General features: G+C 47.0%; 61 protein-coding genes and 4 pseudogenes. 5 read left to right on the top strand and 60 right to left on the bottom strand.

Going from position 1 to position 57,671, the window contains the following annotated elements:
• Positions 1-12: 12 nt before the first annotated feature.
• From DXA13_RS15220 to DXA13_RS21075, 29 genes and pseudogenes are all read right to left on the bottom strand, one after another.
• A pseudogene (locus DXA13_RS15220) lies at positions 13-491 on the bottom strand (shikimate kinase).
• Positions 492-533: 42 nt separating this feature from the next.
• Positions 534-1,403, bottom strand: a complete 870-nt coding sequence (gene aroE, locus DXA13_RS15215) for a shikimate dehydrogenase (RefSeq protein WP_118245644.1) — start codon at positions 1,401-1,403, stop codon at positions 534-536.
• 106 nt (positions 1,404-1,509) lie between these two features.
• Entirely contained in the window at positions 1,510-2,022 is a 513-nt protein-coding gene (locus DXA13_RS15210; RefSeq protein WP_118245642.1) for a YqeG family HAD IIIA-type phosphatase, read from the bottom strand.
• Positions 2,023-2,027: 5 nt separating this feature from the next.
• Positions 2,028-2,486, bottom strand: a complete 459-nt coding sequence (nrdR, locus tag DXA13_RS15205) for a transcriptional regulator NrdR (protein WP_118245640.1) — start codon at positions 2,484-2,486, stop codon at positions 2,028-2,030.
• Between the two features lie 79 nt (positions 2,487-2,565).
• Positions 2,566-2,820 carry a YlmC/YmxH family sporulation protein gene (locus DXA13_RS15200; RefSeq protein WP_118245654.1) on the bottom strand — a complete coding sequence of 85 codons (255 nt, stop codon included), beginning with the start codon at positions 2,818-2,820 and terminating at the stop codon, positions 2,566-2,568.
• A gap of 194 nt (positions 2,821-3,014) precedes the next feature.
• Positions 3,015-3,197 carry a hypothetical protein gene (locus DXA13_RS15190; protein WP_118245636.1) on the bottom strand — a complete coding sequence of 61 codons (183 nt, stop codon included), beginning with the start codon at positions 3,195-3,197 and terminating at the stop codon, positions 3,015-3,017.
• 125 nt (positions 3,198-3,322) lie between these two features.
• Entirely contained in the window at positions 3,323-4,114 is a 792-nt protein-coding gene (locus DXA13_RS15185; RefSeq protein ID WP_118245634.1) for a hypothetical protein, read from the bottom strand.
• Between the two features lie 234 nt (positions 4,115-4,348).
• Positions 4,349-4,552 (bottom strand): holin, encoded by a 204-nt coding sequence (locus DXA13_RS15180; RefSeq protein WP_118245631.1) that lies wholly within the window; start codon positions 4,550-4,552, stop codon positions 4,349-4,351.
• A 39-nt stretch (positions 4,553-4,591) separates the two neighbouring features.
• Positions 4,592-4,906, bottom strand: a complete 315-nt coding sequence (locus tag DXA13_RS15175) for a hypothetical protein (protein WP_118245629.1) — start codon at positions 4,904-4,906, stop codon at positions 4,592-4,594.
• 32 nt (positions 4,907-4,938) lie between these two features.
• Entirely contained in the window at positions 4,939-5,259 is a 321-nt protein-coding gene (locus DXA13_RS15170; RefSeq protein ID WP_347559883.1) for a hypothetical protein, read from the bottom strand.
• Positions 5,260-5,982: 723 nt separating this feature from the next.
• Positions 5,983-6,105 carry a hypothetical protein gene (locus tag DXA13_RS22530; protein ID WP_278287063.1) on the bottom strand — a complete coding sequence of 41 codons (123 nt, stop codon included), beginning with the start codon at positions 6,103-6,105 and terminating at the stop codon, positions 5,983-5,985.
• A gap of 635 nt (positions 6,106-6,740) precedes the next feature.
• The gene (locus DXA13_RS15165; RefSeq protein WP_243009166.1) at positions 6,741-7,703 is read right to left on the bottom strand and encodes a tyrosine-type recombinase/integrase; all 963 of its coding nucleotides are present in this window, start codon (positions 7,701-7,703) and stop codon (positions 6,741-6,743) included.
• Between the two features lie 85 nt (positions 7,704-7,788).
• On the bottom strand, positions 7,789-8,061 hold the full coding sequence (locus tag DXA13_RS20765; protein WP_147348040.1) for a hypothetical protein: 273 nt from the start codon (positions 8,059-8,061) through the stop codon (positions 7,789-7,791).
• A gap of 372 nt (positions 8,062-8,433) precedes the next feature.
• A complete protein-coding gene (locus DXA13_RS15160) occupies positions 8,434-9,000 on the bottom strand; it encodes a hypothetical protein (RefSeq protein WP_118245624.1) in 567 nt (188 codons plus the stop codon).
• 1 nt (position 9,001) lies between these two features.
• Positions 9,002-9,619, bottom strand: a complete 618-nt coding sequence (locus tag DXA13_RS15155) for a YmfQ family protein (protein WP_118245622.1) — start codon at positions 9,617-9,619, stop codon at positions 9,002-9,004.
• A 2-nt stretch (positions 9,620-9,621) separates the two neighbouring features.
• A complete protein-coding gene (locus DXA13_RS15150; protein WP_118245620.1) occupies positions 9,622-10,689 on the bottom strand; it encodes a hypothetical protein in 1,068 nt (355 codons plus the stop codon).
• 365 nt (positions 10,690-11,054) lie between these two features.
• Complete coding sequence (locus DXA13_RS15145; protein ID WP_118245618.1) at positions 11,055-11,663, bottom strand: hypothetical protein; 609 nt, start codon at positions 11,661-11,663, stop codon at positions 11,055-11,057.
• Positions 11,660-12,715, bottom strand: a complete 1,056-nt coding sequence (locus DXA13_RS15140; RefSeq protein ID WP_118245616.1) for a baseplate J/gp47 family protein — start codon at positions 12,713-12,715, stop codon at positions 11,660-11,662. The genes DXA13_RS15145 and DXA13_RS15140 overlap by 4 nt, the downstream gene beginning before the upstream one ends.
• Positions 12,712-13,116, bottom strand: coding sequence for a DUF2634 domain-containing protein (locus DXA13_RS15135; protein WP_118245614.1), 405 nt, complete (start codon positions 13,114-13,116; stop codon positions 12,712-12,714). Before DXA13_RS15135 ends, DXA13_RS15140 begins: the two co-directional genes overlap by 4 nt.
• Before the next feature lie 17 nt (positions 13,117-13,133).
• A complete protein-coding gene (locus DXA13_RS15130; protein WP_118245612.1) occupies positions 13,134-13,439 on the bottom strand; it encodes a DUF2577 domain-containing protein in 306 nt (101 codons plus the stop codon).
• The gene (locus tag DXA13_RS15125; RefSeq protein WP_118245609.1) at positions 13,432-14,451 is read right to left on the bottom strand and encodes a hypothetical protein; all 1,020 of its coding nucleotides are present in this window, start codon (positions 14,449-14,451) and stop codon (positions 13,432-13,434) included. The genes DXA13_RS15130 and DXA13_RS15125 overlap by 8 nt, the downstream gene beginning before the upstream one ends.
• A gap of 4 nt (positions 14,452-14,455) precedes the next feature.
• Positions 14,456-15,169, bottom strand: a complete 714-nt coding sequence (locus tag DXA13_RS15120) for a hypothetical protein (RefSeq protein ID WP_118245607.1) — start codon at positions 15,167-15,169, stop codon at positions 14,456-14,458.
• Between the two features lie 10 nt (positions 15,170-15,179).
• Positions 15,180-17,327 carry a tape measure protein gene (locus tag DXA13_RS15115; RefSeq protein ID WP_118245605.1) on the bottom strand — a complete coding sequence of 716 codons (2,148 nt, stop codon included), beginning with the start codon at positions 17,325-17,327 and terminating at the stop codon, positions 15,180-15,182.
• 150 nt (positions 17,328-17,477) lie between these two features.
• Positions 17,478-17,903, bottom strand: coding sequence for a hypothetical protein (locus DXA13_RS15110; protein WP_118245603.1), 426 nt, complete (start codon positions 17,901-17,903; stop codon positions 17,478-17,480).
• A gap of 13 nt (positions 17,904-17,916) precedes the next feature.
• The gene (locus tag DXA13_RS15105; RefSeq protein ID WP_118245601.1) at positions 17,917-18,384 is read right to left on the bottom strand and encodes a phage tail tube protein; all 468 of its coding nucleotides are present in this window, start codon (positions 18,382-18,384) and stop codon (positions 17,917-17,919) included.
• An 11-nt stretch (positions 18,385-18,395) separates the two neighbouring features.
• Complete coding sequence (locus tag DXA13_RS15100) at positions 18,396-19,523, bottom strand: phage tail sheath family protein (protein ID WP_118245599.1); 1,128 nt, start codon at positions 19,521-19,523, stop codon at positions 18,396-18,398.
• Entirely contained in the window at positions 19,520-19,753 is a 234-nt protein-coding gene (locus DXA13_RS15095; RefSeq protein ID WP_118245597.1) for a hypothetical protein, read from the bottom strand. Before DXA13_RS15095 ends, DXA13_RS15100 begins: the two co-directional genes overlap by 4 nt.
• A gap of 1 nt (position 19,754) precedes the next feature.
• Entirely contained in the window at positions 19,755-19,931 is a 177-nt protein-coding gene (locus DXA13_RS21080; protein ID WP_181995699.1) for a hypothetical protein, read from the bottom strand.
• Between the two features lie 397 nt (positions 19,932-20,328).
• Positions 20,329-20,475, bottom strand: coding sequence for a hypothetical protein (locus DXA13_RS21075; protein ID WP_181995698.1), 147 nt, complete (start codon positions 20,473-20,475; stop codon positions 20,329-20,331).
• 166 nt (positions 20,476-20,641) lie between these two features.
• On the opposite strand from DXA13_RS21075, the gene DXA13_RS15085 reads away from it, so the two are divergent.
• A complete protein-coding gene (locus DXA13_RS15085) occupies positions 20,642-22,201 on the top strand; it encodes a recombinase family protein (RefSeq protein WP_118245593.1) in 1,560 nt (519 codons plus the stop codon).
• Between the two features lie 229 nt (positions 22,202-22,430).
• Here DXA13_RS15085 and DXA13_RS15080 read toward each other — a convergent pair whose 3' ends face one another.
• The 4 genes from DXA13_RS15080 to DXA13_RS15065 form a co-directional block, all read right to left on the bottom strand.
• A complete protein-coding gene (locus DXA13_RS15080) occupies positions 22,431-23,231 on the bottom strand; it encodes a DUF975 family protein (protein WP_118245591.1) in 801 nt (266 codons plus the stop codon).
• The gene (locus DXA13_RS15075) at positions 23,228-23,518 is read right to left on the bottom strand and encodes a hypothetical protein (protein ID WP_118245590.1); all 291 of its coding nucleotides are present in this window, start codon (positions 23,516-23,518) and stop codon (positions 23,228-23,230) included. Before DXA13_RS15075 ends, DXA13_RS15080 begins: the two co-directional genes overlap by 4 nt.
• Positions 23,519-23,640: 122 nt before the next feature.
• Positions 23,641-24,816, bottom strand: coding sequence for an amidohydrolase family protein (locus DXA13_RS15070; RefSeq protein ID WP_118245588.1), 1,176 nt, complete (start codon positions 24,814-24,816; stop codon positions 23,641-23,643).
• A 16-nt stretch (positions 24,817-24,832) separates the two neighbouring features.
• Complete coding sequence (locus tag DXA13_RS15065; protein ID WP_118245586.1) at positions 24,833-25,858, bottom strand: 2-keto-3-deoxygluconate permease; 1,026 nt, start codon at positions 25,856-25,858, stop codon at positions 24,833-24,835.
• 342 nt (positions 25,859-26,200) lie between these two features.
• Here DXA13_RS15065 and DXA13_RS15060 point away from each other — a divergent pair, with 342 nt between their 5' ends.
• A complete protein-coding gene (locus DXA13_RS15060) occupies positions 26,201-28,171 on the top strand; it encodes a sigma 54-interacting transcriptional regulator (RefSeq protein WP_118245584.1) in 1,971 nt (656 codons plus the stop codon).
• 195 nt (positions 28,172-28,366) lie between these two features.
• Here DXA13_RS15060 and DXA13_RS15055 read toward each other — a convergent pair whose 3' ends face one another.
• The 7 genes and pseudogenes from DXA13_RS15055 to DXA13_RS15030 all read right to left on the bottom strand — a co-directional run bounded on the left by DXA13_RS15055 (position 28,367) and on the right by DXA13_RS15030 (position 32,685).
• Positions 28,367-29,242, bottom strand: coding sequence for an amidohydrolase family protein (locus DXA13_RS15055; RefSeq protein ID WP_243009165.1), 876 nt, complete (start codon positions 29,240-29,242; stop codon positions 28,367-28,369).
• Positions 29,242-29,547, bottom strand: a complete 306-nt coding sequence (locus DXA13_RS21970; protein ID WP_243009164.1) for a hypothetical protein — start codon at positions 29,545-29,547, stop codon at positions 29,242-29,244. Before DXA13_RS21970 ends, DXA13_RS15055 begins: the two co-directional genes overlap by 1 nt.
• Positions 29,548-29,550: 3 nt before the next feature.
• Positions 29,551-30,747: pseudogene (locus DXA13_RS15050) on the bottom strand (tripartite tricarboxylate transporter permease); the annotation flags it as partial.
• Positions 30,748-30,757: 10 nt separating this feature from the next.
• Positions 30,758-31,051 carry a tripartite tricarboxylate transporter permease gene (locus tag DXA13_RS22525; protein WP_118245581.1) on the bottom strand — a complete coding sequence of 98 codons (294 nt, stop codon included), beginning with the start codon at positions 31,049-31,051 and terminating at the stop codon, positions 30,758-30,760.
• Positions 31,052-31,067: 16 nt separating this feature from the next.
• The gene (locus DXA13_RS15040; RefSeq protein ID WP_118245579.1) at positions 31,068-31,529 is read right to left on the bottom strand and encodes a tripartite tricarboxylate transporter TctB family protein; all 462 of its coding nucleotides are present in this window, start codon (positions 31,527-31,529) and stop codon (positions 31,068-31,070) included.
• A gap of 92 nt (positions 31,530-31,621) precedes the next feature.
• On the bottom strand, positions 31,622-32,398 hold the full coding sequence (locus tag DXA13_RS15035; protein ID WP_243009167.1) for a tripartite tricarboxylate transporter substrate binding protein: 777 nt from the start codon (positions 32,396-32,398) through the stop codon (positions 31,622-31,624).
• Positions 32,386-32,685 carry a hypothetical protein gene (locus tag DXA13_RS15030; RefSeq protein WP_118245575.1) on the bottom strand — a complete coding sequence of 100 codons (300 nt, stop codon included), beginning with the start codon at positions 32,683-32,685 and terminating at the stop codon, positions 32,386-32,388. The genes DXA13_RS15035 and DXA13_RS15030 overlap by 13 nt, the downstream gene beginning before the upstream one ends.
• A gap of 352 nt (positions 32,686-33,037) precedes the next feature.
• On the opposite strand from DXA13_RS15030, the gene DXA13_RS15025 reads away from it, so the two are divergent.
• Entirely contained in the window at positions 33,038-34,945 is a 1,908-nt protein-coding gene (locus tag DXA13_RS15025; protein ID WP_118245573.1) for a sigma 54-interacting transcriptional regulator, read from the top strand.
• Between the two features lie 274 nt (positions 34,946-35,219).
• Here DXA13_RS15025 and DXA13_RS15020 read toward each other — a convergent pair whose 3' ends face one another.
• From DXA13_RS15020 to coaBC, 9 genes and pseudogenes are all read right to left on the bottom strand, one after another.
• Positions 35,220-36,128, bottom strand: a complete 909-nt coding sequence (locus tag DXA13_RS15020; protein WP_118245571.1) for a MetQ/NlpA family ABC transporter substrate-binding protein — start codon at positions 36,126-36,128, stop codon at positions 35,220-35,222.
• Between the two features lie 79 nt (positions 36,129-36,207).
• Positions 36,208-36,872 (bottom strand): annotated as a pseudogene (locus tag DXA13_RS15015) (methionine ABC transporter permease).
• Positions 36,862-37,881, bottom strand: a complete 1,020-nt coding sequence (locus tag DXA13_RS15010; RefSeq protein WP_118245569.1) for an ATP-binding cassette domain-containing protein — start codon at positions 37,879-37,881, stop codon at positions 36,862-36,864. The pseudogene DXA13_RS15015 and the gene DXA13_RS15010 overlap by 11 nt, the downstream one beginning before the upstream one ends.
• 336 nt (positions 37,882-38,217) lie before the next feature.
• On the bottom strand, positions 38,218-39,645 hold the full coding sequence (locus DXA13_RS15005; protein ID WP_118245652.1) for a Sapep family Mn(2+)-dependent dipeptidase: 1,428 nt from the start codon (positions 39,643-39,645) through the stop codon (positions 38,218-38,220).
• An 87-nt stretch (positions 39,646-39,732) separates the two neighbouring features.
• Positions 39,733-40,179, bottom strand: a complete 447-nt coding sequence (locus DXA13_RS15000) for a GatB/YqeY domain-containing protein (RefSeq protein WP_118245567.1) — start codon at positions 40,177-40,179, stop codon at positions 39,733-39,735.
• 45 nt (positions 40,180-40,224) lie between these two features.
• Complete coding sequence (locus tag DXA13_RS14995) at positions 40,225-41,832, bottom strand: peptide chain release factor 3 (protein WP_181995695.1); 1,608 nt, start codon at positions 41,830-41,832, stop codon at positions 40,225-40,227.
• Positions 41,833-41,968: 136 nt separating this feature from the next.
• Entirely contained in the window at positions 41,969-42,466 is a 498-nt protein-coding gene (locus DXA13_RS14990) for a GNAT family N-acetyltransferase (RefSeq protein WP_118245563.1), read from the bottom strand.
• 78 nt (positions 42,467-42,544) lie between these two features.
• Positions 42,545-43,369, bottom strand: coding sequence for an alpha/beta hydrolase (locus DXA13_RS14985; protein WP_118245561.1), 825 nt, complete (start codon positions 43,367-43,369; stop codon positions 42,545-42,547).
• A complete protein-coding gene (gene coaBC, locus DXA13_RS14980) occupies positions 43,359-44,573 on the bottom strand; it encodes a bifunctional phosphopantothenoylcysteine decarboxylase/phosphopantothenate--cysteine ligase CoaBC (RefSeq protein WP_118245560.1) in 1,215 nt (404 codons plus the stop codon). The genes DXA13_RS14985 and coaBC overlap by 11 nt, the downstream gene beginning before the upstream one ends.
• 260 nt (positions 44,574-44,833) lie before the next feature.
• Here coaBC and DXA13_RS14975 point away from each other — a divergent pair, with 260 nt between their 5' ends.
• Positions 44,834-45,601: a type III pantothenate kinase gene (locus DXA13_RS14975; protein WP_118245558.1), complete on the top strand. Its 768-nt coding sequence runs from the start codon at positions 44,834-44,836 to the stop codon at positions 45,599-45,601.
• Positions 45,602-45,812: 211 nt separating this feature from the next.
• On the opposite strand, the gene DXA13_RS14970 is transcribed toward DXA13_RS14975, so the two are convergent.
• From DXA13_RS14970 to citD, 10 genes and pseudogenes are all read right to left on the bottom strand, one after another.
• Positions 45,813-46,580: an N-acyl homoserine lactonase family protein gene (locus tag DXA13_RS14970; RefSeq protein ID WP_118245556.1), complete on the bottom strand. Its 768-nt coding sequence runs from the start codon at positions 46,578-46,580 to the stop codon at positions 45,813-45,815.
• Positions 46,581-46,616: 36 nt separating this feature from the next.
• A pseudogene (locus DXA13_RS14965) lies at positions 46,617-47,857 on the bottom strand (TRAP transporter large permease).
• A gap of 41 nt (positions 47,858-47,898) precedes the next feature.
• On the bottom strand, positions 47,899-48,369 hold the full coding sequence (locus DXA13_RS14955) for a TRAP transporter small permease (RefSeq protein ID WP_181995693.1): 471 nt from the start codon (positions 48,367-48,369) through the stop codon (positions 47,899-47,901).
• A 14-nt stretch (positions 48,370-48,383) separates the two neighbouring features.
• Positions 48,384-49,472, bottom strand: a complete 1,089-nt coding sequence (locus DXA13_RS14950; RefSeq protein WP_181995692.1) for a TRAP transporter substrate-binding protein — start codon at positions 49,470-49,472, stop codon at positions 48,384-48,386.
• Between the two features lie 78 nt (positions 49,473-49,550).
• Positions 49,551-50,459, bottom strand: a complete 909-nt coding sequence (locus tag DXA13_RS14945; RefSeq protein WP_118245547.1) for a hydroxymethylglutaryl-CoA lyase — start codon at positions 50,457-50,459, stop codon at positions 49,551-49,553.
• Between the two features lie 10 nt (positions 50,460-50,469).
• Complete coding sequence (locus DXA13_RS14940; protein WP_118245545.1) at positions 50,470-51,663, bottom strand: CoA transferase; 1,194 nt, start codon at positions 51,661-51,663, stop codon at positions 50,470-50,472.
• Between the two features lie 207 nt (positions 51,664-51,870).
• Entirely contained in the window at positions 51,871-52,752 is an 882-nt protein-coding gene (locus DXA13_RS14935) for a triphosphoribosyl-dephospho-CoA synthase (protein ID WP_118245543.1), read from the bottom strand.
• A 60-nt stretch (positions 52,753-52,812) separates the two neighbouring features.
• Positions 52,813-54,216 (bottom strand): citrate lyase subunit alpha, encoded by a 1,404-nt coding sequence (gene citF / locus DXA13_RS14930; protein ID WP_118245541.1) that lies wholly within the window; start codon positions 54,214-54,216, stop codon positions 52,813-52,815.
• Entirely contained in the window at positions 54,209-55,090 is an 882-nt protein-coding gene (locus DXA13_RS14925; RefSeq protein WP_118245539.1) for an aldolase/citrate lyase family protein, read from the bottom strand. The genes citF and DXA13_RS14925 overlap by 8 nt, the downstream gene beginning before the upstream one ends.
• Positions 55,087-55,368 (bottom strand): citrate lyase acyl carrier protein, encoded by a 282-nt coding sequence (citD, locus tag DXA13_RS14920; protein ID WP_118245537.1) that lies wholly within the window; start codon positions 55,366-55,368, stop codon positions 55,087-55,089. Before citD ends, DXA13_RS14925 begins: the two co-directional genes overlap by 4 nt.
• Before the next feature lie 155 nt (positions 55,369-55,523).
• Between citD and DXA13_RS14915 the strand changes: the two genes are divergently transcribed.
• Positions 55,524-56,450, top strand: coding sequence for a LysR family transcriptional regulator (locus DXA13_RS14915; protein WP_118245535.1), 927 nt, complete (start codon positions 55,524-55,526; stop codon positions 56,448-56,450).
• A 201-nt stretch (positions 56,451-56,651) separates the two neighbouring features.
• Here DXA13_RS14915 and DXA13_RS14910 read toward each other — a convergent pair.
• Positions 56,652-57,671: sigma 54-interacting transcriptional regulator (locus tag DXA13_RS14910; protein WP_118245533.1), on the bottom strand; the 1,020-nt coding region annotated here is incomplete at its 5' end.

Raw genomic sequence — 57,671 nt, 5'->3', positions numbered from 1 at the left:
ACTCTGCCTGTTTCAGCCGGCCAGTCGTACGATTTCCGAAGTTATTTCTTCCGGTGTCCGGCCGTCTGCATTTACGATCAGATGAGCCGCTTCTTCGTAAAGAGGCCCGCGGAGGGACAACAGTTCTTCTATTTTCTTTCTTGGATTATCTCCCCTTAACAGAGGTCTCGTTGTGTCTCCCCTCAGCCGTTCCTCTACCGTCTCCGGAGACACTTTCAGATAGACAACCGTCCCAAGCTCTTTTAAAGAGTTCTGTTTTCCGCTCTCATGGGGAGACCTCCACCTACAGAGATCACATAGGATCCTGATGTGCTGATCAGATCACGCAGCGCTTCCGTTTCCATTTTCCGAAAGGCCTCTTCTCCCATGGCATCAAAAATATGCGAAATAGTCATACCTGATTTTTTTTCAATATATTCATCTGTATCCAGAAACGTTCTGCCGGAACGTGCCGCAAGTTCCTGTCCTATGCTGGTCTTTCCTGCTCCCATAAAGCCGATCAAGATCACGTTTTTACTGGTGGTGTTCATGGTCTACTTTCCTCCCAGCTGTGCGATCATTCTACACCTTGCCTCTTCTATGGTCTTTTCATCGATCACTGCGTCCGGATTCCAAAGCTCAAATGCAATGACCCCCTGATAAATCAGCATATCCAGGCCATTATAAGCCTGTCCGCCCGCTTCCTTCACCATTTTCATGAATCTCGTTTCCATTGGCGTATAGACAACGTCCATGGCAACAGCAATTTTCTGATAGAAGGCCGGATTATCTATCAGTACATCCTCATCGTGAGGATGCATGCCAACGCTTGTAGTCTGGATAGCCAGGTATCTTCCCTCTGGAATTCTGTCATACTCGGAAAGCTGCATCGGTACGAATACCGCCTTGCCCGCAAGTCCGTTCATATAATCAGCCAGTTCTTCCGCTCTGGCAGCATTCCTGTTCAGAATATAGACACGCTCCGCTCCATGTTTCATCAGTACGTAAGCCGCAGCCTTTGCTGCTCCCCCTGCTCCAAGCAGAACACAGGAAGTACCCTCGATCGTGATCCCCCGCTCTTTCATGGAACGATACAGTCCGGCCGCATCTGCATTGTATCCTTTAAAGCCGCCGTCAATTCTCACCAGGGTATTGACTGCACCGATCGCCTCTGCTGCCGGATCAATCTCCTTTAAGTACTTCATCACGTTCTGTTTATGGGGGACGGTCACATTCATACCAAGAAAGTTCATGGCATATGCCCCCCTTACGGCAGCCTCCACCTGATCTTCCTCTACCTTCAGAGGGACATAGGCAAAATCCTTTCCTGCAGCCTCGCCATAAAAGTTCTGCATTACCGGCGACATGGAATGCTCTACCGGATTAGCCATAATCCCACATATTCTCGTCGTACCTTTTATCATGCCAAATCATCTTCTTCCATTAAATTGTGTTGTACAAATACGTCTTTATCCGCTTGAAATTTTATCGTTTTTCTCTTTTTATTATTTCACTTCTCCCAGATTCGGTTTACCTGCTGCCTGTCCGGTCATATCTCCGCCTGTAAAACCACAGAACGATTTTCTCTGGAACGCGTTTCAGCACAATCTGTATCTCCTCTTTCGGATTGATCGGCTTCACCAATATGCTTTTCATTCCCGTCCTGTTTGCCCCCCAAATATCTGTAAACAGCTGATCCCCTACAAAAACTGTGGAACGGCAGTCTGTCCCCATCCGTTCCATCGCTTTCCAATATCCTTTTCTCGAAGGCTTCCCGCTTTTATATATGTAGCGGGTGCCCACTTCCTCAGCGAAACGCTTTACTCTCGGCTCCTTATTATTGGAAAGAAGGCATGTCTCCATCCCTATTTCCCTAAGATGACGAAACAGGGTCTTTGCCCTCTCGTCCGCCGGCGCGTCATGAGGAACAAGGGTGTTGTCGACATCAAACAACACGCCGCATATCCCCTGATTCTTTAATGCCTCAAATGATATATCATATGTGGAATCCATATAACTTCCCGGATAAAACCTTTTAAACATCTGCTCTAATCCTGCTTCTTTAATAATTTTCCCAGCTCTTCCATAAACGTATTGACGTCCTTAAACTCGCGGTAAACGGAAGCGAAGCGGACATAGGCCACCTCATCCAGTTCTTTTAATTTCCTCATAACGAGTTCACCAATAATCGTCGTCTCCACTTCTTTCTCTTCCATATTGAAAATCTCATTCTCGATCTCGTCGATCATCGCATTAATCTGCTGTGTGGAAACAGGCCTTTTATGGCATGAATGGATAATCCCCGCTTCAATTTTTGAACGGTCGTAGGCCTCTCTGGAATTGTCTTTCTTAATTACCATCAACGGCATGGTTTCCAGCTTTTCATATGTCGTAAAGCGTTTTCCGCAGGATTCACACTGTCTTCTGCGGCGAATGGAACTGTTGTCGTCAGCTGGTCTGGAATCGATCACCTTTGTATCTGATTCATTGCAAAACGGGCATTTCACGTCCTGGTCCTCCTTCTTTTCATAAATCATTTTTCTACAATTATATACCATTTTACCCTAGGACAATCATTATCGCAAGCTAAACCTTGCATTTTTCTTCCACATCCTTCCTTTTTACATCTACCAGAATAATATCTTCCCCGATCTGGCAGATATCACAGAACGGAATAATATATTCTTTATCATGCCCCAGGAATCCGCAGAAACAGCCAGGCCCCGATACAATAAGCGCCAGGATGCAGCCCGTTTTTATGTCAAATTCAATGTCTCCGGCAAATCCCAGCCTGCGGCAGTCATTGATATTAATGATTTCTTTTCTCTTTAATTCATGAATGCGTCGATTGTATCAATCATTTTTATCAGAACTAATCCGTTGATTCTTAGATCCTTCCTCCATTATTTTTAAATCTAAAAAGAAGAACAGCTTCTTTCCTGGAAAGTAAAAAAAGAAGGCGCTTTCTCCCATTATCAGCGCCTTCTTATATCCCGTTCCATTTTCCCATATATGGTATGTATTACAATTTGTTGTCATCCTCGTAGATGGTTTATTTTTATTTTCAGTTCAGCCATCTCCAGATTAGCCTCCGCCGTCTCCTCATTAATGTAGTGTACTCCATACAGTTTCATCTGATCCGGCAGTATCTCCATTGCGTGAAACATGTCCGCTGCCGCCTTTGCCGATTGATAGATTACATAATTACCGTATAACATATTCATTCCTCCATACCTTTAAAACCTTTTACTACCAGTAATGTTATAAGGCATTATAACACTCAATTGTCGCCGGCAACACTACGTTTTCACCGCAAGTTACGACACTACCTGACATTCCCATTCTATACTGCCTGCTCCTTAGCGAACTTATTCACATACTTTCGACTGTTAAAATCATATGTCTCCACGATCTGTAAAACGCCGCGCTCATCCGTCACCATACACTGACCTTCGTGAATCCCCTTATCCGGGCACAGGAAGAATTGCTCGCCAGACGGGTCCCGCTGGTATCCCGTCATCATATATCCTTCCGCGTCAAACAGATACCAGCCCGATGTGCCTTCCGTAACTTCTGTAAACCAGTACCATCCATTTTTTGCCCATGTCCCATCTGCAAATTGATACCGCCATCTCTCCCCGTCTGCGGCCGGTTTAAAACCTTCCGTAACAACAATATCCTGGGCGTAGTCAATATCACAAAGCTTCAGAGCCTTCTGCCATGGCGTCGCCGATACCTTGCTCTCAATTGTTCCGTAATTGATCCCTTTTGCTTCGACACAGGATCCGTCTCCGATATAAATACCAATATGTCCAGGCTTCCACAGTGCCCAACCAATCATGCTTTCATTCAGGCTGCCGATCGGCACACGCTCGTCCGCCGTATCGTGATAATTATAGCTGCCCCGGATCATACCCGTATACCAGCTGATCAGGCCGGAACAGTCCGTACAGTGCTGCCCGATGAACTTTCTTGCCTTTGTCGTGTATGTAGTCGTGTACATGCCGGGATTCTGCTTCTTCAGCACCTGCAGGCGGCTCTCTGTAAGGATTTCCCCTTTAGCGCCGTAGACATAAGGCGTTCCCACTTTGCTCTTACAGAATTCCACCAGTCCTCTAACCTTTCTTTTATCCATTTTCTGTACCTCCATGCTTATTCGATAATAAAAAGAGAATGCTGCAAAGCGTAAACAATCGTCTCCTTCAATACCGGAAAGAATGACTCGGCCACTGCCTGCAGCAATATTCGGTATCAAAGATGTTTACAATTTTACTTTTGCAATACTCTTCCTCTGTATTTTCTATTCCTTTCGTCCAAAAAAGCAGCTTAACTGCTGCTTCATTCTGACCTGTCCCACTTTTCACATTTCTTAATCCTTATCCAGTTCCGGAAGACCAGCCAGTGATGTCAGCATAGACAAAATCCCTGATAAAACTGCTGCTGATCCGACCATGGGCCAGTTGACTTCCCCCAAAACCGCAGCTGTGCCGATCGTGGCGACTGCAGTCTGAGCTATTGTTTTAAGGGCGCGCATGCCCGCTGCTCTTACCCATTTTTCAGCCTGATTACTCATCTGTATTCCTCCCTTTCTTAAATTATATTTACACGCATTTTATCTCATATATTGGGTCATTGCACAAATAACGCCGGTAGCAACTGCTCCGGCGCCGGCTCCAACAAATGTATTAAATATCGTACGTTTCATACTGCTCCACTGCTCAGCCGGAGCTGCCTCCAGCTTATCCAGGCGCTCCCCTTGTTTTTCCTGTTCTCCCAGCATACGCTCCATATTCATAGCCAGCTTTTCCACAGATACAGCCATACTCTGTTGCGTGCTGACGCTTTTCTCCAAAAGATCCAGTCGCCGGTTCTGGCGCCTGTCTTCATCATGCAGGCGTTCCAGCTCTGATTTCATTGCTTCATCCATTTGTTAACCATCTCCTATCTGAATTCTGAATGTTAAATCAATTTATAATGAGGCTGTTCCTCATCAAACCATCGGTACCGCAGCCAATCATCCAGCACAATTCCCGCCAGACTCACAAACAGCCATACCGCAAAAAATTGAGGGCATACCTGTCCCATGATGTTTCCCGGCATATTGCTGTAGTCCCATACATGCCATCCCAGCCATAAATTCACGATACATCCCGTTGCAAACTCTAACACCGTAATGATGCCTGCGCCGATCAGCGCCTGCATCCAGAGCGGTGTAGACCAGGGCAGTACTTCGTTTATCAATCCCAATGCCACAAAACATCCCCCTCCCAGTATAAACATCGTCCAATGGCTCCATCCCCGCCAGGTCCATTCCAGCATTATGTATAACAGGCCCCCTATGTCAAACAATGTTATGTACTTATTAAATAAGCGGTGATTCATCTAAATGTCCCTCGTCATATTCTCGTTCTCTACAAGATATGTTGTCAGCCCTTCAATTCTGTACTCTTTTGGTCTATCCACCCCACAATTATTTTTCAGCTCTTCGGCAGTTTAACGACAGCGGAATATGCATATGAGAGTACTGTAATTCGATGTAGGGCTGATTGTACAACAATATGGAGGCATGCTTCCTGAACGACACTCTGTCCATCTGCGGCGTTAATAACCGTACGAGCAGTACGTACACTCATCGGAATTCCGGCATAATATCCCAACGGCTCAGTATGGGCTGCCGGCTATGGCTGTTTTTGAACATGAATCCGTCCCTTCTGTCATACTCCGTATGCCCGTAATATACCGTCGTATTATTTGATCGAGTTAGCAAATACTCTTTACTGATCGTATGCTCGCCCTCAAGCCTGACCTACTTTAGCAATTAAAACTGCCCTTATTTTCTGAAGTTTCCCTGTATAATTTATATAGATAATATCTCCTTTGGTTTCTCCTGCTTCTGATCTATGCTGCCGTCATTGGACAGGCAGACTGTCCGCCCTTCCCTGCGGTAAACCGTTTCGTATCCGGTCAATATATCGGCTTCTGTACCGTCTTCCGTGTAAATTTTTATTTCTCCCCAATCTGGCGTACGTGGTCGGCAAAGATAATCTGCATGACCACACTTGAGATTGGACGAATGTCCTTAATTTCATAAAGCTCTTTTCTTGTTCCAATTTTAATTTTTTCCATGTGTGTTCCTTTCCTGGGGTGGGTTAGTGAAAATAGGGGGTGGAGGGTTGATTATTATATAGTGATATTGAAGTGTTATATGATAGAATGACTCCATATGTCAAAGGTTGTAGCATTAATTATGGAAGTTGTGACTGCGTAGTCAATTTATTTAAAGTTGGTAGAACAGTTTTTCTTAGTGGATTTATTGTTCCACATGTCACAGGAACAGACTTAGTGCTTCTGACCGTAGATAGTAGCTGTGCACCAAACGGTGATGTATTTTCACCACTTTCAAGCTATTCTGGAAACTGCGGTGCTGTGAGAATAAAAGCTACATCAGGTGATGTTCTTTTTAATATACCTATAGCCGAATTTGCATATGTCTTCAGCTTTACTTACACTACCCCTAATTTTTAAAATAAAATATTAGTAAATCCGAATATAGCCAAGAAAATCTTACGAAAAATCAATTATGACTTTGTACTCCTCTCTCCTACCCTACTCTCCTCTCTCACTTTACTTGTTTATTATACGCAAACAAGACCGCCCAAATGGCCGGCAAAATGCCTCTATTTTCGCTTCTCTACTCTCCTATCCCGCTCTTACTCTCCGATAAGTTTCTCTAACATTAGATTCTTTTACCGTAACATATATCATAGTTGTTCGATCTTAGCATGACCCATTAGTTTCATAACCTGTTCGATCTTCATTCCTCGTCCGATCATGTCTGTTGCAAATGTTCTCCTGAATCTATGTGGATGGACATTCTCCACTACTGCTTTTCTGCCTAATTCTTTGAGCAGATATTGTACTCCGGCCACCGTCATTCTCTGATATGGTGCTTTTACGGTTACAAACAGTGGCCGTTTCTGCATCTCCTCTTCTGTTATCCGTTCTTTTCTCATCCTGTCACGTAGGTATCTCTTCAAATGGAACTTAGCTACATCATCAAACAAACATAGCCTCTCCTTTCCTCCTTTACCGAAAACATAGAATTCCATTCTATACATATCGATGTCTTCCACATTAAGTTTGCATAACTCTGAAACACGCAGCCCCGTAGCCAGCAAAAATTCTATCAGAGCTCTATCCCGGCTCCGATCACAATGCAGCCGTAAAGCCTCTAGTTCTTCTGACATATACGGCTTTTTTATTACACTATCTACCTTTAAGCTGCCAATCCGTCGTACTGGATTGCTGGGCACCAACTGCTCTAATGTTAAAAAGTCCCAAAAACTTGATAAATAATGTATCCTGGTCTGCATTGTAGACATTTGAATCCCATTACGTTCCCGGCATACTGCATAGTAATACCTTAAATCCATAGCCGTGATGTCTTCTAAACGTTTTCCTAAAAAGTCCAGCATACTATAAATTTCGCGGCTGTATTGTTTTAGTGTCCCATCTTTTCGACCCGTAGTCTTTTTGGAGCCAAGAAACATATTAATTTTAGCCATATCTCCATCTGTCCCTGTAGGGGCCAATTCGTTCTTGTCTTCCACTACTCTCTTACCATGGAACTGTATGTACAATACATTCTCTAATTTTTCCATTTGAGCATCTGTTAAATCTGGCAACATAGCCTGTTTTACAGCTTGAATCAATTCTTCCGTCATAGCATTCTCCTCCTTTCCTCTTATAAGTACATATAAGGAAGAGATAATGCAACAATTCTTAAAAAATACTCAATAATATTCGGATTTAAACACTAAAAGTATAGACGGCATTTATGTAATTAGTATTACTCATTGATCCACCAGTTGCTTTTAAATATACCTGACCGTTGGAGAGCATTCTTAGAAGAAAAGGTACTGCTGGAAGTCCTTGTGGAACATATGTATTCCACGGAAGATTTTGTAAAGGTCGGTATACCTCTTCTACAGTTCCCATAAAAATATCTTCATTACTAGATATTCCTGATGGAAATCCAAAAATATATAGGCTGGTCACATTTTTATTTCGGTATGTGCTCATTGTTAGGCCTTTTACTTGGGAGTATTGTTTTGAACAACTTATATACCAATCAGAAATCTCGGAACGGCTCGGATAAGTTACCCAACTAGTCCAAGAACCGTTGTTTAAGCTTCTTGAAAGTAGAACAGTATTGCCAGATATAGTACCTGATGGATATGCTACTTGACAGCCAAAAGTATTTGAAGTCAAGCTCGTAAATACGATTCCCTCACTCGTTACTCCAGCTAAACCTAAAGAATATGGGGAATTTGACGTAATTGAATTGTAACGTTCAACAACAATCTTATTTCTTACACCAGAGTTATTTAAATCGGCGGATAATTCTGGTGTATGTAAATCACTATTTACTAAGGATATTAGTTAAATTCTCATTCACACTTTTTGAAGTCCGTTAATTCGAACACCATCTACATAAAAATTTAACATTAAATTTTCCGCATCCCATCCCATAGAGAGCCGTTTATTTATTAAACGATATTCTAAATTATCGGTGCGATACGATATGGCTTGAAGAGCCGTTTGGGCGGCTTTTGTAGCAATGGCAGCATTTACCTCACTTAAATCACTATTTAACTGAGTATACAAATCCATCAGCACTTTCCCCTGTGCCGCTGACAGCGGAAGCTTTGCATTATTCGTTACACAGTTATTCACAATCTGGCCGATATAGCATGCTCCCGTTGCCGTGTTCCGTATATCTTCACAAAATTTCTTTATCTTGCCAAAGCTGATCTTGGCAGTGTCACCAGCTACCGGAATTGGATAGCTGGCTGTAGAGGGTGTAAAGGACGAAATTGTAGTATTTGCGATATCTCCTGTTTTAGATACCTTGTCTCCGATTGCCGTATCGAGAACATCTGCATTATCATTAAAATCCTGAACGTCTACCGGATCTGTTCCTTCCGGCTTCTTTAGTTTCAATATATTTGTAAGTAACATGTTATGCCTCCTTTAAGATTTTCACATCATTCCAGGACATACCGCTCAGTCTGTCCCATATATATGGTTTCATTTCATTCCAGATTGTGTATCGATATTCAAATCGATACGAGAGATGCGCCGGTTTGATATCCTCCAGCATGGCGATAAATGCCTGCATGTTTCTGGGGATGCCTTTGATTCCGATAAACCGGATAATAAAAAGGCTGTTGATATTATCTTCAACAACCTCTACTTCTCCGCCGCTGAAAGTTGCAGCCGTCTCCTCTATCATCTGACGCGTTACTGTACCGCTCCCTCTGATTTTAGCCATCAGGATTTCCCTGCGCTGCTCATATGTGAGCGCCAGATTCGTTGTGATACCGAACAAATCTTCCCAGCGCGTCAGTCCCCAGGTGGCTGTTGCTATGAAAAACTGATCGATCAGGTCGTCTAACTCATATTCCAGCAGACCAATTTCGTAGCCCTCTGTTCTGTATATTTCTGCCAATTCCCGGATTTCCGCCAAAAAGGGCGGGGCATATTTTGACAGATCCACAAAATATTTCTCCGGATCGACAGCAGTTTCCCTTTTGGATGACCCGTATCTGGACAGACCATAAATATCCTTTCCATACATATTCAGCTGCCCCCTTTCAGGTCATTCCATTTAATTGCGCCCTTTTTCAGATAGCTGCCGTCATGGTCGTGGCTTCTGGCTGCTGCATCGGTAATTCCATATTCAGACAATGTCGTCGGATTTGTGCCTGCGGTTACGTGCCCCTGGCTGTTAACCGTAACACTGCGGTAAGTACCTGCAGCTGCTCCACTTTCCGGATGAGTGTATTTTGTATCGGTAAAAACTCTGGCCGTCCAGCCGCTCCATGTTCCATTTGAACAGTACCGAACGTATTCGTTCGTCCGGTTCTTCACACTCCTGAACGTCTGCATTGTGACAAAATCCTCTGTGGATGCCCAGCGCATTAGCTCCACGTCCAAAAGAAACGGCTGGTCTGCAACTGGTATATTGCTTATACTGGCCGCTCCTTGGCTGGTCTTTTCGATGTATCTCATAATCATAGGTGTTCCTGATGAAAGTGTAATCGTATCCATATCCAGGGACTGGCCAGTGAGGTCTATCCTTCTGTACCCTTTTGCATAAAACTCTCCAGTTGCAGGATTCGCCAGAAAATTACAGGATTTTCTGCCTGTACCCGTTTCCGTAGTATCATTTGCATTGGAAGATAAAAGCAAACGGTAATCGCCGCTGTCCGTTGAATTTGTCTGAGTCATTTTGGTATTGCTGTTGCTCTCCATTCCCCATGATGCAGAACCGTCCGCGCTCCACCGCAAAATCTGACCGCTGGATCCTCCTGCCGGAATATGCTTATTCCCGGAGGTCGTTGGATGAACGTATTTATCTGCTCCTTCCGCAATCCCGGCCAGCTTCAGTTTCTCTGCCGTAGTGTAATCGTTGGATGACAGCTGCTTTCCCGTTACCTTATCCACTTTATTTGTTACCGCATTCCACTTTGTACGTTCAGAGGATGTGATATGGATAACGGGATCCGCCTTATGGGCAATGAGATCGGCAATCGCTTTCATGATTTTTCCAAATGACAGACTCAGCTTCTCACCGCTGACAACATTCTCCAACGTCTCTGCCTGAGTATACGTTGGCGTCTGGTCGTTCGTCGCTACATCCGGCACGCTGCCAAGCCCAACCTGGGACTTTGTAACTGCATGCGGATTGCTCTTATTGCTGACATGGGCATAAGCTCCATTCCAGTTCTCCAGGAACGCCTGCGTGATTTTATCAATAACGGATTTATTTCCGTGCTCGTGGCGCGTACTATAAGCCTCGGACCAATTGGCCAGCAGCGCCTCAGTCAGTTTGTCCAGGGTGGATTTGTTGCCATGAGTATGCCGTTTTAAAAAGGCATCGTCATAAGAGGCCTTATCCTCTTTTGTAAGTAAACCGTCTCTGCTCTGAGTCGCCTTTGGAATTGCATTGGCGGATATGGCGATCCAGTCGTTTCCGTTCCATCGGTATGTATAATCCGTATCTTTAACGTTTACCGTCCAGCCATCTTCCGGCTCCGGATATGCGGCGGCAATATCTGCATACGTATCGACCGCTTCTTTCCAGTCGATAGACGTCTCCAGGGCAGAAAATTTGTTATCAACTTCATTTCGTGTATATTTATCATCCCAATTCGGCTGATTGGTATGAATCGTGTTCCTGATATCATTCTCTGCGGCTTCTGCCGGGTAATCTCATCTGCAATCTTATCAGCGTTGGCCTGTTCTGCCTGCCCGGCTCTTGTCTCTTCTGCGTTCAGCGCCTCCTGAGTCTTTACGACAGCCTCCTGGACCCGGTTAATATCTTCCGCTTCCACCGTATCCCCGTCCGTCTCATAACTGATATATACGATATCCACATCTGCAAATACCCGGATATTCCGTTTCCAGGGCGTCAGGCTCGGTGTAGAAATGGAATACGTCTGAAGCCGCTCTCCCGTAAGCTTCGGTCCTGTAAAAACAGCAATCGTCGCCTCGTTAATATTATCGTGAAGCAGTTCTCCTTCATATGACCCGTTCACAAGGTTTACTGGCTCCTCAACGGTATATATGTTACCGTCTAACTTATTCAGTTTCCCGGTAAATTTCTCCGCCTGAATCAAATCATCACCTCCAGTGCAACGGTTCCGGCTACTGCAATTTCTTCCTGACCAAGTTCTGCATTCGCGGATACACCGTTCAGAAGAAGGCCGTCATAATCATCAACGCCGGCTGTTCCCAATAGAATGGTACCCACGCGCGCCATACTCACATACGTAAGATCGAACGCGTTCTGTTTCAGGTAATTTTTCAGTTCCTCCTGGAATGCATTCTGGATATTTCCCAGGTTCGCGCCATTTTTAATCCGTATCCGTGCCGATACATTGATCGTCTGTTCCTTTGCGGAGACTACCGTCACGTCTGCTCCAACGGGACGCAGCTCCTCAATATGGTCCGCCACTGTTTTGACCAGCGCAGGCCCGGCTGCTTTCATTTTTTCGTCGGCAATAACTACCTTTACCGTTCCCGGCCCGGCTGCAAGCGGAAATATCTTGGATGCGCCTACGCCTTCACACTCCATCGCCCAGTTATAATAATCATATTTATTTCCGCTGGTGGAAGGCTTTCGTACCTTCATCAGAATTCTGCTTCTAAGCGATTCATCATCTTCTTCATCCGCTCCAGGTGTTATCACCTCTTTCAGCTCTGCATACGTCAGACCGTTTACAGATTCAATCGGCAGAATTTTACCTGAGTAGTCATTTCCCTGGCTGCCTGCCGTCTCACACTCCATGGAAAATACATATTTTGTTTCAGAAACCTCAATGTATCCTGTCACCCTGTAAATCATATATGTATTCTCAGACATGGCGGAAAAACGGGAGCCGATCGGAACCATGATATCAAATATGCCCTTTTTTACTGCCCTGACTGCCGCCTTCCGTTCAAGCCCGTATTGGACTGCTATCTTATCCAGGCTGTCTCCTCCGGCAGTTCCTGCATATACGTTGTTCTGCAGCCGATCCAGGTCCAGATAGACGCCTTCCAGATACCAGCTTTCCGGGCCTAATGCGGTCTGTATAATCGAACCTTCTCTTTTATCAATCGTGTCCGGAACTCGGTTCAGCTGGCTCGCCAATATCCTGGCATATGTTTTTTCATTGAAATCAATCATGTAATTACCACCTCCTCTGATAATGTTCCAAACACCGTGATGACATCAAACGCACAAGTCATGACGCCGTCCTGGTTATCTGAAAAGACAAAGCTTTCGACAGATATCATCCGGTTATCCATGGAAAAAGCCTCTTTGATTCTTCTCGGAATCTCACTTATCATATAGTCATATTCTTCTCCGGGAAGATCCTCCAGTTCAATTCCAAAATTTGATGAATAAATCTGCCACCGGAACCGCTCTGTCCTTAAAATAATTTCGACCGCCTGTCTGACGGCTTCAAGGCCTGCATTCATACCCGATATCTGCTTGGACGGCCAATCTATCATAAATGTATTTGTTGGTTTATCTGCATGTTTCAAAACTGCATCCAGACCAACGCCTTGCGGCAATATCGCCATTTTTACCTCCTTACCTCCTATACTTTCGATAAGATCACGTATCTCTGCCCTTTGGCAGCCCGGAGCATGATTACTTTATTCCCGGCAGAAAGTCCTTCGCGGATCACTACAGAACCGCCGTTTCCGCCTTTTACTTCTGCTGTCTTTGCTTTCACATTGTCGGTCAGAATCAAGGCTGCGGCAGGAATCGGCTGCATGGTATCTTCCAGCTGAATGGTTAATGGAGAAACGGATGATACCGTGCCAAACGTAATATCTGCCGGCTTCTCCGCTCTGCGGTTTTCCTGGTTTATCATTTTCAGTACCTCGATCAGTTCAGACAATACTTATCCCTCCCAACTGCTGGAAACTTTTTACTTCGATGCTCATTGTGTGGCTGTCCGGCTCAAAATTATGCGTTACCTTTTCTGCCAGTAAAAGGCGGGGCGCAGACAAATCATCTACGGCCCCTATTTTAACCGGCAATATGGTCCCTGCCCTGATGCCCGGTATACCTATTGCATCAAATGATATGGTCTGAAGCACCCTGTTATAATACTGGAGATACATTTTACACATCTCGTCGATCTGTGCTTCATTCATGTTCTTATCAACCTCGTCGCAATACTGCAAAAGGCCCCAGCTTTTAATCATCTCTGCATCTTCATGGACATATACGTCGTTGCGCCCCGTTTCTTCGTTCTTTCTGACCAGTTTCACCCGGTTATATGTATCGGAATCAATATCCCTTTTGTATGTATAACCGGTAATAAGGCTGTTGTCGCCAACCAATGTTGTGACGAGCATATTTTTCGCTTCCGTAATCGTCAAAGCTCCGTAATCATCATAAAAATTGAAAATTCTTCCGGTTTGCCTGATCGTTTCCGACAATGTGTCGAATATAATGTCCAGGCAGCTTTCGTTCTCTTTAATCAGGCAGGTAAAAACATAGCCTGTCTCTTCCAGCACGCCTGTTTTCAGGCCAAAATCAGCCGCAATCTTTTTCACGATCTCTTCAAGTGTCACATTTTCAAATGTATAGCTTGCACTCGCCTTTAAGTATCTCAGCTGGTCGTACGCCACATAGGACGTCTTTCCATCCTCATCTCTCTCTGCGGAAAAAACATAACCTTTAAATAGTTTCACGCCGTCTGCCGTCAATTCTACAGAGCTGCCCTCCACAATTGCAGCAGGGCCGTTTTCCAGACATGTAAAAGAGAGCTTTGCCGGGGAATCAAAGCGGTTCGTCGTCAGCTCTGCCTCTTCCGTAACATTCGCATAATCAGTAATTACCGTCTGCGTCGCTCCCCCTGGAGCCGGTCCGGTACTCTGAATCAGCAACGATATATTATTCATCTCATCACCCCGTTATCTGCAGCTGGTCTGCCGTAACCCATCCGTATGAGCCAATGCATACCGGATAGGGATTTCCTTCTACAATACGCGTTACCGCGGTATTCAGATTATTTGCAGTTCCAAATGGTTTGTCCCCATAGCTGCTGGACCAGTACTTCCCGTTCGCGGTCACCGCCGCGCCTACGCGAAGCACCGGCGTTTCCACCGGCCTTTCCGTTTCTGATGCGGTTTCTGTCTGCTGATTTCCAGTTTCATCTTCAGGCATAGTTGTGATAATGGAAATCACTTCAGGCGAATAATTCCGGTACTCCCGCAGTTCGATGGAATAGTAGATGTCTTCCGGTTCCCCGCCTTTGTCTGTCGTTTCAAAATTGCTGATGATACAGGCGATATTTGTGTCATAAAGCTTTGATCTGGAAATGATGAGCCTTCCTACCTGTTTTGACCTCATAGCCTTCTCAATCCGTTTAATATAGCTCTCCGGACTTTCGATTCCGCTGTTGACATAAGGGTCCGAGTCGGAACCTGGGAAAAATGATTCCCAGGAAACCTCTTTCAGTCCAGGTTTCCCAGGAACCACAATCTGTCCCAGCCCCAACACGTCATAATCATTGCTTTGGCCCGGATATTTGATGTTAATCTCCTGCGGATTAACAGGTATTTTCAGCTTCTTTCCGAATTTTAAATAAATCGAATATGTATTTTTAATTCTGTTCACTGTTTTCCCCCTATCCATGTGCCGCAGCCGTGTGAGAACTCATCTGTTCAATCAAAAGCACTTTTAATTTGTCCGCAATGTCCTTGGATGTAAGGTTTTTCGCCGCCGACTCCGGAATTGTTACCGTGATTTGCGGCGCAAGTGTCTGAAGTTCGATCTGATTCAGATACCGCTGTTCGGAAAGATCACGGTATATTTTCACATCCTCATCCGATAAATTGACGTCTCCTTCCACGTTTTTCACGTTTTTGACACTATCGATATTTGCCTGACCGCCGGTCGCAGGAACAGCCGGCGTGGGAATCCCTGAAACAGAGCCTCCGGAAGAATATCCCCCTGCGCCATAACCTCCGGAAGAAGTCGGCCCCGGAATACTGCTGCCGGCGCCGCTAAACCAATCATTCTCAGCGCCCAAATTGTCCATTTTAGCGCCCAGGTTTCCCCCCGTCTCGGCACCCTTACTAATGTTGCCTTCCCAGTCTGTAGTTGGCATTCGGTCGATCTTTTTCTCATTTTCCCCTGCCGTCTCAACTACCCAGTCTTCCAGGTCCTTACGAAAACCTGCGACCGCGCCGGACATATTGGTATGAAGCAGCATATCGATCGCTTTTGCCGCCGATTCCACTACTTGTAAAATATTGTCCAGAAGGCCGTGGAACAAATGGGCAATCGCAGCCACCGGATCGTTAAATATATTCGCAAAAAACTCTGCAAAGGTTGCAAAAAGATTCCAGATATAAGCTACTACCGTATAAGCAACCGAGTATATTCCGCCTAAAACCGCTCCGACAATCTCTCCGACCTGCTGCCATGTAACGCCTGCCTGCTGAAGGACAAATACGACTGCCGCCACGGCTGCTACAATGATCAGAATCGTAGCGATTACCGGCCACCAGCCGGCCAACGCCTGAATTCCTGAAACAAGCGCCTGTACGCCCGCTATGGCAAACGCAGCTCCCAACCCGATTAAGATTGGATAAACATAATCCCAGTTTTCTATGATGAGCTGAGCTCCCGCAACAAGAATATCAGCTACTGTCGACGCAATACTTCCGAGAATCTCAAACGCTCCGGCGATACCGCTTATTACTGCTTCACCGGAATCACTGTTTAAAAATTCACTCAGTTTTTCCGATACTTTGCTGAATGCTTTTACGCCTGCATTCTCCACCATTCCCCAGGCCTGAGCAAACGTCATCGGCGTATTCTGAAACTGTTGATCGATATCATCCGTAGCCGCCAACATAGCATTTTTAAAAATATCCGCTGTCAGCATTCCTTCGTCAGCCATCTCTCCGATCTTATCCACATCTGTACCCAGGTAATCCGCAATCGTCTGTACCATGCCGGGAGCTGCTGCAAAAACGCTGTTCAGATCTTCTCCGCTCAGCACGCCTGATCCCAACGCCTGGGTTAACTGCTGCGTAGCCGATGTGATGTCATCCTGAGATGTTCCTGCAATGGCAAATTCTTTGTTCAGATTTTCTGCAAACTGGATCATTTCCTCATTTCCCGAAAAAACATTCCCCGCACTCTGTCCCAAATTAGTTACCGTATCAGCCAATCCCATATATGAAGTTCTGGATCTCTGGGCTGATTCATAAATTTGCTGCTGAACGGCGTTCAGCTCCTCCTCACTTCCGACAAGACTACCCAGCCGCGTCTGCGTCTGGGTAATGGTATCAGACAATTCCAGCATCGGTTTTGCCAGTTTGATCTTTGACACCATACCGCCAATCTTACTGAAAACAGACATCATACTTCCTGCCGCCCTGGTTGTCCCCTCGGTTACACCGGCACAGCTCTGCTGGTTTTCCGCCAGTTCGCTGATTGCCCGGTTCGTTTCCTGTATTTCGCCGGCACACCTTTGCTGGTTTTCCGCCAGTTCGCTGATCGCCCTGCTCATCTCCTGCGCTTCTGCAGACGACCTCTGCTGGCTCTCCGCAAATTGGCTAAACAACCTGTTTGTTTCCTGTACATCGCCCCGGAGCTGCCTGATTGATCCAATCGTAGCTCCGGCTGAACGTCCCATTGCCCGCGACAAATTCCGGTCCAGCATATATATGGACCGGGCAGCCTGATCGCCCAGGTTAACAATTGTCTGAAAGGAGGAGGAAAAATTGGCTGCCAGTGACAACGTTTCATTATTTATTACCATTATGCTTTTTCAACTCCTTACTTTCTTTTTTTATCAGCTGCCACATAAACATTTTTTCTCTTAACGACCGGTTAAGAGTATCCATTGGGAATACGCCGTGATTACAGAGCATGTACTGGCATAATCTGGAATCCAGCGTATCCCCGGAAGCTAGTTTTTTGCTTCTTCCTCCAGTTCCGCATACTCTTCGTCCGAAGCCGTAAAGCCGTTCAGGCGGTTAATCGCCTGCACTAACCGCTTATATTCGCCGGAAGAAAGCATCCTTCCGGGAACATCCAGCGGGTCCATCGTTTTATAGTAAGCGCACAATTCTGAATCTTTAAAATTAGGCTCAACGACGCATGCGGCAATTAAGAGCTTTCCATACTTCACATTATCCAGTTCCTGTAGAACCTGCCCGTTTGCTTTCGTATGTTTTGTAGCCTGTTTAATCAGCCTGTCATTTGTTTCCTGATCGATTACGCGGATGACAAAAGGAGCAGCTTTTCCGTCTGCTCCTTTAAAACGCTTTGAAACAATCACCTTTTCTGTTTCATCCATAACCGGCGGCTGTAAAAACGCTTTAATATCTGACATATTTTCCTCCTTATTATCCTAACTGAGCCGGATCTGTAAAATAGTTGAGCACTTCCAGACCCGTATATGAAAATGATACTTCCATCTCCAGAAATTCTGCATCTGCGTCCAGCATGGCAACCGGCAGTTTCTGAAGCTTTACATTATACAGAACCACGGTCTGAGTCCCTACGCTGGTAGACGGATCATCATTTGTAATCTGCAATGAGAAATATGGAAGTTTTCCATTTTTTAAATAGTCCTGTAATAATTTTAAAAAGTATGGACTTCCGTAGTAAATTGTCATAGAGCCGGTAAGAGAAACTCCCGTCGTCTTTTTCTGTACCAAAGTAGTGCCTACTACTTTGAAATCACTTTCCTGAAATTCCGCATCCGACTGAAATTTCTTCATTCCAAACATTTCATGGTTTTCTCCGTCAATCGTCATAAAGCCGCTGCCAGATTTGCCGTTAAGCGCGTCCCGTTCAAGTAAAAATCCCATATGCTACCTCCTTATTCTTCTGCATTTGCAGATACAGTTACCGTCATATAAATTTTCTCAATACTGTCTACCGGCTGGATAGCAGCATTGATCACAACAGAATCCACATTGGTTCCAGGCTCTACCGTTACATCTTCGGCAGCGAAGTTCTGAATCCCTCCGTTCGCCTGCATTTCATTCAGGTATCCGATAATCCAGCCTTTTAAAAGATTTCTTCCCGCATCGTTGTTATCTGTCTTTCCCACATAGTGCAGAGTAAACTGCTCATACACATCGTTACAGAACTGATTCAGCACTCTTACCACCCGGTTTTTCGAGAATTCCGCTCCTTTCTCCCCGTTAAAGGATGTCAGCGTGTTGATATCCGTACACACCTTTACCGTGTTGAATGTGTCTATAAATACAATCTCTCCTGACTGAATAGCCGCTTCAATCTCCGTATCCGTCAGTTTCGGGCATGCTTCAACTGCATTTGGATACTGGGCATATGTAAGGGAATCATGATACCTTGCACCTGCTTGTGCGCCGCTCATCCACCATGTCGCCTGTCGGGCAGTCAGCACCGTTCCGTCAGACAGCTTTACTCCGTTGTTGACTGAAATAACGAATTCGCTGTTGGATTCCTGCGCATTCGCCATCACAGCCTGGCACTTATGGCCGATGGTGTTGGACATTCGCTTTGCAAATTCAGCAAATGCCTGAATTGTTGTGCTCTCTTCCCCGTCATAAGCGATGATATCAAACTGATACGGTTCGATTGCAGAAAGGAATGCAGCATAATCTGCAGCAGCGATAACCGGGTCTTTTCCGCCGGTCAGTCCCGTCCCTGCCGTAGCAGTAAACGCTGTACCTGTACCGCTGAAGGAAACCCAGTCATTATCAACCAGATTCTCTATATTAGTCACGTTCTGTTCATCCTGAACGACTCCGTTTAACAAAGTGCTGATGTCATAGCTTCCTTCTGCGCCGTTTAAACTTTCCTGAACAACAATCGTAAGATCATTTCCCCGTACGCCTTCATATAAGGCCGTAGCAGTCATTTCTCCAATTACAGCTGAAGCCTTTTCCCCTCCTGTACCGGCAAGTCTGTATAACAGAATTTTTGCCGGACCAGATGTGGTATCGCTGCCTTTCATCATTTCGCGAAGAATAATGACTTTGCGCTGGTTACATCGTATCCGATATACGGCACCAGGTCCTCTCCCGGCGTGATTGTCAAAACCGTGCCTTTCGGCCCCCAGGACAACGGTTCTGCAATTGCCACAACGCCTCGCTCTCCTACGTTAACCGCCGGATTCTTTCTTGATTTTATGTTGATATATACTCCTGGCTGAATCTTATTCTGACTTCCCCAAATTCCACCTGCCATTTTAAATATCTCCTTTCAAAGTTCTCTCCAAGGTCTCAATTGCCTCAGATATGGTATACGCTGGTTTCGATAAGATAATCTTTGCAAAATCCGGCTGATATTTCGCCAGATATCTGCTTTTCAGAAGCTTTCCTGTTGAAAACTTCTGATCCTCTCTTTCACTTTTTAATTCCGACAATGTTTTTCCTCCATTCTCTGTCTTAAATTGATTCGTTTCAGATTTCATTTTTCTGTTGCACTTCTCATTTGATCCGCCTCCTGTACTTATCCTTTTTACAGACGCCTCTTGCGGTATTTATCTTCTATTCCGCTTTGTGACGTCTGCAGCAGATGATTGTCTGACCTGGTTCATGGAACGAAAAAGACAGGCTGATCAGTGATCACTCACTTAGATGGCCTGTCTTATAAATAATCGTTTTACACCTGTATTCAATTGAGCATCCGACCATTTCATCCGGACGATGAGCTGATCTTCCAACCATTTGCATGATACCATAATACCACGGGACCTCCCCCTCTCTGTCCCCATTTTTTCTTCTTGTACCGGCCTTACAGCTTGTCCGCTGCTACCGCCATCAGGCGGTATCGTCCTTTTCCAGTCTTCGGACAGTCATCATCTTTGCAATTCTCTCTAATATCTTCTTCTGTTCCTCCTCATCCACGATATAATCATCATGAATTTCTACCTTTGTACCAGAGATATCCATCTCTTTAATTTTCATATCACCACCCCTCTCTCGTAAAGTTTATGTAACCTTGGTTGTACTTGTTTCTTACTTTATTACCTGCCGAACAGTCAAATTTAATTCCCATCACGCCCCTTGCTGGGGCGTATTTAATTTACCCCAGAATCATACAATTTCAGTGGATACAGAAAGGAATGATGGAATGCCGCGATATTGCAGATATCTCAGGAAATCACGAAAAGACCTGCAGGCTGAAATGCATGGAGAAGGGGAAACGCTGGCCAGGCACGAAAAAATACTTACGGACCTGGCTTTTGGCATGGGAATTGTCGTCGAAGAAACGTACAGGGAAATCGTTTCAGGGGAATCCATTGCCGCAAGGCCGGAAATGCTCCGCCTGCTGGATGATATAGAAAATGATAAATGGGACGGGGTCCTGGTGGTTGAGATCGAACGTCTCGCCCGCGGCGATTCCAGAGATCAGGGGCTGTTGCTGGAGACCTTCAAATATCACAACGTCAAGATTATTACGCCGTTAAAGACGTATGATCCAAATGATGAATTTGACGAGGAATATGCAGAGTTCGGCCTGTTTATGAGCCGCCGGGAATACAAGACCATAAAACGCCGCCTTGTGAACGGTAAAAAGGCAGCAGCAAAAGAAGGAAAATTCGTGGGTGCTCTCGTTCCATACGGGTATGAGAAGATCAAGCTGGACAGTGACAAGGGCTACTCTCTCCGCCCGGTTCCCAGAGAAGCGGAAGTCGTACGCTCGATCTTCGAGATGTACACAAGAGGAACGGTTGAAACCAAGGGACGGCCGGTGGGCATGCAGTCCATCGCAACGATATTAAATGACTTGCACATTCCGCCACAGAAAAGTGACCGGTGGGCGCCCAGCACAATCCGCGGCATTATTACCAACTGCGTTTATGCAGGCAAGATACAGTATGGCAGGCGTTCTCTGGGCAAAAGCGTACATAACGGCGTTGTCACAAAAACATATCCTGTAAATAAGGACTACCCGATTTATAACGGAATCCACCAACCGCTTATTGATCCTGAAACATGGCTTCTGTCTCAGAAAATCTTTGCAGACCGCACCTGCGTGCCTAATTTCAGAAAATATGAACTGCAAAATCCCTTCGCGTCCCTCCTGCGGTGCGGCGAATGCCGCCGTTCCATGACCCGCAGGCCATTAAAGTCTGGTACAAACCGGGCATGGATCATCTGTAAAACCCATGGCTGTCCAACCGTAGGGGCCGACCTCGATGATGTGGAGAAAAGGATCATCGACTCTCTGGCTCAGTGGCTCCATGACTACAAACTGGAACTATCCTGCACAGAAACATTTACCGGGATCAGTCCCGCTCTTTTAACGAATGCATTATCAGAAAAACAGCGTCAGGCGGACGATCTCAAAAAGCAGCTGGATCATGTATATCAGCTGCTGGAGACGGACGTGTATTCAATTGAAGTATTTCGAGAGCGTTCCGGGACATTGACCGATCAGCTGAATGGCGTTAAATTGGATTTAGAGGATCTGGAAGGCCAGCTGAAGAAACAGGCCGATCGTGAAAAGCGGCGTGCCCTGCTCATACCGAAATTCGAAGGCCTTCTCGATCATTACTGGGAGCTGTCTGCGGGAGAAAAGAACGATCTGCTGTCGGAAGTCGTAGAACGGATCGAGTATTTTAAAAGCAGCAGAGGCACAAAGCGTACCGTTCCTGACTTCACTCTAAAAATCTATCCGAGATTATAATTCGGTCGAGCGGATCTGAACGGTGCAATATAAAATGGGAATTGAGAAATTGACAGATTCCCCTGTGGTTTTACAGTTTCATCATTGATACGATCCACGCATTGATTCACAAATGCGCATAGCCTACACCTCATTCGCTCTTAGTGTATTCTATGCGCATTCTGATTTATTTACCAAACATTCCGGTGATTCTTATTCTGCTTTATTGCTAATCATGGAAACGAACGCCTTACATCTGCACGCCGTCCCATTCTACATCTTTTTTCTGTTCTACCACCGCTCTGTCGGTGATATCAAAGTAGAAAAACACATGCGTACACGTCATATAAGGCATGATCCAGATAAATCCGATTCCACAGGAACCGTATCCCAGGAGCACCACTCCCAGGAATGTGAGCCAGAGCCAGAACATCCGCCCCTTGTTTCCCTTCATGATCTGGGAGCTCTCCTTCAATGAATCCATAAGCCCCTTTTCCGGATTTTCCACCAGAATCATGGCAGCCATGGAAAAATTAAGGAGCAGATACATGGAAACAACCACCTGAAGAATCGTCATGATAATTGAAAATACAGATAAAAAAACGAAATGACGTGCAGCGGCAGCGCCGACGATTCTCAAAAATGTTACCGGTATGTTGAGAACCTGCGGCAATACGATAAACAGCAGGCCAAGACGTACAAATTTCCACAGATGATGGTTAAATCCGAAGAACAGGTCTCCCAGATTCCGCTCCCCGCCTGTACAAATATTATAGCAAAGTCGCATATAACCGATCATAACGATGTATTCCAGAAGTCCTATTACAATGATAAATATCATAAATCCGCTCGAGGCGACAACCGCCATCCCAAATCCGCCTGCACTGCCGGAAAGCGCCATCGTAATAGCGACCGGAATTTCACCCATAAAACAGATCATCATTACAGCAATTCCAATCAGCACCAGAGAACCGGCGCAGATTCCATAGTTGCCTCTCAATACCTGCCGGGCCATCTGTTTCAGCTCAGCCGGGGTCTTTTTCTCGATCATGCATGCATACCTCCTCCATATATAGCATGAGAGGACTCCATGAATGCGCCTGCAAGGCCGAGTCCAAAGATTCCTATTATTATCAGAATGGAAAGTCCCAGTCCAATGCCGCCTGTAATCAGGCCGATCTTCGCATTGTTATCCATCTCACTGCCCGTCTTTGATAAAAATGCGAATAGAATTGCCAGGCTTCCGAAAAAAACTCCTCCGCAGAAACATATTGAAACAATAGAGATAATTCCAAGGATCATGGAGGCTACTGCCATTTCATTCCTGTTGTTTTCCATACGTATCCCCTTTCCTGCCGTTTGATACGGCCTAATCTGTTAATATTTTACCACTAATTTATGAATCGCACAATAGCGGATGGCGAAAAGGGCGGAACAGTAGCCCGGTTTGATCTGCAGGTTTACTCGTTTCTGTATATTTTCCCGCCTTTCATAACCATGGAAACGCGCGCAAGAGAGGATAGATCGTTCAACGGATTCCCATCCACTGCAATCACGTCGGCTGCATAGCCTTCTTTTAAACTTCCTTTTACCTCGCCGATTCCGCATACTTTTGCAGCATTGCTGGTAATTCCCTGAAGCGCGTATCTAACCCCAGCTCCCAGTTCTACAGCGTATTCCACTTCACGGTAAAGATATGTATGGTATGCATCCGTTCCCAGTACAAATGGGATTTTAGCCTGGACCACCTTTTTCAGATTGTTCCGCACCTTTTCTCTGTTCATCCTGATTTTATATGCATTTTGTTCTGACAGAAACGCTTCTCTGGATGGATCCAGGAAAATGCCGGAGGTGAGATCCACCCAGCAGTCTGATTTTGCCAGGAGTTCCACATCTTCATCCGTCGCCCCATACATGTGCTCGATCACTTTTACCCCGCCGTCGATACAGTCTTTCAGTCCCTGTCCGCCGATGCAGTGTGCTGCTGTAGGGATGTTCTGTCTTGCGCCCTCTTCAACTGCCGTTCGGATCTCCTCAGGGGAAAGATAGCTTGGAATAAAGGAATCTGTCAGCGAGAGATTTCCCGGAGTCACAAAAATCTTCAGGAGATCTGCGCCCCTTCTCATATTCTCTCTTGCCGTTCTTCTCACTTCTTCTGTCCCGCAGAAGGAACTGCCGATGTAACCATGCCCATGAGCGCCTTTCATACCGATTCCGGCCACAAGCAGGTCCGGCCCTTTGACTTCGCCTGCTGCGATCAGCTTCTTTAATTCCACGTCGATATAATGTTTATCAGCCAGACTTCTTGCCGTGGTGATTCCAGCCATCAGATTATCTTCCATGGCCTTCATGGCGATTACCGTAAGCCTGCACTCGCTGCTGTCACCCAGGATCTCCAGATGCTCCGGAAGTCTGGCGTCGATTGTACAGTGGTTATGACATTCAATCATGCCCGGCATCAGCGTTCTGCTGCCGAAGTCATACTCTTTTGTATCTTCAAAATGCTTCTCATCTTTAACTTTCTGAGGGATAATTTCGCTGATCTTTCCGTTTTCAACGATGACGGAAGCTTTCTCGTTCACTTCCAGACTGTCTCCGCACAATACGGTATCAGCATTCAAAATAATACGTTCCATAGTCCTTGTTCCCGCCTTAACCTCTCTGCAGTTTATGATCTGCCTTTTTCGCCTGTTTTCTCCGGTCATCGTTTTCCGAATTCGCCCCGTCTTTTCCGTGAGCCGCGTTCCATTTGGCAGAAACCTTTGCCAGGAAGGATACGAGCAGCGGGCAGAGCACTGCGGTAATAACTACGGCTGCTGCCGTCTGAGCAGTTGCCGTTTCCACCTGCGGCTGGAAACGTGGATCAGCCATAGCCACCGCCGTTGGCGTCGTAGTAGCGACTCCGGCCGTCGTACCGATGGCTCCGCCCATAGGGTCTGCTTTTCCTCTCAATGCGCTGTAGATAAAGAAGGTAAGCACACCTGTACATACAACAGTTACGATTCCAAGGAGCACGCCTGCCATTCCTGCGTTCAGGATATTTCCGAAATTCATACCTGCTCCGAGTGCAAAGCCGTTAAATGGAGGCAGAAGCACCATACCGGTTGCCAGAATTTTTCTCCACTCATGATCCAGATTACCGATGATAAATCCGATTACCATTGGGATAATGCTGGCAACAATATCCGTAATCGGGAAATTTCCCATGCCTGCGGCTCCGAGCGCTACCATTGTAAAGAACGGGCCGTCGTTCAGCGCCAGAATGGAGGTTGCTCCCACGTCTGTGGAATCGCCGAATTCCTCAGCCAGAGTCGCGTAAATAACGCCGTTTGAATTGGTCACGGCTCCGATTACCGCCAGCGGTGTCAGCCCCAGGATACCTGCAGGACCAAAAAATTTATTCAGCAGAATTCCCATCCCAAAGCCGGTGAAAAATTTAAGCGCCGTCAGTACAACCCCTTTCCAGACGGTGGCTCCGGCCATTTTCACATCGATTGTAGCGCCGCTGCAGAAAAGGAATAATCCGATCAGCGTAGGCACTCCGTTCTTAAAAAGTCCTGTTGTAAAGCCTCCGATTGTCAGTGCCTCCGGAAAAAATGTGTTCATCAGACAGCCCAGCAGCAGCGGGATTACCATCACACCGGCCGGAAAACGTTTCATGGTTGCTAAGATTTTCATTCTAGTCTCTCCTTTTTTGTTATTCTTTTGTCATACTTAGTTACAGCAAAACGTGTGCCAAGTCCTCCCTCGTTTATTTTCGTATCTTTGATGAATCTCTTTCTTCCTGACTTATTTTATTTTATGACTTATGCACATTTCATTTTCCAGCGTTCCCCTTCTGCCATGTTACTTTTATCCTGCAATCCTTTTACAATTGCATGCAATTGCATAAATTTACTTTTTTTCTTTTCTTGCGCTCAAGTGTATCTTGCTCAATTCACCGTTTTTTCACACCTTTTTTACTTGCCTCTTTTTTATTTTAACTGTAAAATCAATACTGCTATTCAGGAGGTAGACATCATGATTCGTACAGTTTTTTATGCTCCCTATCCGGAGATCCTCCCAACCATCGAACAGGTCTTCTGCGAAAGACCGGATCACGGAGAGCTGCAGTATCAGATTATTCAGGACTGCTTTAATAATCCTTTGGAAAACATACAGGCCGATGTAGTCATTGCCCGCGGATTTACGGCGCACGCCATGCAGAAGCTGGGCATCCCATGTGCGGAGCTCAAGGTATCCGGTTATGACGTCATCACGGCGGTCAGCAGGTGCCTGCAGCTTACACCGGCCAGAAAAATTGCCGTTGTCGGCGCATTTAATATGGTATATGGCGCGGAGACGATCAACTCCGTTTTTCCCGATATCTGTCTGACTACGTATCCGATCGTGGATGAAACCATGCTGGAAGAAACCGTTTTAAAAGCCCGCAGTGAGGGAAATACCGCCATCGTAGGCGGTTATACAACGGTTGAAATCGCTAAAAAATACGATATATCAGCCGTTATGATCGAATCCGGACCAGAATCAGTCAACAGCGCCATTGCAGAGGCGAAGACTGCCGCTGAAATTTCGTTCCGCGAGAAAGAGCGCAGCAACGAGATCGCCAACATTATGAACTACTCCTTTCAGGGAATCATTTCCACGGACAGGAACGGCATCATTACATTTGCAAATACGTATTGCCATACAATTATGCGTTCTCTCAAAACCTCTCTGACCGGACGCTCCATAACTGATTTTTTCCCTGACATTCCGATACGGAATGTCATCCAGAAAGGTCAGAAAATCCTTTCGGAAATATACCGGTACGGCCAATTTGAGCTGATGATCAACTGCGTTCCCATTGTCAGCGAATACGACAATGCAGGATGTGTTCTTACATTTCAGAACGTATCCCAGATTCAGGAGGAAGAAGGGCAGATTAGAAAGAAGCTGCACAAGTCCGGATTTACAGCAAAATACCATTTTTCTGATATACTCCACAAAAGCGCAGTCATGAATTCTGCAATATCAGACGCTACGGATTTCGGTTACTCCGACTCCAATATCCTGATCTATGGAGAGACAGGGACAGGAAAGGAACTGTTTGCTCAGAGTATTCACAACAGCAGTCCCAGGAAAGGTAATCCATTTGTAGCGATCAACTGTTCCGCTCTGCCGGAAAACCTTCTGGAAAGCGAGCTGTTCGGCTATGTGGAAGGCGCATTTACAGGAGCTGCAAAAGGCGGAAAAATGGGATTTTTTGAAATCGCCCACAAAGGAACGATTTTTCTTGACGAAATCGGAGATATTTCTCCGAAGCTGCAGAGCCGCCTTCTCCGCGTCCTTCAGGAACGTGAAATTATTCGGCTTGGGAATGATACGGTAATTCCGATCGATGTCCGTGTCATCTCTGCAACGAATAAGAACCTGAAAGAGGAGGTGGAAAAGGGAAATTTCCGTCAGGATCTGCTCTATCGCCTCGACGTGCTGGAGCTGAACCTGCCGCCGCTCAGAGAGCGCCGGGAAGATATTTCCCTTCTCCTCTCCCGCTTCGTTCAATTTGAGCACGAACGAACCGGCTGCCTGCTTCAGAACATTTCCTCTGAAGCGATGAAGCTTCTGGCTTCTTATCCATGGCCGGGAAACATACGGGAAATGAAAAACTTCTGTGAGCGGCTGTCCATTCTCTGCCATGCCGTATCTGCCCGCCCGGAAGATATCCGCCGTGCACTTCCAGATATCGACCGCATACAAACGGCAGCCGCACCGAAGCCAGAAGCAAATCCGCTGAATGGTTTCCCATGTCCCGGAGGAATCTGTACGTCTCCCGGTACATGTCAGCCAAACCATACGGCTGCGGCTCATGCCGCCGGAGACGAGCGCCAGGTGATACTCTCCACTCTGGCCATGTTCCACAACAACAGGACGCGGACTGCCGCTTATCTCAGGATGGACAAAAGTACTTTGTGGCGAAAGATGAAAAAATACGATATTTCTGTAAACTAAAGTCCGATTCCGTATCTCTGAGCCTCTTAAACCGCGGAACGGACGCGCAAAAAACACCGCCTGAGGCAGGAAAACCATTTGGTTCCCCGCTTCAGGCGGTGTTTTTTTGGCAGTAATCTGATTTATTCTGACCGTTCAGGCGGCAGGAAATCTGCCCGTCCCGAACGGTCAGGATGGTTTTATTTGGTTTTGGTTTTATCTGGTTTCGTTTTTATAAACGGAGCCGTTTTTCATGACAAAGAACACATCTTTTAAGGCGGAAACATCGTCCACAGGATTTTTTCCCACTGCAATGATATCGGCCCTCTTGCCCTTTTCCAGGCTGCCTTTCGTCTGATCCAGGCCGCACATCTTTGCAGCATTGACGGTAACGCCCTTTACTGCATCGATTGCCTTTCCGCCCATGTCTACAGTGAATTGAAGCTCTTTGTAAAGCTTTCCATGGTATGCGTCCGTTCCCAGCGTGTAGCGGATTTTTTCGCTTCTTACAACGTTTTCCAGACAACTTCTGGAATATTCACGGTTCTTTCTCGTGTTCTCAGCATGAGCAGCCGGCACCATGGGTTCCCGCTCAGGATCGAGTACAATTCCTGAAGTCAGATCGACCCAGATATCGCTGTCTTCAATCAGCTTTACCTGATCCGGTGTCACGCTGTACAGATGCTCCAGCACGTCTACGCCCGCTTTTACGCAGAGATTCAGTCCTTCTCCTCCCGTACAGTGGGCAGCTGTCTTTATGTTCAGCTGGTGGGCTTCATCCACGATTGTTTTAATCTCATCATAGGAGATAAAATACGGAATAAAATCGCCTTCTGCTACAGCTCCTCCAGGGGTGATGAACATTTTCAGAATATCTACGCCGTGAAACATGTTCTCACGGCAGGTTCTTCGGAATTCTTCCACGCCGGAATGAGGCATACCCACAAATCCATGGCCATGGCGGCCTTTCATGCCGATTCCGCATACGATCAGATCCGGTCCCGTTACAGCGCCCTCACGAATCTTGTTTCTCAGCGTCACGTCTATATAATTTCTGTCGCCGAGACAGCGCGCTGTGGTAACGCCTGACATCAGATCATCACGAGGCCGTTCAGAGCGAGAAGTGTATGTTCACATTCGCTTCTGTCCATCATTCCCAAATGGCCTGGAATTCTGGCGTCGAGAGCCAGGTGGTTATGACATTCAAACATGCCCGGCATAACGGTCAAATCTCCCAGATCAACTTCTTCGCAGCCTTCTGGTTTCTGTCCCTCATACGCCTCTCTGTCCAGAATATCTTCGATCATCCCATCCTTTACCAGGATGCAGATGTTTTCTTTTGCCTGCAGGTCCTCTCCTACGAGACCCTGTTTTGCCAATAATGCCTTATATGCCATATGCTATTCCTCCGAAGCCTGTGATTTTGCTTTTTTCTTCTTTTCCATAGCGCTCTTCGCAAATGGGAATATGAAGGAGAAGATGGTGAATACCATGAGGATCGTGGTCAGAGGTCTCTGGAAAATTTCAAAGATTCTGCCTTCATACATGGTAGAAGTAATGGACACAGCCTTCTCCAGCATCGGCCCCAGAAGAAGGGCCAGCGCGATCGGCGATGTTGGGAAATCATTTCGAAGCATAATATATCCCAGGACACCAGCACCAAACATTACGAATACGTCGAAAAGGTTCTTGTTGATGGAGAACGTACCTACCGTTGCAAGAACAACAATAACCGTTGCAAGGATTGCCTTCGGTATCAGAAGAATCATACTTCCGCACTTACAGTAGGCAATACCGACAAAGTAAAGCAGCAGGTTAATGACTGCAAAGCCGATAATCAGGGTGTAAACGGTCTCCGCATGCTCGGTAAACAGAGTTGGGCCCGGTCTTACACCGTGAATAATCATGGCTCCAAGGAAAATGGCGGCAGGCGCGCTTCCAGGGATGCCCAGAGTCAGCAGAGGAATCAGGGAACCTCCCGTTACGCCGTTGTTGCCAGCCTCGGCAGCTACGATACCGGCTGCAGAACCGTTTCCGAATTCCTCCGGATGCTTGGAAGCTTTTTTCGCTTCATTATAAGATAAGAATGCTGCGATATCAGGGCCTGCAGCCGGGATAATTCCGATCATAACGCCCCATATTGTAGAACGGAATGCGTTAACAATATTCTCTGTAATATCGCTCAGTTTCAGCTTCATGGAACCGACCTTGCCGGTCTCCGCCATCTTGCCCAGCGGGTCTTCCAGCATCTTGAACACTTCCGGAAGGGAAAAGAGCCCGATCAGGATAACAACAACATCAAAGCCGCCGGTCAGTTCCGATCTTCCGAATGTAAAACGCGGAAATCCCATCACAGGATCCTGTCCGAAGCAGGCGATCAGAAGGCTGACAATCGCTACGAGGCAGCCTTTAAAAAGGTTGTCCTGAGACAGCATAACAACGACTGACAGACCGAAAATAGCTACGAAAATCTGTTCCGGCGCGCCTACCATCATAGCAATCTTTGCAAGCAGCGGCGCGCATATGAGCAGTGCAAGGCTGGAGAAGAATCCTCCGAAGGCGCTGGCCAAGGTAACGAGATTCAGGCGCGTCCTGCTTCGCCCTTCTTTACGAGGCTTTTCCTTCCAGAGCCGTCGGAGCGGAAGCCGGTGTTCCTGGAATTCCCACCAGTACGGCTGGAATGGACCCGCCGTATACGCCGCCGCAGTACAGGCCGCTCAGAAGGAGAAGAGCTGCTCCCGGATCCATCGTATATGTAAATGGTACAAAAACTGCTACTGCCATTGTCGCCGAGAATCCGGGCAAAGCGCCGAACAGCACGCCTACGGCAAGTCCGCCCAGGCAGATCAGGAGGTTCATAGGCTGCAATACACTTGACAGACCGATTAATACGTTTGACATCTTTTATCCTCCTTTTCTATAAGTTCAGTGAGATCCAGCTTCCTCGCGGAAGAATAACCGACAGGAATCTGGTGAACACGAAATACAGTACCAGTGTCAGAACGACTGACAGAATTACCATAACGATCTTATTTTTCAGTTTCAGATAAATCAGAGAAACGAAACAGAACAGTATGGTATCAAAGATATATCCGATTTTCCCAAGCAGGGCCAGGTATCCGACAATGATCACCGCATAAGGGAAAATAACCTTAACCTGTGCTTTCAGCTGGCTCTCTACAATTTCAGACTTTTTATAGATGACCAGATTATAGATGAGCTGGGCTCCTACCATGATGTAGCTGAGGACCATCAGTATCATAGGATACGTCCTGGAATCCTTAGGTATTGCAGGCATCTGTATGCTGAGCGATACCAAAAAGCCTAAAAGCACAACGCTGATAATAATATCAGATGTGCATTTTCTCATACCCTTCATGCTTTTCCTCCTTTTATTTGAGGATGCCTGCTCTCGCAGGCATCCTCATCCTTGTTCCGTTCTTTTAATTGCTTCTTCCAGATAACGTTTGATTATTTCTCGAAGTCAGCGCTTTCAATCATAGCCTTTACATTTTCGTGGTTCTCTTCGTAGTAAGCTTTGAATTCATCCAGTCCCTTGTATTCGATTGTGATACCTGCTTCTTCCGCCTTTTTCAGGAACTCTTCATTCTCACAAACCTTGCCGATTGCATCTGCCAGAACCTTCGTCACTTCGTCAGGTGTTCCTGCAGGAGCTACGAATGCTCTCCACATAACGGATTCAAAACCTTCCAGTTCCGGAATTCCGGATTCAGCCAGTGTAGGAACGTCTGGAGCCATTGGGTTTCTCTCGGAACTTGTAACAGCGATCGGGATGATATTACCTGCATCTACCTGAGCCAGAGCTTCACTTACGAATGGTGTTGCAACTGCACAGTCGCCGCTTGCTACGTTGTTAACTGCCGTAGCGCCGCCATCAAACACGAGACGTTTGTACTTTGTGCTCGTAGCCTTTTCAAATTCCATCTTTAAGAAATCCCAGTGTGTCCATGCACCGCCGATTCCCCATAACGTATTTCCGTCAGAGCCTGCGTCAACTAATCCCTGAATATCAGTGATTCCTGATTTCTTGCTTGCAACGATCATGTGAGGATCTGCTGCAAATTCTGCGATCGGTGCAAAAGAATCTTTGTCGTAGCTGACACCGTCAAACAGCAGGTTGCCGTTAGAGTCTGTGGAAGCAAAATATGCAATGGTATATCCGTCAGGGTTTGCCTTTGTAAGCTGTGTAAGACCGATTGATCCGCCGCCGCCTGTTACATTGTTGATAACAAAGGTCTGACCCAGTTCCTGCTCCAGGTAAGAACAGATGAGACGGGAAGCAACGTCAGCGCCGCCGCCTGCTCCGAAAGGACGATTACTTCAATCGTCTTCGTTGGGAATCCGCCATCCGTCTTTGCAGCCGCCTCTCCCTCTGCTTTTGTTTCGCCCTCAGCTTTTGCTTCTGTCTTTGCAGCTGTAGTCTGATCGGAACCGCCTACGGATAAGCTTCCGCATCCTACCATAGAACCTGCCATTGCCAATGCCATCATTAATGCAATACTTCTTTTCTTCATATCTACTTTCCTCCATTCAAGATATTGATACTTATATACAAAGCAATATTAATGCCAATTTCCTTTTTAGCACAATTTTAACAAATGTTTGTCCATTATATCCAATTTATTCCTTATTTTTTGTGCATATTGCTTCTTGTTTTTCAGATTTTTTCGTGATTTTATCCTTTTAAAAATACTCCGTTTCATTTTAACATTGCATTTAATTGCAATAGGTATTTATTTATTGCAATTCACTCCTTTCACTGCAACCTTATCGTTGCACTTTTTCGTTATTTCCTATATAATAATAGAATAACTGGTTCAAAACACTGCGAGCGGCGATCCATCGGCAGATCAGGAGGTCTTAATTATGATACATATGGTTTTCTATGCACCTTATCCGGAAATTCTCCCTACGATTGAACAGGTTTTCAAAGAACGCCCCGACCACGACGAACTGGATTACCAGGTCATTCAGGATTATTTCAATAACCGCCTGCAGGACGTCAGTGCTGACGTCATCATTGCCCGCGGTTTTACGGCCCATACCATGCAGAAGCGCGGCTTCCTCTGTGCAGAACTGAAAGTATCGGGATATGACGTAATCGCAGCCATCGGAAACTGCCTTCAGCTGTCTCCCGCAAGGAATATCGCTGTCGTAGGCGCATTCAATATGGTGTACGGGGCGGAAACCATCAATCCTGTATTTCCAAACATACGGCTGACTACATATCCGATCGACGACGAGACCAAACTGGAAGAAACGATCCAGAAGGCCATACAGGACGGCAACACTGCCATGGTCGGCGGATATACGACAGTCGAAATTGCCAAAAAATATCATATTCCTGCGGTCATGATCGAATCCGGCCGCGAATCGGTGAACAGCGCCATCGCAGAAGCGAAAGCGGCAGCAGAAATCTCATTCCGTGAAAAAGAACGGAGCAACGAAATTGCCAATATCATGAACTACTCCTTTCAGGGAATTATATCTGCAGATAAACACGGCGTGATTACCTTTGCCAATACATACTGCTATTCTATATTGAAAAGCATCAAGGGCTCTATAACGGGTCGTCGGATCAACGAGATTTTTCCCGATATTCCGGTGCCGGATGTCATATCAAAAGGGAAAAAAATATTGTCTGAACTGCAGAAATACGACTCCCTCAACCTGATGGTCAACTGTGTCCCTATCTCCGGGGAATACGGCAACGCCGGCTGCGTGCTGACCTTTCAGAATGTAAGCCAGATTCAGGCGGAGGAAGGACAGATCCGAAAAAAACTCCACAACTCCGGTTTTCAGTCCAAATACCGTTTTACAGACATTCTCCACAAAAGCGCTGTCATGGATTCCATCATCTCTGATGCTACGGATTTCAGCTATTCTGATTCCAATATTCTGATCTATGGAGAAACCGGAACAGGAAAGGAACTGTTTGCCCAGAGCATTCACAACAGCAGTCCCCGAAGAAATAATCCCTTTGTCGCCATCAATTGTTCGGCTCTTCCTGAAAATCTTCTGGAAAGCGAGCTGTTCGGCTACGTGGAAGGCGCATTTACGGGCGCTGCAAAAGGCGGAAAGATCGGCTTTTTTGAAATTGCGCATACAGGAACCATATTTCTCGATGAAATCGGCGATATCTCGTCCAAACTCCAGAGCCGTCTTCTCCGTGTCCTGCAGGAGCGGGAAATCGTCCGGCTGGGCAATGATACCGTCATTCCCATCGATGTCCGGGTCATCTCGGCCACCAACAAAAACCTGAAGGAAGAAGTTGCAAAAGGCAGTTTTCGTCAGGATCTCCTTTATCGTCTGGATGTTCTGGAACTGAATCTCCCACCATTAAGAGAACGCCGGGAAGATACGGATCTTCTGCTGGACCGTTTTATTTTTCATGAGCATGAACGCACAGGCTGTATTCTGGAACGGCTGACGCCGGAGGCGAAAGAAATTCTTCAGAATTACCCATGGCCGGGAAACGTCAGAGAAATGAAAAATTTCTGTGAGCGCCTCTCAATACTCTGCCATACGGTAACCGCCGGTCCGGCCGACGTACTTCGTGCTCTTCCGGATGCAGGCAGCGCTCCCGAACAGGTGTCTGGAAGCAGTTCTGAAGTCCTACCGGTTCCAGCCTTTTCCTCCTATGATGAGCGCCAGGCCATACTGGAGGCCCTGGCCATGTTCCATAACAGCAGGACAAAGGCCGCCGATTATCTGAACATCAATAAGAGTACGCTTTGGAGAAAGATGAAAAAATACAATATCCTGATTCCTTAATCTTAAGAAAGAACAAGTTCTTTCCTGGAAAGGAACTAAGAGTTCCGCAGGCGGAACTCTGGCGCCTGCGGCGGGTCGCTTCAGCGACTTGATTCCCTTCCGCCGCAGTGCGCCTCCATAGCGGAGCGTTTTTTGCTTTCTAGGAAATTAGATACTTTAACACTTTATAATAACAAGGTCTTTCCTGGAAAGCAAAAAAAGACGCCGTATCTGTCTCAGGCAGATTTCCCTGCCGGAAGCCAGATACGGCGTCTTTCATTATTTAGAACAGCATTTAGAACAGAGGAACAACTGCTCCTGCATAAGTATCTTCAATATATTTCTTAACGGTATCGCTCTCCAGAGCCTCAACAAGCGCTTTAATCGCGTCGTCATTTTCATGGCCTTCCTGAACTGCAACGACATTTCCGTATGTTGTTGCACCAATGGATTCGGAATCTTCGATCGCCAGTGCATCGTCTACCTTAAGGCCTGCATCGATTGCATAGTTTCCATTGATAACTGCGATATCCACATCGCTTAAGGAACGCGGAATCTGTGCCGCTTCCAATTCGTAGATGTCCAGCTTCTTCGGATTCTCAGCGATATCATTCTTCGTAGCTTTCAAGCCTGCGCCTTCTTTTAATTTAATCAGCCCCTGTGATTCCAGAAGCAGAAGCGCTCTCGCTTCATTTGTCGCGTCATTCGGCACGGCAACTTTGGCGCCTTCTGAAACGTCATCCAGGCTGGCTGCCTTGCCTGCGTAGATTCCAAATGGTTCATAGTGGATCGCTGCCGCAGATACAAGCTTTGTTCCCCTCTCTTCACAGAACTGCTCCAGATATGGAAGATGCTGGAAATAGTTGGCATCCATATCCCCTGCGTCAAGCGCCAGATTCGGCTGCACATAATCGGTATATTCCACAATCTTGAGATCGTAACCTTTTTCTTTTAAAAGCTCCTTTGCCGCATTCAGGATTTCTGCATGAGGTGCAGGGCTTGCGCCTACAGTCAGAGTTTTTAACTCTCCGTCTGCCTTTGCTTCTTCCTTCGTCTCTGCCTGAGTCTCGTCTGCCTTTGTATCAGCTGCCTCTGACTTTGCTGTTTCAGCTGCCGTTGTCTCCGCCGCCTTGTTTCCACCGCATGCGGTCAGCGCTGCTGCCGTAATTACTGCTGCTGCAAAAACTGTAACAAATTTCTTCATAATTCTTTCCTCCTGTTTTATTGATACATTGATTTATAATAATCCGCCCAAAGACGGTTATTATCTGATACGAAATTCCTTAACGGATCCTTCTGTCTGTAGCCTTGGCAAATCTCATGAACAGCTCCTGGATAATCTGTACGATCACCACGAGAAGAACGACGGTCACCAGCATGGTTCCAAACTCATAGCGGTAATAACCGTGGTTGATTGCAATTGCTCCAAGTCCGCCGCCTCCGACGAAACCGGCCATTGTAGTATATCCCAGAATCGTTGTAATGGAAATCGCCGCTCCGATCAGCAGGGACGGTTTTGCCTCCGGAAGAAGGACCTTCCATACGATCTGCCCTGTCGTGGCTCCCATGGACTGAGCCGCTTCAATGACCCCTGAGTCCACTTCTCTGAACGAAGATTCGACCATCCTAGCGATATACGGCGTCGCGGAAACGACGAGAGGCGGAATCACGGCTCTGGACCCGATCAGGTTCCCACCAGAAATCTTGTGCACGGAAGCATCATAATTAAAAGAATAATAAACGGCACGGAACGGAGCAGGTTGATCGCCAGTCCGAGCACCTTCTGAAAGATCGGGAACGGCCTGATTCCGTCCTTATCCGTAACTACGAGCAGGATTCCCAGTGGAATGCCCAGTATATAGGAAATTGCCGAGGAAGCCAGCACCATATACAGTGTATCCCGGATTCCTTCCAGCAGCATTTTTATTGTTGTCGCATCAAAGGTCATTTTCCGTTACCTCCTCATAAGGAACTTTTGCGCCTTCCAGATAATTCATCATCCTTCTTGCTTCCACTTCATCTTCCGGCAGCTGAATAATCATCTGCCCCAGCGCCGTTCCATTGATATCTTTCGTTGCGGCGTACATGATATTCACCGGCGCCTTGCATGCGAGAATCATGTTTGCCAGAACAGGTTCATTGGAAGCCCTTCCGTCAAAGATAATTCGTATCATCTTTGATGAACCGAACTGGCGGTTATGGACCGTATCGCCCATGATCAGCTGGCGTCCGATTTTCGATTTGGGATTGGAGAATATGTCCGCCACCGTGCCGGACTCGGCAATATGGCTTTTATCAATAATTGCAACCTTATCGCAAATAGCCTCAATTACCGACATTTCATGGGTAATTACGATCACCGTAACGCCCATTTTACGGTTAATTTCTTTCAAAAGCTCCAGAATCGCCTTTGTCGTATTCGGGTCCAAGGCGCTGGTAGCCTCATCACACAGAAGCACCTTAGGGTTCGTAGCAAGCGCTCTGGCTATCGCCACCCTCTGCTTCTGCCCTCCGGAAAGCTGCGCCGGGTATGCCTTTGCCCTGTCAGCCAGGCCGACCAGGTCCAAAAGCTCTTTTGCTCTCTCCTGCGCCTTATCCTTCGGCGTTCCAATCAGTTCCAGGGGAAAGCAGATATTCTGTAATACATTTCTCTGAGCCAGAAGGTTGAACTGCTGGAAAATCATTCCCATGGAACGGCGTACTTCTCTGATCCCGTACTCCTTCATCCTGGAAAGCGGCTGTCCTTCAAAGAATACCTCGCCTCCTGTCGGGACCTCCAGATAATTGATACAGCGTACCAGCGTGCTTTTTCCGGCGCCGCTCAACCCGATAATACCGAAAATCTCCCCCTGCATAATGTCCAGGGTAATATCATCCAGGGCTTTTATTGGTCCGTTGGAAGTCTGAAATTCTTTTCCCAGCTTTTCCAGACGTATAATCGCCTTCTTCTCTCCCATACCGTAATTCTCCTTTGCTGTATTAATGATACAAAAAACGCAGGCCCTGCTCTATTGCATGGGCCTGCGAACATACGCGAAACACCTTATTCCGATACCAGGATGGCATCCTCACAAAAACCACACAACTGACTGCATTTAATTTTTGACGTACGCAAATCTACGGCACATGACCATCATCATGCCGTTGCACATCATCATGCAGTTGTTCATGGTTGCTGTTAAAAACATAGGTTACCTCCTGCTGTTCATCAAGTTCTATGTTATGCTTGATTGTATGTCAAAACCACATGGTTGTCAAGTGCTAATTTTATTCCAGAAATAATTATCCGGCGTTTACCGGCAGAGTTCCGCAATAACCTGTGCAAAAATTTTAGCGCTTGTCACCAGTTCGTCCACTATGGCAAATTCATCGGCTCCGTGCATACGGTTATCTGTCTCCGGCATGGAAGCGCCGAACGCAACGCCGTTTTTCAGGTTATGCACATACGTTCCGCCGCCCATGGACTGGCATTCTCCCTTTCTTCCCGTATATTCTTCATATGCGGCAAGAAGTGTCTTTATAAACTGTGAATTTCCATCCACATGATGAGGCGGCCTCATAGATTCCGTAAGGAAATGAATTCCTTTCGCTTCCATGTTTTTCTTTGCCGTCTGCCGCACGTTCTCATCCGTCGCGCAGACCGGACATCTGCTGTCGAACCATCCGTCCAGCCCCGTTTCCGTAACCTCCAGCATACTGAACACCAGCGTGAGCTTCCCTGACAGCTCATCCTCCATGGCGACGCCCAGATGTTCACCGTAAATATCGCCGTGTGGAATCAGCTCTTCCAGAGCCTTCAGCGCCTTCGTCGCGCCTGTTTCACAAAGAGGCAGGATATTGATAAACGCAATCAGACCCGTCAGAGCATTATTCGCCTCTTCCGGCTCAGCTGCGTGGCCGCCCTTTCCGATTGCTGTCACTTTGATAAAGGTATCATTTTCCGCATCCGTATGATCCCAGTAGTCCATCTCAAACGTTACGCCTGTCTTCTTCTCCGTTGTTTCAGCGGCCTGTTCCAGAACTTCTCTTTCCAGTCCCTGTATAACCGCCTCTGCCTTTCCCGGAAGCACGTTAACCTTCAGGCCGGCATGAACGGAACAAAGCCTTGGAAGCGTCTCAACCTTTTCCCATTCAGCCGTAAAATGACCCTTCAATGCCCCTTTTTCCGTATTGACAACGGGAAAAGCAGCGTCTGGTGAAAATGTCATCGGAGCTTCTTCCTCTACCGCGTAATAATGAGGAATATCGGAGCTGCCGCATTCCTCATCCGTTCCCAGGAGAAGGCGCACGTTCTTCGTCACCGGAATTCCCAGTTCCTTCACGGCCCTCATGGCATAAAGAGCCGCAACAGCCGGCCCCTTATCGTCTGCCGTTCCTCTTCCGTACAGTTTTCCGTCCTTTACCACCGGTTCAAACGGTTCTGTAACTTTCCATCCCTCTCCTGCCGGAACCACGTCGAGATGTGCCAGGATATCCAGGCATTTCTCCCCGTCGTTCAAATCGGCCGTACCTACATAGGCGTCGTAGTTGTTAATGGAAAATCCATATTTCTCAGCCATGGAAAGTGCTGCAGCCAGAGCCGTATTGATTCCTTCCCCATAAGGCATGCCTTCCTTATATGGCTGTTTTTCACTGTTGATTCTGCAGAGTTCGCAGATGTCGTCAATCATTTCCTGTTTGTGTTCTTCCATGTAAGCTTCGATTTCTTTTCTGTAATCCATCTTCTGTTCCCCTCTTTCTGTCTGAAAAATGCTGCGCCTTTCGTATTTCTGGACAAAGCCTTTTCTAAAAAGCAAAACTTCGTCCGCTTATTGGAACATGGATGCCAGGACCTGGTTTACAAGCTTTCCGTCCGCTTTTCCCTTCACCTTAGGCATCAGCACCTTCATAATCTTTCCCTTGTCTTTTGCCGTCGGCTCCGTGATTTCCAGTTCTTTAAGCACGCTTACAATCACTTCTCTGATCTGTTCTTCGCTCATATCTTCTGGAGCAAATTCCTTATAAACAGCCATTCGCTTTGCAGCCTCTTCGCGGATATCATCTCTGTCTGCCGGAGCCAAATCATATGTCTCCTTCGTCTGCTTCAGCTCTTTTTTGACAATGGCATTTTCTTCCTCTTCCGTAAGGGGTTCCCGCTTGTCGATTTCCGCATTTTTAAGTGCGCTCAGCAGCATGGAAAGGGAGTCTTTTCTGTCTTTATCCTTCGCCTTCATCGCTTCCACCATAGCTGCTCTTACTACATCAATCTTACTCATCGTTATCTTCCTCCTTATCCGTTTTTATTATGCTCCTTCTGCCGTCTAGTTCCGTCCGAACTCGCTTAATTTCAGGCCCGGATTCCTGTCAAGCACCATACCGACGCTCCAGCTGTTGACAAACAGAAGAAGAGGATTGTCTTTCAAGTCTTTAATTCTCTTCATATCAGAGGTTCCCTGAATCTTAGCCACATCGATCTCTTCTTTATTTTCTACCCAACGGATATATTCATACGGCAGCTTCTCCAGTTTGACTTCTACATTGTATTCGTTCTGCAGGCGGTAAGTGAGCACCTCAAACTGCAGCTCTCCTACAACGCCTACGATAATTTCTTCCATACCCGTATTAAACTCCTGGAAAATCTGGATTGCACCTTCCTGTGCGATCTGATTGACCCCTTTTATGAACTGCTTTCTCTTCATGGTATCGATCTGGCGCACCCTGGCAAAATGTTCCGGTGCGAACGTCGGGATTCCTTCAAATTCAAATTTCTCGTTGGACAGGCACAACGTATCTCCGATAGAAAAAATGCCGGGATCGAATACGCCGATGATATCGCCCGCATACGCTTCCTCTACGATCTTTCTGTCCTGAGCCATCATCTGCTGAGGCTGGGAAAGGCGGATTTTCCTTCCGCCCTGGACATGGTTTACTTCCATACCGGCTTCGAATTTACCGGAGCAGATTCTCATAAACGCGATCCTGTCCCTGTGCGCTTTATTCATATTCGCCTGAATCTTAAATACAAATGCGGAAAAATCCTCCTTAAACGGATCGATTATTCCCGTTGTGGTCCTTCTCGGAAGGGGGGATGTAGTCATCTGAAGGAAGTGCTCCAGAAATGTTTCCACTCCGAAGTTCGTGAGGGCCGATCCGAAAAATGCCGGTGAGAGTTTGCCCTGGCTCACGAGATCCATATCGAATTCATCGCTGGCCCCGTCTAAAAGCTCGATGTCCTCCATAAGTTTTTCATGATAATCGCTGCCGATCATTGCGTCCACATCCGTCTCATCCAGTCCGAATTCTTCCGAAGCGACTTCCTTCTGCCCGCCCATAGAAGCCGTAAAAGTAGTAATCTTTTTCGTATTTCTGTCGTACACGCCTTTAAAACTCTTTCCGCAGCCGATCGGCCAATTGACCGGGCAGGTGCGGATTCCCAGAACGCTTTCAATCTCATCCATCAGTTCAAACGGATCTCTGGCTTCACGGTCCATCTTATTAATAAATGTAAAAATCGGAATATTGCGCAGAAGGCATACCTTAAACAATTTAATGGTCTGTGCCTCCACACCCTTTGATGCATCGATCACCATAACAGCCGAATCCGCCGCCATCAGGGTACGGTACGTATCTTCGGAGAAATCCTGATGTCCCGGTGTATCCAGAATATTGATGCAAAATCCCTCATAGTTAAACTGCAGTACGGATGATGTGACGGAAATACCTCTTTCTTTTTCGATCTCCATCCAGTCGGAAACGGCGTGCTTTGTCGCCTTTCTTCCCTTTACCGTACCTGCCAGGTTAATGGCTCCTCCATATAACAGGAACTTTTCAGTCAGCGTTGTCTTACCTGCATCCGGGTGGGAAATGATAGCAAATGTCCTTCGTTTCTTAATATCTTCAGTTATGTTTGACAAGGATAAGTCCTCCATTCTCATTTTCTTAATTAAAACGCCTCAGCGTCACCACTGGCGGCATTGATGTATTCTTACAATAGCAATCCATAAGTACACATTTTATTATGAAATCCCTGCAAAGTCAACAAAAACGCAGCAAGAATAAGCCAGCCTAACAGTTACATAATTCCCGATAATAGGGACAGATATCCTCATAATGGCCGTCCTTCATAAGAAATCCTCCCGGTATGACGCCCAGCTGGACAAAACCAAGCTTCTCATAAAGCCGTCTTGCCGGTTCGTTCGTCCTGACAACCGCATTGAACTGCAAAATCCGGAATCCCAGTTCCTTTCCCTGCTTCAGGCAGTCTGCCACCAGCTTTTCTCCGATCCTCATGCCGCGGGCCGATGAGCGCACGGCATAGCTGGCATTGCAGATGTGGCCGCAACGCCCCACATTGTTCGGGTGAAGAATATACAGCCCCAGCAGCTCTCCCGCCTCATTTTCTGCCACACCGCAATAGGTCTGGGAGGAGAAAAAATCACAGCCCGTTTGATCGTTCAACAGCTCTGTCTGGGGAAATGCCACGCCGTCCTCCACAACTTCATTCCATATAACCGTCATAGCCGGAATATCTTCCGGTTCATATTTTCTAACCTGTACATTCATTTATCTTCTGCTCCTGCTTCTGTTTCTTCTCTCTCATTGATCCGAACCGGTAATATCCACGTGAAAAACAGCGTCCGATCAACTGCTCCAGCCGCCCAGCCATTCTTTTACAAGCGGAATCCACTGCTGGCAGCAGGGCACAACGTAGACTTTACCATCTTCCTCCGGTTTTGCAGAATCTTCTGTCGCCAGAGAAAGGCCGTGACGGCCGTGTGGAAACAGGTGGTATTCCAGACTGACGCCGGCCTTTCTCAGAGCCATGGCAAACAGCATGCTGTTTTCGGCCGGAACCGTTGCATCTTCATCCGTATGCCACATAAAAACAGGCGGTACATGCGCCCCTGCCTGTTTTTCCAAAGAAACCATCTCCATATCTGTAGCAGAACCATACGCCTCACCCAGAAGATTTCTGAATGAATCCTGATGGCCATACTCGCCCGATGATATGACGGGGTAACACAAAATAAGCCTGTCCGGCCTGACCGCTTCCGGCGTTTCTCCCACAGCGCCGTATACGTCTTCTCTGTTCCAGAATACCCCAAGGCTTGCAGCCAGGTGTCCTCCTGCCGAAAAGCCGCAGACAGCGATTCTTTCCGTGTCGATCTCCCATTCCTTCCCCCGGCTCCTTAAGTATGCCACAGCCTTCGCCAGTTCCAGAAGCGCTGCCGGAAATCGATATGGGGCCACGCTGTATTCCAGTACGAACGCATGGTATCCCATGGCGGAAAACTGCATGGCTACCGGCTCTGCTTCCCGGTCCGAGCAGCGCTCATACCCGCCTCCCGGACAAATAATTACGGCCGGACGGCGTCTTCCTTTCTGAGCTTCAATTTCCGTTCTGATATAGCCGGTCAGAAATGCGCTGTTTTCCCCAGCCTCCAGTACAATTTTCTCAATCTTCATGACGGCCTCTTTCTTCCATCTCTTTTACAATCACATCAAGAAGTCGGTTCGCCACCTCTTCCTTTGTCATTTTCTCCAATTCTTCTTCCCTGTCCTTTGTAATCAAGGTAACGACATTGGTATCCGTTCCGAAACCGGCGCCCTCTACCTTCAGATTATTTGCAACGATCATATCGATGTTTTTCTTTTCCAGCTTCGCTCTGGAGTTCTCCAGCATATTCTGCGTCTCCATGGAAAAGCCGCACAGGAACTGGCCGCTCATCCTGTGACAGCCAAGCCAGGACAAGATATCGTCCGTCCTTGTAAGCGGTATGGCCATATCTCCATCCTTTTTTTTCATCTTCTCATCAGACGTCTGAGACGGACGGTAATCGGCAACTGCCGCCGCCTTGATAATAATATCCTGGCTTTGGCTCACTCCCGTCACCGCTTCAAACATATCTCTGGCACTGATTATATCTACGCATGTTACAAACCTCGGCTTTTTAAGAGCCGTCTGACCGCTTACGAGTGTAACCTCTGCGCCTCTGTATGCCGCCGTCCTCGCGATGGCATATCCCATTTTTCCAGTTGAATGATTTGTGATGTAACGTACCGGATCGATGGCTTCCTGTGTTGCTCCGGCCGTCACAAGCACCTTTTTCCCGACCATATCTTTTGGATATCCAATCGCTTTTACAATATAATCCAGAAGTTCTTCCGGCTCCGGCATCTTGCCGGCTCCCGTATCTCCGCAGGCCAGATAACCTTCTGCCGGAGCGATCACTTCCATTCCATATCTCCTGCATATCTCCAGGTTGTCCTGGACAACCTGGTTTTCAAACATATTCGTATTCATCGCCGGAGCGATTATCTTATGGCAGCGGCACGCCAGAGCCGTCGTCGTCAGCATATCATCCGCAATGCCGTGAGCCAGCTTGGCAATCACGTTTGCCGATGCCGGTGCTACCATCAGAACGTCGGCTCTCTTCGCCAGCGCCACATGCTCCACGTTGAATTCGAAATTCCGGTCAAAGGTGTCGACCAGGCATTTATTTGAAGTGAGCGTTTCAAATGTAATCGGATTTATAAAATTCATAGCGTTTCTTGTCATAATAACATGTACGTCTGCATGAAGCTTCACAAGGCTGCTGGCCAGACCTGCGACTTTATATGCAGCAATACTGCCGGTTACTCCAAGAACGACTGTTTTTCCATTTAACATACTTACCTCCCGTTGTGTTTCACGACAAAATATGATAAGATAACCAAAAACCTGGCTTCAGCAAGGATTCGCTGTTAAGTGCAGCGGTATGAAGAGCACTAGGCTCGCAAAGACCTCGCCAAGTGCTCATAGTATACTCGGGCTCTAAATTCGTCAATACCTCATTAAGAGCTCCGGTATGACTCGCACTAGGCTCGCAAAGACCTCGCCAAGTGCTCATAGTATACCATAATATGGTTTTGAATGAAAGGAGTCCATTTATGATTTTAGCAATTGATATGGGAAATACAAATATTGTCGTGGGCGGTATTGATGATAAGAAAACATATTTTGTGGAGCGCGTAACTACAGATCACCGGAAAACCGATCTGGAATATGCCGTTACAATTAAGAACATCCTGGAAATTCATGATATTTCCTCTGGCATGATCGACGGTGCCATCATCTCTTCCGTCGTTCCTCCATTAAACAGCACCTTGACATCCGCAGTGAAAAAGATCACGGGAAAAGCTCCTTTTCTCGTCGGCTCCGGTATGAAAACAGGGCTGAATATTATCATGGACAATCCCAAGGCCACAGGAAGCGATATGATTGTCGATGCGGTTGCCGCCATCCGGGAGTATCCTGCCCCTCTGATTATTATCGATATGGGAACGGCAACTACCATGTCGGTCGTCGATAAGTCCGGCAATTATATCGGCGGCGTTATCCTGCCCGGCGTCCGCGTCTCCCTGGACTCCCTGAGCGGCAAGACGGCTCAGCTTCCCTTCATCAGCCTGGAAATTCCGTCCAAGGTAATCGGAAAGAACACGATCGAATGCATGCGTGCCGGTATCATGTATGGGAACGCCGCCATGCTGGACGGCATTATCGACCGCATGGAAGAAGAACTGGAATCAAAGGCCACCGTGATTGCTACAGGCGGACTGGCTAAATTCATCACTCCCCTGTGCCGCCATACGATCATCTACGACGATGCCCTGCTCTTAAAGGGACTTCTGATCCTATATGAAAAAAACAAAAAATAGTTCTGCGCAGGAAACGGGCAGAACTTGCAGGTAATATTAATCATTACAAATCAAATAGGCCATGCCGTCGATACCAGATGCAGTTCGAAAGCGGTGACGAAGTCACTGCCCGAAACAAAATCTGGTATCGACGGCATGGCTTTTTTCTTTTTGCAGCGGCTCTGATATCAGCTTAGGGTGTCAGGAACACGTCTGCTTCCTACTCTGCTTCCTACTCTTCTTCCGGCGGATAGACGGCATGATCGAACGCTTTCAGATCATGGCCCGGCAGGATATAATCGCATATCGTTTCAATCTTGTCATACGTCGCATAGCATTCGTTTAAATCCACGTGGATGGCGCTTGGGATATGTTTGTGGTATCCTTCTCCTTCCCAGTTCTTAAAAGTCCCCAGGCAGTCACTGGCAATCAGGTATTTCCCTTTTTCCGTGTCTACCAGGACGCCCTGAAATCCCGGCGTATGGCCCGGGATCGTGACGAGATCGATTCCGGGAAAGAGATTCACGTCTCCGTCCACCAGCTCGTACTGGTCCATGGTCTTTTTAAATGGCGGATTCAATCCAATCTGCTCCGACTCATAGTATGCATACTGCATGGGAATGGGATTCATGGCGAATTCCATTTCTTTCTTCTGTACATATATTTTCTTTCCCGGGAACAAGTCGTTGTTCCAGCAATGATCCCAGTGAAGGTGCGTATTGATCACACATGTGATATCCTCCGGCTTCAGACCGTGTTTTTTCAGTTCCGCCAGTACACCCATCTCTTCTGTTCTGACGATCGGATGATGGTGCTCTGCCGACCACTCCGGTCCTGAGCACCCCGTATCCACCAGGATATGTTTTCCCTCTCCTGTGATCAGATACATGATGATCGGCGTAATGATTTTCTCGCCATAGCCGTGCATATAAAGAAGGGTGGATTTCTCGTGCTGTTGAAATTCCGCTGATTTCAGCGGGTATATTTTATAGACTGCCATACTCTACCTCTCTTCTACTTTCTTTTCATCTATTCTTTACGCTCCCAAAAGGGACGGGAACCACATGATGAGATCCGGAAATACGGTTACAAGAATGAGTGCCACAAGGCCTGCAATTACAAATCCGGCTACCGACTTTGAGATCGTAAGCAGGTCAATATCCGCGATCCGGCAGGCCGGATACAGATTCACTGCAACAGGAGGCGTTGCAAACCCGATTGCAATAGCCATGGTCATCATAACTCCGAACCAGACAGAACTCATGCCCAGTTCCTTAACTACGGGAAGCAGCAGGGGTACAAAAATATAGGCAATGGATATGCCGTCTATGAACACACCTGCAATAATCAGCATCAGGCAGATGAGCAGAAGGATCACAAGTCGGTTATCCGAAACTCCCAGGAGCGCCGTACCGAATCTCGTCGCAACCCCCTGCGTTGTAATCAGCCATGTAAACGCTGCCGCATTCGCCATAATAATCATAATGGAGGCGGAGCTGACAGCTGCGCCGGCTACGATGTTCCAGAGGTCCCTGATCTTGAACTCTTTATATACAAAGAGTCCGATTACAAGGCTGTAGAGCACGGATATAACGGCTGCTTCTGTGGGCGTAAAAAATCCTCCGTAGATACCTCCCAGAATGATGACAGGGGAAACGAGCCCCCAGGAAGCGTCCAGAAATGCCTTCCAAATCTCTTTTCCTGTCCCCTTTTCAGAACCTCTGTATCCTTTCCTCAGGGATAGATAAATGCATAGACCATGAAACAGCCGCCCATGATGATACCCGGAAATACACCGGCTATAAACAAGGTTCCGATACTGTCTCCTGCCAGAACGCCGTATACGACAAGATTGATGCTGGGCGGAATCACGACGGCAATGGCGCTGGCTGCCGCGACAAGAGCCGCCGCAAATCCTTTGTCATATCCCTGTTTGATCATGGCCGGGATCAGGATCGTGCCAAGAGCTGCAACCGTTGCAGGTCCGGAGCCTGAGATTGCCCCCCAGAACAGCGTAACTGCTATGGACACGATCGCCAGTCCGCCTGGGATCGGTCCGATCGCCACTTCCGCAAAGTGAATAATCCTCTTGGAAATTCCGGACTTCTCCATAACGAATCCGGAGAGGATAAAAAACGGAATGGCAAGAAGGGTATACTTCGCCAGCCCCGAATTGATGACATTTAAATACATGGTCAGCGGGATACCGTATAAAGTCATAGTTATCAACGTTGATAATCCCAAAGATACAGCAATCGGGATGCCGCAGAGAATCATGATCATAAAGATAATAAGTAAAGCAATGCCGATTTCCATCGTCATGATTTCCCCACCTCCCTGCATTTTCTGATACAGAACTGGATGGCGCGGAATATGTAAAGCGCCGGTCCGATACAGTAAAAACTGGTAAATATCCACTGCGGAATCTGCAGAATCGGCGTCTTCTGATTGTATTCGACGACGCTCTGAAGCGTAATGACGCCCTGATAGAACAGAAAACCGAATAAAAGCACGCTGGCTGCACAGGAAATAAAGAGGAATACCTTTTTGGCCGCCGGGGGCATCAAGGAGACCAGGGCGTCCAGTCCCATATTCGCTCCTCTTGCACATGCCGCCGAAGCTCCCAGCAGGGATGTACACACGAAGCTGTATGTGACTAATTCTTCCGTAAATGCCAGGGAGATTCCGATTGGAATCATCCTGGTAATTACGTTTACTCCCATGATTGCCAGCATAATTAAAAGCAGTGCCGCAATAATATGCTCTTCAATCAATAATTTATCTTTCATTGATACCTCCATAACTACTTGTTTGCGTTATAAAGTGCCTCTACCAGAGCCTGGTCATAATCCTGAATGGATTTTTCAGCTGCGGCTGCAGCGATTTCCTTAAATGGCTGTTTTTCTTCATCTGTCAGCTCTGTAATGACAACACCGGCATCTCTCAGCGTCTGCATATCGGCTTCCAGCGCTTCTCTTGCAAGCTTTTTCTGAAGGGTACATGCCGCTGCTGCGCATTCCCTGAAAATTTCCTGTGTTTCCGGATCAAAGGAATCCCAAAGTTTTTTGTTGAATTCCAACGGATGAGGTTCATAGGAATAGTTCCATACGGTCAGATATTTCTGCGCTTCATAGAACCGCTGAGGAATAATTGCCGTAGAGATCGGATTTTCCTGGCCGTCTACCGTCTTCTGCTGCAGAGCTGTGAACAGTTCTCCAAAGTTTAAGTCTACCGGATTTGCTCCCATCGCCTTGAATACATCCAGAAGCATTGGGCTTCCGATCACACGGAATTTCAGATTTTTCATATCGGCCGGCGTCCTTATTTCACGAACGGAATTCGTCAGCTCTCTGTATCCGTTTTCCGCATACCCGATGATCTCATATCCCTTCGCGTTCATCAGCCGGTTCAGCTCTTTATCCACATCCGTGCCCGGCTGCAGCGTCGCGTCAATCGTTTCCGTATCTTTCCACAGCCACGGAATAGAAAGTGCATTCAGGCTCGGTTCAATAGCCGTCTGTACAGGCGGGGAAACCCATCCGCATGAGATGGAGCCGTTCTGTACCATCTGAATCGCTTCCAGCTGATTGCCGCTGGCAAGAGCCGAGTTCGGATACACTTCTACCTTGTAAGCTCCATTTGTCTTTTCTTCTACCAGCCGCGCAAATTCCAGACCAGCCTTATGGTGCGGTGAATTCTCTGCCAGAGCAAAGGTCATGGTAATTACCTGCGCCTTACCGCCTTTATCTTCAGAAGCCGATTCGTTTCCTGCCGTCTGCCCATCCTGTGCCTGCGCTGTCTGTCCGCCTGCCGGTTCGGGCTGTTTGCACCCTGTAATGGCTGCTGCCGTCAATACTGCTGCTAATACGCATGATACCAGTTGTTTCTTCATAAATTCATCCTCCATTCCAGTATTTTCTGTTTTGCTAGTTTCATTTTATCTGTACGCGTTTCAGGCGCGCCCCTTTTTTCACTCCTGTGTAATCACACATGGCTTCTCAGGAATGTTGATCTGGTGGCCGCTGTAATTGCCGTCGATGTTCTCTTTGGCATATTTTGCCGTATTCAGCAGCATGTCAAAATCGATGCCTGTTTCGTATCCGCACTTGTTCAGCATATAGATCAGGTCCTCGCTGGAGGTATTGCCGCTGGCTCCCGGTGCGAACGGGCAGCCGCCCAGTCCTCCCAGCGCCGCCTGGATGCTGTCGGCTCCTTCCAAAATTGCAACATAGCTGTTCAATATTCCCATATTTCTCGTATCATGGATGTGGATATTAAACGTGCTGTCCGGAAATTCTTTCTTCACCGCCCTCAGTACTTCCTGCACTTTAGCGGGATATGCCACTCCTATGGTATCACATAAGGTAAAATTGTTTATTTCCATTTTCTGGAACCGTTCAATCATACGCAGAAGGGCTCCCACGGCCATTTCCCCTTCAAATGGGCAGCCGAATACGGTGGCGATATCCTGGGTGATTTTCATATGCGGATATTCTTCTTTTATTTTTCTGATTTCTTCGAAGGACTGCTCATGGTTTCTCTTCACATTGGCCAGATTGTGAGACACGCTCAGAGAAATAACAGGTGTTACTTCCTTTAATCCGGCCTCTGCCGCCATGGATGCTCCCCTCAGGTTCGGCACCAGTGCGAAGAATTCTACATCACGATACTTTTCCAGCACGATTTTTGCAATTTGTGAAGAATCCTTCATCTGCGGGATTGCCCTTGGGCTTACAAACGACCCCATCTGAATCTTTTTGTATCCTGACTTCACCAGTCCGTCAATAATTTTCAGCTTGATTTCAGTCGGTATAAACTCTCTGACATTTTGAAATCCGTCTCTCGGCCCGATCTCTACGACTTTAACTTTCTCTCCCATACTCCCCTCCTCAGATAACAGCCTCTTCCTTCAGCCGAAGGAAGTCTTCATGAGAGAGATTCAGCCTCTCTCTGAACACAGTTTCTGTATCCTGACCGAGCAGAGGAGCCGGCCTTTCGATCCGTATTTTTCTGTTCGTAAATTTCAGCTGGTTTCCGGTTACCTTCATTTTCCCGGCCACCGGATGTTCCAGGTCCACAAACATTTCCCTGGCTCCTGCGATATGGGGGTCTTTTGCCACCCGGTCAATGGTATTGATCGGTGCGGATGGAATTCCTTTAGCCAGAAGGATTTCCACAATCTCGTCGATCTCCCTTACCGATGTCCACCGTTCTATGATTGCCTTCAGCGGTGCGTGGTGTTCCACCCTCTTGGCATTGGTTTCAAACATCTCGTCTTCCAGTTCCGGCATCTGTAAGACTCTCTTTAACAGCCCATAGAGTTTATCATTTCCACATGCGATAATTACCATTCCATCCCGGGCCTGAAAGGAATCATACGGATAAATTGCTTCATAACGGTTCCCAATTCTGTCAGGAATTCTTCCTGTGCAGAGGTAAATCATGTTGATGATTTCCAGAGAAGACACCATGGCATCAACGAGAGATACATCCACCTTATCGCCTTCCCCTGTCTTCAGGCAGCTGGCATACGCCGCCAGAATTCCCACGCAGCAGCTTACGCCGCCCATCACGTCAGAAATCGCTGTTCCTGTCCTGGTCGGCGGGCTGTCCGGCCATCCTGTCGTGCTCATCAGCCCGCTCATGGCCTGGCCGACAATATCATAACCGGCCCGTTGGGAATACGGTCCATAATGACCAAATCCGGAGATCGCTCCGTAGACGAGGCGGGGATTGATTTTTCTCAGTTCCTCATAGCCAAGCCCCAGCTTTTCCATGACGCCCGGCCTGTAGTTTTCAATAAGGATGTCACTTTCCGCCACAAGCTTTTTAAACAGTTCCTTTCCTTTTTCATTTTTCAGGTTCAAGGTAATTCCCTTTTTATTTCTGTTGAGATTCATATAATAAGCGCTCTCCCCGTGTACAAAAGGGCCGTTCCTTCTGGCATCATCTCCTTTTCCCGGCATTTCAATCTTAATCACATCAGCCCCCATATCGGCTAAAAGCATACCGCAGTAGGGGCCTGCAAGAACCCTGGACAAATCCAGGACCGTTACACCGTCCAATACTCCTTTATTTGACATACTGTTTCCTCCTGATTTGACTTTTTTCTGTATACTAACCGGATACTAAATATAAAAGCAAACAGTATGCCAAGTCACAGCCCTTGAAAATTCAAGTTTTTCCGCCTCTCCTCCTTTCATTTTGTTTCAAATATATTTTTTAATCTATTTTTGAAACATTTCATGTAAATTTATCTGCCTGCAGGATTCGTTCAGAGTTCCGGTATATCAGAATCCTGCCATCCGTCTTCTGCTGCAGCTTCCCCATGCTTTCTCCATTTCATCTGTCAGTATGGTGGCTGCCAGAAGGTCTGCACAGCCTCCCGGGCTGATATTTCGTTCCATGAACTCATAATTCATAATCAACATTTCCCTTTGAAACCTATCCGGATGGTCCAGCTTCTTTAGCACCCGTTCCGCTCTCTTTCTCATATAAAAAAGTCCCTGTATGCCTGTTCTTGATAAGACATTTGTATCATCCACATTTGCCATAAGCGCAAGTAGGATATACATGTTTCTCTCGTTCCTTCCCCAGGATTCTGCCTCCCCTTTTCTCAATGCCGGCATGCCGTAATAGCGCAGTGACGGAAAAGCCTTTTGTACTTCTCCGCGGATTCCGGTGACTCCATATTGAACGAGAAGCTTCTCCCCATGTGTTTCGGCCGTTCCAGACAGTATCCTTTTCATCTCTTTCGTCAGGCAGGGACCGGCTGCGCCGGCTGCAGTCAGAAAGATTCTCTCCTTTTTGAGAAACCCATATTTTTCATAGACCATTCCTGCTGCCATGCAGAGTATCCCGAGGAGGAAAACGGCCCCTTTATGGGTATTGATTCCGCCCGTTGCCCGGAACATGGAGCGCTCTGCCTCCGTTCCTGCCGCCCTGGCCTCTTCAAAAATCCGTTCTGCATTTCTCCATCTACGCCTTCCCAGTTCCGCCATCTCCCCCATATAGGGGGCGATGGCCGCCGCACTGACCAGAAATGTTCTGTAATCCATATCCTGATGGGCCCCTGTGTCCCACAGATCCACCAGACCCGGTTTAGGGGTTACGGACACTTCTTCCGTCAGGGACCTGTATGCTGCATTTTCAATCCACAAACTAAAATCCATTGGCCCTCTCCCCTCTGCTCCCACATCTGTATGATGTTCCCGTATCTTTTTTCGTTCCTCCTAAACTCCGTATATCCTGTCTATTTCTGTCCCGTCAAAATACAGTACTCTGGCCACGACTTTATCTTTATTTCGCTTTATTTCCTTCGCTTTTCCGTTAATTTTTTCAGACAGCGCTCTCAACTCCCATATCTCTTTTACGGGAAGACCTGCCGAAAGTAATTTTTCTTTTAAATCCTGCCTTCCTGGATTCACCGCGATGCCATACTGTGTTACCAGTACATCCACCGTATTCCCAGGCGTGGAAACGCACAAAACGTGTTCTACCACAATGGACATGCGGGCACGGCTCAACGGAGCTACGATCATCGTAAGCCTGGCATTCGCCGCCACATCGCTGTGTCCTCCCGATCCACCAATAATATAACCGTTCGAGTCCGTATGTACATTGACGTTGAATTCCTCATCAATCTGAGTGGCCCCCAGCACCACTACATCGAGGGAAGAGGCCGCCGTGCTCTTCGCCGTCGGGCTGGCATAATGACTTGCCGTAATCTCCATATGAGCCGGATTGGTCCTCAGAGATTCTACCGCCTCCAGGTCAAAACACTGAACATCCTGAATGGTCTGAAAACATCCTGCCTTCAGCATTTCTACCATATAGCCTGTAATCCCGCCAAGCGCATAGCTGCCCCGGATTCCGTTTTTAATCATGATCTCCTTTAAGTAGCCTGCCACGGCCAAAGAAGCGCCCCCCGCTCCTGTCTGAAAGGAAAATCCGTCTTTTAAAAGGCCGGAAGCCTCAATTACCTTTGCTCCATACTCTGCAATGCGAAGTGAAACAGGATCCTTGGGCATCCGCGTTGTCCCTGACACAATTCCTTTCGGATCCCCGATCGCCTCCACCTTCACCACGTAGTCTACATAAACTTCCGAAATCGAAAAATCTGCAAGGGGATAATCTGCCAGCTGGTCGGTAATCACCACCACCTTATCCGCATATTCTGCGTCTGCAAACGCATATCCCAGCGAGCCGCAGGCTGACTTTCCCCATTTTCCTGTACAGTTGCCCATAGGATCAGAGACAGGGGCTCCGATAAACGCCACATCGATATGGGACTTTCCTGTCTCTATATCGCTGGGCCGTCCGCCATGCGTACGGAAAACTACAGGCCTTTTCAATATTCCCTCTGAAACGGCCTTTCCTACTACCGGGCCGATATAGTTCGTTTCCAGGCCGGTGACCACTCCGCTTTTCATATGTCCGATCAGCGGAGCATGTCCGTCATGAATGGAACTGGCGTTGATGGTCAGATCTTTTATTCCCAGGGAAGCCGCTTCTTCCAGAACCATATTCAGCACGTAATCGCCGCTCCTCAAATGGTGGTGAAAGGAAATACACATGCCGTCCTTCAGTCCCGATTTTACAATCGCTTCCCTGATTGTCGCTGTCATTTTACTCATGTATATCGTCCACCCCTTTCCGTTCTCTCGCTGCTTCCAATACGATTCTGGCCCTCTGTACGATCGGCGCGTCAATCATTTTTCCTCTCAGGGAAACGGCGCCTTTTCCGTTCTTCTTCGCAAATGCAATCGCTTCAAATACCTCTCTTGCATATGCGATCTCTTTTTCGGAAGGGCTGAATACACGGTTGACGCACTCCACATGGCGGGGCGATATCACCGCTTTTCCTGTGTATCCCAGTGATTTCGCCAGGCGGGCATCCGTTTCCAGTCCTTCTATATCTTCTATATCTGTAAACGGCGTGTCGTACGCTTCAATACCAGCCGCTCTGGCCGCACAGACCAGCCTGCCTCTGGCATATGCAATTTCTCCGCCTTCTTTCGTCCTCTGACACCTCAAATCAGCCGTAAGGTCCTCTGCCCCCAGATAGAGAGCCGCCATTCTGCTGCTTGCAACAGCAATCTCATATGCATTTTCAATACCCACAGCAGTTTCCAGCAGAGGAATGATTTTGATCCGCCCTGCCGCAAGTCCGGATTTCTTCTCCACCTCTGTCATTTTCTCATCCAGCTTCCGGATATAATCGCCCCCGCTCACCTTTGTAGGCATGATCACATCCGGATTCAAAGGAATCATTTCCTCTAAATCAGCTTCCCAGTAGGGAGTATCCAGCGCATTAATCCTTACAATGATCTCACACGTCCCAAATTCCATGGATTTGAGCGCATTTCTCACAAGAATTCTGGCGCCGTCTTTTTCATCCGGTGCGACTGCGTCTTCCAGATCGAAGATGATGCTGTCCGCTCCCAGCACTCCGCCGTTTACAATCATGTTTGGATTGTTGCCCGGTAAAAATAACATTGTCCTTCTCAAGCTTTCACCTCCTGGCAGCCGCGCCTCACTGCAGTCTCCACCCTGGCCTTGATGGTACATTCCAGAGCTCCATGATCCACCGCTTCCACAAGGGCGTCTTCGATTTCCATATCCTTCATTACCGCAGCAATCGTATGAACAATCGCCTCCCCATACTGCTGCATGACGGAAGATTCCAGTTCTATTCTGACTCCCGCGCCAGCCTCTCCCGGCTGAATCCGTACCATAATATCGCTGGATTCCAGGGTTCCGGCTACAGCATTTCTCTGTAACTTCATCTTTTTTCTCCTTTTTTCTATATGGCTTATTTTTATCCGGCTTATATAAGTTTTTCTTGCATAGCTCCCGGGAACTTTATATAATTACTATAATTGATATCTGACCCCATCGTCCAATACTTATATGAGATAGAAAGGATAACCAAATAGTTACCATGGATTTATTAAAATGCAGATATATTATTACAATTGCAGATCAACAGAGCTTTTCCAAGGCCGCTGCCACGATGTTTGTATCACAGCCTTATCTGAGCAAGCTGGTCGCCGATATTGAAAATGAGCTGGGCAGCCGGCTGTTTATACGCGAGAAAAACAAGGTATATCTGACAAAAGCCGGGGAATGTTATATCAAATATGCCAAGGAGCTGCTTTTAACCGAACAGAATATGCTGGCCGATTTAAGAGAATTTTCAGAGGGAAATAAGGGCCGGATCACCATAGGTTTCCCGCCGACCAACGGTTCCTATATCCTGCCATATGCCTTCAGGGATTTCCGGAGCATGTATCCTGATGTGGAAATTATTATCGAAGAAAATGACAACCAGTCCCTGATGGAGCATACGCTGAATGCAACCATCGACTTGTGTTTTTTCTCCCTGCTGGAATACCCTGCCGACCTGGACTTCGAGTTGATCAAAATGGAACCGATCCTCCTCGTCCTGCCCCCGGGTCATCCGTTAGGGACGCCGGAAGCAAAAGGCAATTTTAAGAATCCACCGTTCTTCCATAAAAAAGACATCGAAAAGCTGGCGGCAGACCCTTGTCTCACCCTCAAGAAAAACAAGGGGATCGGAATGATCGCATATGATATCTTTGAACAGTGCCAAATTACGCCAAACGTAATCTTTGAGACGAACAACATCGAAACTGCCTACCGCATGGCCGCGACAGGCAGCGGCTTTACCTTCATACCGGAAATCTGCACCAGATTTTCCACCTTTGACGAAGAGCCTTACTATTACAAAATTTCTCTGGATTTAAAGGAGGTATACCACCGCTCCCACGTAGCTGCCTTTCGGAAAGGACGCAATCTGCAAACTATGGAAAAGGCACTTATAGATGTTATAAGAAAATATGCATAACACGTGTTATCTGCCTGGTGAAGTTAAGAAGATAAAAATAAAAGGTATGGTTCCGGCTCTCTTTGAGACAGAATCATACCTTTTATTTTTCCCCTGCCGGTATCCCCGGCTTCTTATTTTTTCTGTATTTCCTCCGGCAGAAAAGCCTGGAGCGGATTCTGGTATTGGCGGCATACTTGATTCTTTTGCCCCTTTTTTATGTCACACTTTCTTAGCTGTAATTCTCCACATCGTGGTACGGCTGATTCCAAGCACCGCCGCAATCTGCTCTCTGTTGTAGGAGAATACCTTTTTCAACTGTTCAACCAGCTCCGGCGTTGCATTTTTACCGTCATACCCATACATATTCAGGATATCGTTCCTCAGGCGCTCTTCTCCGATCGCCTTTACCATGCTTTTTTTCATATACAGGCTGGATACCTTTCCGGCCTGCTCCAGGTACAGAACGAACCGCTCACAGCAGTTCTGCAGCTCCCTGATGTTGCCCGGCCAGGAATACAGCTGCATGATCTCCCTGACCCCTTCCGTCAGCTCTACATAATAGATTGATATTCCACGCTTAATCTTAAAATAAAATTCAAACAGCTCTGCGGCGTCACTGCTCCGCTCACGGAGCGGCGGTATCTTCAGCTCCAGCACATTCAGCCGGTACAGAAGATCTCTTCTGAATTCTTCATTCGTATAATGCTCCAGATCCCTGTTTGTTGCAGCGATCACCCGGACATCAATCGGTATCATCCGCTCTCCTCCTATGTGCATCACTTCTCTTTCCTGAAGGACACGCAGCAGTCTGGACTGAAGGGCCGGAGATATATCTCCGATCTCATCCAGAAACAGGGTGCCTCCGTCGGCCAGCTCAAACAGCCCTTTTTTACCTCCCTTTCTGCCTCCTGTAAAAGCGCCCTCGTCGTATCCGAAAAGCTCTGCTTCCAGCAGGTTGTCAGGAATTGCTGCACAGTTAATTGCAATGAATGGCCCGTCTTTACGAAAGCTTCTGTTATGGATGCTCTGTGCAAAAATTTCTTTTCCTACGCCAGTTTCTCCATATATCATCACATTGGCTTCGCTCTTTGCAAAGATCTTAGCCTCCGATATGCACTGCTTCGTTGCAGGAGAGCTTCCGATAATATCTACAAAATTTCTCTTTGCCCGAAATCCCTTTTCTTCCTGACGCCTTTTCTCCCGCTCCGCCGCCCTCAGATGTTCCTTGATCTCAGCCGT

This window comes from Clostridium sp. AM58-1XD, assembly GCF_003464085.1.
Taxonomy (GTDB): domain Bacteria; phylum Bacillota; class Clostridia; order Lachnospirales; family Lachnospiraceae; genus Lachnoclostridium_A.
This window is presented reverse-complemented; position numbering and strand designations above follow the sequence as displayed.

Bases quoted from the DNA above. Each gene is read 5' to 3' on its own strand.
- aroE (WP_118245644.1), bottom strand. From the start codon at position 1,403: ATGATAAAAGGTACGACGAGAATATGTGGGATTATGGCTAATCCGGTA.
- DXA13_RS15210 (WP_118245642.1), bottom strand. From the start codon at position 2,022: ATGTTTAAAAGGTTTTATCCGGGAAGTTATATGGATTCCACATATGAT.
- DXA13_RS15190 (WP_118245636.1), bottom strand. From the start codon at position 3,197: ATGTTATACGGTAATTATGTAATCTATCAATCGGCAAAGGCGGCAGCG.
- DXA13_RS15185 (WP_118245634.1), bottom strand. From the start codon at position 4,114: ATGGATAAAAGAAAGGTTAGAGGACTGGTGGAATTCTGTAAGAGCAAA.
- DXA13_RS15180 (WP_118245631.1), bottom strand. From the start codon at position 4,552: ATGAGTAATCAGGCTGAAAAATGGGTAAGAGCAGCGGGCATGCGCGCC.
- DXA13_RS15175 (WP_118245629.1), bottom strand. From the start codon at position 4,906: ATGGATGAAGCAATGAAATCAGAGCTGGAACGCCTGCATGATGAAGAC.
- DXA13_RS15170 (WP_347559883.1), bottom strand. From the start codon at position 5,259: ATGTTTATACTGGGAGGGGGATGTTTTGTGGCATTGGGATTGATAAAC.
- DXA13_RS22530 (WP_278287063.1), bottom strand. From the start codon at position 6,105: ATGGAAAAAATTAAAATTGGAACAAGAAAAGAGCTTTATGAAATTAAG.
- DXA13_RS15165 (WP_243009166.1), bottom strand. From the start codon at position 7,703: ATGACGGAAGAATTGATTCAAGCTGTAAAACAGGCTATGTTGCCAGAT.
- DXA13_RS20765 (WP_147348040.1), bottom strand. From the start codon at position 8,061: ATGAGCACATACCGAAATAAAAATGTGACCAGCCTATATATTTTTGGA.
- DXA13_RS15160 (WP_118245624.1), bottom strand. From the start codon at position 9,000: ATGTTACTTACAAATATATTGAAACTAAAGAAGCCGGAAGGAACAGAT.
- DXA13_RS15155 (WP_118245622.1), bottom strand. From the start codon at position 9,619: ATGTATGGAAAGGATATTTATGGTCTGTCCAGATACGGGTCATCCAAA.
- DXA13_RS15140 (WP_118245616.1), bottom strand. From the start codon at position 12,715: ATGATTGATTTCAATGAAAAAACATATGCCAGGATATTGGCGAGCCAG.
- DXA13_RS15135 (WP_118245614.1), bottom strand. From the start codon at position 13,116: ATGGCGATATTGCCGCAAGGCGTTGGTCTGGATGCAGTTTTGAAACAT.
- DXA13_RS15125 (WP_118245609.1), bottom strand. From the start codon at position 14,451: ATGAATAATATATCGTTGCTGATTCAGAGTACCGGACCGGCTCCAGGG.
- DXA13_RS15115 (WP_118245605.1), bottom strand. From the start codon at position 17,327: ATGGTAATAAATAATGAAACGTTGTCACTGGCAGCCAATTTTTCCTCC.
- DXA13_RS15110 (WP_118245603.1), bottom strand. From the start codon at position 17,903: ATGTCAGATATTAAAGCGTTTTTACAGCCGCCGGTTATGGATGAAACA.
- DXA13_RS15105 (WP_118245601.1), bottom strand. From the start codon at position 18,384: ATGGGATTTTTACTTGAACGGGACGCGCTTAACGGCAAATCTGGCAGC.
- DXA13_RS15100 (WP_118245599.1), bottom strand. From the start codon at position 19,523: ATGATGAAAGGCAGCGATACCACATCTGGTCCGGCAAAAATTCTGTTA.
- DXA13_RS15095 (WP_118245597.1), bottom strand. From the start codon at position 19,753: ATGGCAGGTGGAATTTGGGGAAGTCAGAATAAGATTCAGCCAGGAGTA.
- DXA13_RS21075 (WP_181995698.1), bottom strand. From the start codon at position 20,475: ATGAAAATTAAAGAGATGGATATCTCTGGTACAAAGGTAGAAATTCAT.
- DXA13_RS15085 (WP_118245593.1), top strand. From the start codon at position 20,642: ATGCCGCGATATTGCAGATATCTCAGGAAATCACGAAAAGACCTGCAG.
- DXA13_RS15080 (WP_118245591.1), bottom strand. From the start codon at position 23,231: ATGATCGAGAAAAAGACCCCGGCTGAGCTGAAACAGATGGCCCGGCAG.
- DXA13_RS15075 (WP_118245590.1), bottom strand. From the start codon at position 23,518: ATGGAAAACAACAGGAATGAAATGGCAGTAGCCTCCATGATCCTTGGA.
- DXA13_RS15070 (WP_118245588.1), bottom strand. From the start codon at position 24,816: ATGGAACGTATTATTTTGAATGCTGATACCGTATTGTGCGGAGACAGT.
- DXA13_RS15065 (WP_118245586.1), bottom strand. From the start codon at position 25,858: ATGAAAATCTTAGCAACCATGAAACGTTTTCCGGCCGGTGTGATGGTA.
- DXA13_RS15060 (WP_118245584.1), top strand. From the start codon at position 26,201: ATGATTCGTACAGTTTTTTATGCTCCCTATCCGGAGATCCTCCCAACC.
- DXA13_RS15055 (WP_243009165.1), bottom strand. From the start codon at position 29,242: ATGTCAGGCGTTACCACAGCGCGCTGTCTCGGCGACAGAAATTATATA.
- DXA13_RS21970 (WP_243009164.1), bottom strand. From the start codon at position 29,547: ATGGCATATAAGGCATTATTGGCAAAACAGGGTCTCGTAGGAGAGGAC.
- DXA13_RS22525 (WP_118245581.1), bottom strand. From the start codon at position 31,051: ATGTCAAACGTATTAATCGGTCTGTCAAGTGTATTGCAGCCTATGAAC.
- DXA13_RS15040 (WP_118245579.1), bottom strand. From the start codon at position 31,529: ATGAAGGGTATGAGAAAATGCACATCTGATATTATTATCAGCGTTGTG.
- DXA13_RS15030 (WP_118245575.1), bottom strand. From the start codon at position 32,685: ATGAAGAAAAGAAGTATTGCATTAATGATGGCATTGGCAATGGCAGGT.
- DXA13_RS15025 (WP_118245573.1), top strand. From the start codon at position 33,038: ATGATACATATGGTTTTCTATGCACCTTATCCGGAAATTCTCCCTACG.
- DXA13_RS15020 (WP_118245571.1), bottom strand. From the start codon at position 36,128: ATGAAGAAATTTGTTACAGTTTTTGCAGCAGCAGTAATTACGGCAGCA.
- DXA13_RS15010 (WP_118245569.1), bottom strand. From the start codon at position 37,881: ATGGGAGAGAAGAAGGCGATTATACGTCTGGAAAAGCTGGGAAAAGAA.
- DXA13_RS15005 (WP_118245652.1), bottom strand. From the start codon at position 39,645: ATGGATTACAGAAAAGAAATCGAAGCTTACATGGAAGAACACAAACAG.
- DXA13_RS15000 (WP_118245567.1), bottom strand. From the start codon at position 40,179: ATGAGTAAGATTGATGTAGTAAGAGCAGCTATGGTGGAAGCGATGAAG.
- DXA13_RS14995 (WP_181995695.1), bottom strand. From the start codon at position 41,832: ATGGAGGACTTATCCTTGTCAAACATAACTGAAGATATTAAGAAACGA.
- DXA13_RS14990 (WP_118245563.1), bottom strand. From the start codon at position 42,466: ATGAATGTACAGGTTAGAAAATATGAACCGGAAGATATTCCGGCTATG.
- DXA13_RS14985 (WP_118245561.1), bottom strand. From the start codon at position 43,369: ATGAAGATTGAGAAAATTGTACTGGAGGCTGGGGAAAACAGCGCATTT.
- coaBC (WP_118245560.1), bottom strand. From the start codon at position 44,573: ATGTTAAATGGAAAAACAGTCGTTCTTGGAGTAACCGGCAGTATTGCT.
- DXA13_RS14975 (WP_118245558.1), top strand. From the start codon at position 44,834: ATGATTTTAGCAATTGATATGGGAAATACAAATATTGTCGTGGGCGGT.
- DXA13_RS14970 (WP_118245556.1), bottom strand. From the start codon at position 46,580: ATGGCAGTCTATAAAATATACCCGCTGAAATCAGCGGAATTTCAACAG.
- DXA13_RS14955 (WP_181995693.1), bottom strand. From the start codon at position 48,369: ATGAAAGATAAATTATTGATTGAAGAGCATATTATTGCGGCACTGCTT.
- DXA13_RS14950 (WP_181995692.1), bottom strand. From the start codon at position 49,472: ATGAAGAAACAACTGGTATCATGCGTATTAGCAGCAGTATTGACGGCA.
- DXA13_RS14945 (WP_118245547.1), bottom strand. From the start codon at position 50,459: ATGGGAGAGAAAGTTAAAGTCGTAGAGATCGGGCCGAGAGACGGATTT.
- DXA13_RS14940 (WP_118245545.1), bottom strand. From the start codon at position 51,663: ATGTCAAATAAAGGAGTATTGGACGGTGTAACGGTCCTGGATTTGTCC.
- DXA13_RS14935 (WP_118245543.1), bottom strand. From the start codon at position 52,752: ATGGATTTTAGTTTGTGGATTGAAAATGCAGCATACAGGTCCCTGACG.
- citF (WP_118245541.1), bottom strand. From the start codon at position 54,216: ATGAGTAAAATGACAGCGACAATCAGGGAAGCGATTGTAAAATCGGGA.
- citD (WP_118245537.1), bottom strand. From the start codon at position 55,368: ATGAAGTTACAGAGAAATGCTGTAGCCGGAACCCTGGAATCCAGCGAT.
- DXA13_RS14915 (WP_118245535.1), top strand. From the start codon at position 55,524: ATGGATTTATTAAAATGCAGATATATTATTACAATTGCAGATCAACAG.